The sequence below is a fragment of the Hyphomonas johnsonii MHS-2 genome (assembly GCF_000685275.1).
Taxonomy (GTDB): domain Bacteria; phylum Pseudomonadota; class Alphaproteobacteria; order Caulobacterales; family Hyphomonadaceae; genus Hyphomonas; species Hyphomonas johnsonii.
Map to the genome: position 1 here is coordinate 1 of NZ_ARYK01000005.1, position 55,872 is coordinate 55,872.

A 55,872-nucleotide genomic window follows, 5' to 3' on the forward strand; every position below is an offset into this window, starting at 1 on the left:
TCCCAAACCGGCCTAAATCCGTCATAAGCCGCCCCTTGAGGCGAATATCGCCCTGAACCCTGCGCTGGACGACATCCCGGCCCCGGACACCAGGCCCCCGAATTCCCTTGAAACCCCCGCGTCCATGAGGTCGCAATACATTGAAACCCTTCGCCTTTTGGCGTTATTCATGAAAGAGACCCGATGTCGATTACGGCTGAAAAAAAGCAGGAACTGATCAAGAAATTCGCCATCAAGGATGGTGATACAGGTTCCCCGGAAGTGCAGGTTGCGATCCTTACCGAACGCATCAACAACCTGACTGACCACTTCAAGACCAACAAGAAAGACAATCACTCCCGCCGCGGACTGCTGACCATGGTCGCGACGCGCCGGAAGCTCCTTGACTACGTTAAGGGCAAGGATGAGGCGCGCTATTCGGCGCTCATCACGGAACTCGGCATCCGCCGCTAGGGCCGGACAAAACAAGCCCGCCGGGCAATAGGGCCGCGGCGGGCTTTTCGTATGTGAAAAGAAAGACAATCAAAATGTTCAACAAACACTCCGTGTCGCTGGAATGGGCGGGACGCACGCTGACAATTGAGACGGGCCACGTGGCACGTCAGGCTGACGGCGCCGTCATGGTCACCTATGGGGACACTTCGGTCCTCGCGACCGCCTGCTTCGCCAAGTCGGCAAAGCCCGGCCAGGACTTCTTCCCCCTGACCGTCAACTATATGGAAAAATACTACGCGTCGGGCCGCATCCCAGGTGGCTTCTTCAAGCGTGAAGGGCGCCCGACCGAAAAAGAGACACTGACATCGCGCCTGATCGACCGTCCGATCCGCCCGCTGTTCGTCAAGGGCTTCAAGAACGAAGTCCAGGTCGTCCTGACCTGCATGTCCTACGACCTCGAGAACGATCCCGATATCCTCGGCATGATCGGCGCATCCGCTGCGCTCGTCCTGTCCGGCGCGCCCTTCATGGGCCCGATCGGTGCCGCCCGCGTCGGTTACAAGGATGGCGAGTACATCATCAACCCGACCATCGATGATCTCGAAGAGTCCGAACTCGACCTCGTCATGGCCGGCACAGCCGATGCCGTGATGATGGTTGAATCGGAAGCCTACGAATTGTCGGAAGACGTCATGCTTGGCGCCGTCATGGCCGGCCATGAAGCCATCCAGCCAGTCATCGATGCCATCATCGATCTGGCCGAGAAGGCCGCCAAGGAGCCATTCGAGTTCGAAGCGGAAGACCATTCCAATGAACTCAAGGCGATCCAGAAGCTTGTCGGCAAAGAGCTTTCCAAGGCCTATTCGCTGACCGAAAAGCTGGAACGCCAGGCCGCCGTGGGCGCTGCCCGCGACACGGCCAAGGCTGCACTCGTCGGCACCGAAGACGCACCCGGCGAAATGTCCGCCGACACGTTCAAGGCAGCTTTCAAGGAAGCCGAAGCCAGCGTGGTCCGCGGCGACATCCTGAAAACCGGCAAACGTATCGACGGCCGGGCGCTCGACCAGGTTCGTCCGATTGAAGCCCTTGCCGGCTTCCTGCCGCGCACGCATGGTTCGGCCCTGTTCACCCGTGGTGAAACACAGGCCGTCTGCGTGACAACGCTCGGTACCAGCGATGACGAACAGTTCATCGATGGCCTCGGTGGCACGTCGAAGTCGAAATTCATGCTCCACTACAACTTCCCGCCCTATTCGGTCGGTGAGACGGGCCGCATGGGCGGCACCAACCGCCGCGAAACCGGACACGGCAAGCTCGCCTGGCGCGCGCTTCAGGCTGTCCTGCCCAAGCATGAAGAGTTCCCCTACACGATCCGTCTTGTCTCCGAGATCACCGAGTCCAACGGCTCGTCCTCGATGGCAACCGTGTGTGGCTGCTCGCTCGCAATGATGGATGCCGGCGTGCCGATCACCCGTCCTGTGTCGGGTATCGCCATGGGCCTGATCAAGGAAGCTGACGGCGTCGCCGTCCTGTCCGACATCCTCGGCGACGAAGACCACCTCGGTGACATGGACTTCAAGGTCGCAGGAACCGAGAACGGCCTGACCTCGCTGCAGATGGACATCAAGATCGCAGGCATCACCAAGGACATCATGAAAACGGCGCTCGAGCAGGCCAAGGGTGGGCGCATGCACATCCTCGCCGAAATGGCGAAAGCGCTCGACACGTCGCGTGACAGCCTGTCTGAAAACGCGCCGCAAATGGAAATCATGAAAGTGCCAACCGACAAGATCCGTGACGTTATCGGATCCGGTGGCAAGGTCATCCGCGGTATCGTGGAAGAGTCCGGCGCCAAGGTGAACATCGATGATGACGGCACGGTGCAGATTTCTGCCCTCGATCGTTCCTCGATCGACAAAGCCATGAAGATGATCAAGGAAATCACCGCGGAAGCCGAAGTCGGCGAAATCTACCAGGGCACAGTGGTTGGCCTGAAAGACTTCGGTATCTTCGTGAACTTCTTCGGTCCGAAGGACGGTCTCGTGCACGTGTCGCAAATGGCGAACGAGCGCATTGGCCATCCGAAGGAACTGGTCAAGGAAGGCGACAAGGTCTGGGTCAAGCTCATGGGCTTCGACGATCGCGGCAAGGTCCGCCTGTCGATGAAAGTCGTCGACCAGGCGACCGGCAAGCAGCTCGAAGGCGCCGAAGGCGAAGAATAGGCCTTACAATTTCTTGTAGGTAATCAATCAGGGCCGCCCTTCGGGGCGGCCCTTTTTCATGCCGGCCAGCCTCTCGATCGCCAGCCATCAAAACTACGACTTTCTGTACCCGGATGAAATTTGCGTTGACGCTCCTGCATCACGAAAGTATTGTGACAGTTATGTTACACTCATGTTACAAATATGTGTCACTGTCTGCGCTGGCTTTTGCGGCGCTCGCAACTCCTGCCCTGGCAAGCACGTCCGGCTGCGATCTGTCAGACGGCTTGTCACTGGAACCGCTCGCTTATGCGCAGGAAGCTGATGCCTGCTTCGAAGGGCTGAACGGCGTCGACTATGACACGCGGCTTGAACGCCAGATCCAGGACGCCACCAACGCGACCCGCGCAGCCGCCGGTGAATCGCACCTCGAATACCAGGTCTCGCTCGTTCAGGCGGCCCGCATCCATGCCATGGACATGGCAGTTCGCCATTATGCCGCCCACGAAGACCTAGAAGGCCGCGACCATCTTGACCGCGTCCGCACGTTCGACCGTGCCATCCTGATCGGTGCGTCCGGCGCCAATATCGTGGTCGTCGACAGTGCCATGGATGCAGATGCGATCATGGCAGCCCTGCGCAAGGATCCGGCCAACGCCGCCAACATGACGCGCGAAGCCTTCACTGACAGTGCCGTCGGAATCGCCCGGGCGAACGGCAAGACCTATGTGGTCCAGCTCTTTGCCCGTGTTGACGGTCGGCTCGAGACGCCCCTGCCACTCGTCATCTCGGGAACGGAAAACATCCGCGCCACTTTCGCCGACAACCGGCTTCAGCCTGTGGGCTGGCGGCTTACCACGGCGTCCGGCGACACCGTCGCCCGGGGACTCGGCACACGCATGACCGATCCGCTGAAAAGCGGCGAGCAGGCCTACCTCACCCTGGACGTCGCCTACCGTGCCAGTGAATACGCCCTGCGCGGGCCACTCGTCATTGGCCGCTAGACACCTGCTTGTCGCCAGGGCCTTTGCCCGGTCCCTGTCATGGGGGCCGGGTTTTTCATCTGGCTGAATCCATATCCGCCAGCACGCTCGCGACCGCCGCTATCGACCGCTCGACATCGACATCGCTTGTCCGCCAGCTCACCACGCTGACGCGCATCGCTCTCTGGCCGTTCCATGTCGTTCCCGAAAAGAAGGCTTCGCCCGTTGCGTTGGTCCTGCGGATCACATCGTCCGTAAAGGCGTCATTCTCCGCTGCCGACGCACCGGTACGCTCGAACCGGACCAGCCCCTGGTTCAGCACGGGCACGTTCAGGGCACGCGCGCCCTGCAATGCGCCGATACCGCCGACAAGCGCCTTGCAATGGACACAGCAGCGCTCCACGAGGTCTGCAACGCCTTCGCGGCCCAGTTCCCGCAGCGCCGCATATACCGGTATGGCCCGCCCCCGCCGCGACAGTTCGAAATTCCAGTCCGAAGGATCACGCACATCCGAACTCGGCGAAAGGTAGGCCGCGCCCATGGCGATGGCCGCGCGGTGAGCGGCTGCATCCCGCACGAAGGCCATCCCGCAATCATATGGCACGTTCAGCCATTTGTGCCCGTCCGTCGCCCAGCTGTCGGCCAGTTCGATACCGTCCGTCAACGCGCGATACGCGGGCGCTGTTCGCGCAAATAGCCCGAAGGCGCCATCGACATGCACCCAGGCGCCCGCCGCCTTCGCAATCGGAATAAGCGTCGCGAAATCATCAAATGTCCCGATATTGAGATCTGCCGCATTGAGGCAGAGTATCGTGGGCCGCACCGGCCCTGACAGTTTTCCAGCGAGATCATCGGCCAGCATGTTGCCCAGCGGCCCCGTCGCCACGCTCTCCATGTGCGCTTCGCCCATGCCGAGATAGCGCACGGCCGTGTCCAACGTGTTATGGCGGTTCTGGCTTGTCAGTATCCGGATCGGTGGTGCACCGTACAGGCCGTCACGGTTGACGTCCCAACCTGCCCTGTCCAGCACGGCATACCGCGCCGCCGCCAGCGCCGTCACGTGCGCCAGCTGGCACCCGGTCGTGAACGCGAACGAACACTCCGCCGGCAGGCCGAACAGGTCCTTCAGCCACTCGCCCGTAATTTCCTCCAGGACCGTCGTGGCGGGCGCAACAGCAAACATGCCGCTGTTCTGGTCCCACGCCGATACCAGCCAGTCGGCGGCAAGCGCCGACGGCAGCGATCCGGCCATGACCCAGGCAAAGAACCGGCCGCCGGCATTGGCGTGCAGCCCCGGCCCGGCCCCCTCCGCCAGCGCATCAATCACGTCCGCCGGATCGCTGCCGGTTTCGGGCAATCGACCGCCCAGCGCCGTGCGCAATGCGTCGGCTGTTGCGCGGGCACCGACCGGCGCCGAGTCGAGGCCATCCAGCCACGCGCGGGCGTGATGCATGGCACGGTCCAGTGAGTCAGGCATTTCAGGGTCCTCCCGGGGCCGGATACGCCACGGACGCAGGCATGCCCCCGGAACATGCGCCCCTGTTTGCGAAAACTACCACGCCAGCGGGCAATTTCCATTGATGATGTATCAGGTTTGCCGCTAAACCCGCCAGCATGACAAAACGTAAATCCGCTTTCCTCATCGCCATGTCCGGCGGCTCCGGCTCGGGCAAGTCGACTCTCGCCGAAGCGCTGCTCGCCCACCTTGGCGAAGGCCAGGCCGTGATGTTCGGTGAAGACGCCTATTATCACCCGATGCGCCACTATGGTGACTATGCAAACGAGGACGAGCGCCAGGCGATCATTGCCGGCGTCAACTATGACGATCCCGTCTCCAAGGAAGTCGATCATCTCGTGCGCGACCTGAAGGCCCTGAAATCAGGCCAGGCCGTCGACCAGCCGATCTATGACTATGACCGGCACGACCGCAGCGACAAGACACGGCGTATCGCGCCCGCTCCCATCCTGCTGCTCGAAGGCATCCATGCCCTGTCCATGCCGAAGATCAAGTCGCTGATCGACCTCTCGGTCTATGTCGACACGCCCGACGACCTGCGCCTCGCGCGCCGCATCCGCCGCGACGTGATCGACCGTGGCCGCAGCGTCGACAGCGTGCTGAAGCAATACATGTCCACTGTGCGCGCAGCCCATTACCGCTGGACCCATCCGGCCAAGTTCGAGGCCGATCTCGTCATCGCCGACGAGGGCCTGCCCGCCTACGGTAATGTGCGGCCGAACGACGAAGCGATCGAGCGCATGGTCGCTCCCGTGCTGGAACGCCTGCGCTCCGTCGGCGTGCTGGGCGATCGGGCCCGGCTCTAGGCTGCACAAAACGCTGGGCGCGTTGCGCCGCGCCCGCTAGGATTCGCGCCATGCAGCGAACCCTGTCAAAATGGCTGGCGCTCCTTTGCCTGTCCGGCGTCCTCGGTGGCACCGCCCTCGCATGCGACCTGCGGCTCGGCGCACGCGGGCACAGCACGGCCGACTACGTCGAAACCGTGCGGCCCTGCCTGCGGAATTTGCCATCCGGCTATCGGTTCGACCCGAAGATGGAGGCCGGCTTTCTCGACGAGATAAATGCCGAGCGCGCCGCGCGCGGGATCGCCCCGCTCGCCATGCGGCCTGAATTGCTCGCCCCGGCACGGTTCCAGAGCCTCGACATGGCGGCCAATCACTTCTTCGACCATAACAGCCCTGACGGTCGGTCGCCCGCGGATCGGCTGACGGCCCTCGACCGTCGCGCCCTGATCCAGCGATCAGCCGAGAATCTCGCCATGATGGAAATTGTCCGGGGACGTTACAATTTTTCAAAGAGCTTGCCACAGCTGCACCAGAACCTGATGGACAGCCCCGGCCACCGCGCGAATATCCTGAACCCGGACCTCACCCATGTTGCCGTCGGCGTGGTGGTCACCAGCCGCGGCGTCTGGGCGACTCAGGTTTTCCTGAAATTGTCAGGCACCCTGTCGGCGGACGTGCCGCTGCGCATGGCACCCGGCCAGCCGCTCCTGGTCCATCCTGATTTGCCTGACTGGACGTTCCGGCGTTTCGAAGCGGAAACCGGCGCGGATGAATACGAACCCTTCCGCCAGACGGCGCGCGGCTCTGTCGTGCCTGACGGCCTGTCGGGCGATGTCGACCTGACTGCGTTCAGCATCCAGATGGGTGATCGCCCGGACATGATCTATTCCATCCGCCTCGTCGGGCCGTCGCTGACGATCGACTAGACGCACCTACAGCCAGCGCATGACCTCGCTCAGGGGCTTCTTCTTCAGCGCATGCCGCGGCACCATCGCATCATCCGCCGGATGACCCGCCACCACGATGAGGTAGGGCTTCTCCGTCTCCGGTCGGCCGCAGATCCGGTTGAGGAAGCTCATCGGATTGGGCGTGTGCACAAGGGTTGCGAGGCCGGCTTCGTGCAGGGCCGCCAGCAGGAAGCCGGTCGCAATGCCGACACTCTCATGGATGTAATAGTTCTTCTTGTCGTCACCGGGGTCCACGCCGCCCCGGCGCTGCGCGAAGATGCAGATCAGGACAGGCGCGACGTCCATGTAGGGCTTGTCGGCATCCGTACCGATCGGTGCCAGCGCATCCAGCCAGTCGGCACTGGCGCGGCCGCCATAGAACTCCCGCTCCTCGGCCTCGGCCGCGAGGCGGATTTCGTGCCGTCTCTCCGGCGTGTCGACGCAGGCGAAATACCAGGGCTGGTGATTGGCACCGGAAGGCGCCGATGCCGCAGTGGCCACGCAGGCCTCGATGACATCCCGCGCGACAGGCTTCGGTTTGAAGTTGCGCACCGACCGGCGCGTGTGCAGGCGGTCACGGAAACCGTGCGCCCGCAGCATCATTTCCTCATGGTCCGGCTCGCCATACCCTTCGAGCGGCACATGTGTCTCGTCGCTGGTCTTCATGTCAGTCGTCCCGCTTTACAGGTCAGGCCCCGGATTCCGTGACCGCCTTCCCATTGCGCCGGGCAGGCTATGCAGGTCTTCTCGCGGCGCTGGAGCGTTGGCACCATCGCCCGGCACCCCCTTTTATTCCCCCGGCAGGTCCGGCACGCCGACGACGTGGAAACCCGCATCGACATGGATGACTTCCCCGGCAATCGACCGTCCGAGCGGAGACAGCAGGTAGAGCGCGCAACCGGCGACGCCTTCCATGCTCGTGTCTTCCTTCAGCAGCGACCAGTCGCGGCCTGTGCCCATCAGGCTCTTGCCGCCCTTGATGCCAGCCAGGGACAGGGTGCGCATTGCGCCCGCCGAGATTGCATTGACCCGGATGCCCTGCGGCCCCAGGTCACGCGCCGCATAGCGCGTCGCCGCCTCAAGCGCCGCCTTGGCCACGCCCATCACATTGTAGGACGGAACCGTCCGCTCGGCGCCGAGATAGGTCATGCACATGATCGATCCGCCATCCGGCATCAGTTCAGCGGCGCGCCGGGCGCTGTCGATGAAGGAATACACCGAGATGTCCATCGCGCGGCGAAACCCTTCGCGCGTCGTGTTCGCCACCATCGAGCCCTGCAGCTCATCCTTGCCGGCAAAGGCAATTGAATGGACGAGGAAGTCGATCTTGCCCCATTTGGCTTTGATCTCGGCAAAGGCCGCATCCATGCTCGCATCGTCGGTGACGTCAGCCGGGATCATCGTGTCCATGCCGATACTGTCGACCAGCGGGCGCACCCGGCGCTCCAGCGTCTCGCCCTGGTAGGTGAAGGCAATTTCGGCGCCCTGCGCCGCCAATTGTCTGGAGATGCCCCAGGCAATCGAGTTCTGGTTGGCAACGCCCATGACAATGCCGCGTTTGCCCTTCATCAGGTCGCCGCTTGGCAGGTTCCAGTCTTCGGCCATAGGGGCCTCCTCCATTGTGAGTTTTCTATCTCACGGGCTAGGCGGGCACGGGTAAATCGTCAAGCACCGCCAGGTGGCGCGCCCTAGGCCGCCTGCCCGGGAACCGTGAGGCCGACTTTCATGTCATTGGCCGTGTAGACGTGCTTCTCGTCGACGAACACCTTGCCGTCGGCAATGCCGAGCACGAGCCGGCCGCGGCGCACGCGGTGAATGTCGATCTCATAGCGCACAAGCTTGCAGTCCGGCGTGATCTCGCCCGTGAACTTCACCTCGCCAACGCCCAGCGCACGGCCCTTGCCGGGGCTTCCCGACCAGCCGAGCCAATAGCCAACCGCCTGCCACATCGCATCGAGACCCAGGCAGCCCGGCATCACCGGATCGCCCGGAAAGTGGCACTGGAAGAACCAGAGGCTCGGGTCGATGTCGAGTTCGCCGATCACGTGTCCCTTGCCGTAGACACCGCCATCCATGCTGATCTCGGTGATCCGGTCCATCATCAGCATCGGCGGGGCCGGCAATTGAGCGTTGCCCGGGCCGAAATAGCCGCCGCGCCCGGACTCAAGAAGGTCTTCCTTCGAATAGCTGGACTTCGGCGTATGAAAATCGTGGGGTCCGGACATGGCGGCCTCTCCTGGAATTATGCGTAGCCGCCTAACCACAGCGCGCTGCCCGCATTGTCAACCGCCCGATTGTCGTGTGCCTACAGGCCTGCCTCGCCTGTATCCACGCCCCATAGCGCCCTGCGCAGGGCCCATCCACGGTAATTGCGCACGCTGACTTCGCACCATTCCACCTGGCATGTGCCCAGATCGACCAGCACGCCGGCCCCCAGGGACGCGACTTCAGCACTCGCGGCGTCCGGCTTCGCGTGGATGACCGTTTCGGCCTGCACCATGGCGTCCCTGCCCGCTTCCAGCATGCGCGCATGGATCCAGACCTCGTCTCCCGACGGGTCCCGCACGAACCGCCAGTCGCGGGTTTCCTTGATGATCAGCAGGGGCAGGCCCTTGCGTTCATACCGCCAGACCACCGCTTGCTCGCGGCTGGGGCCGGAGCGGCCATTGACGGCAGCAAATTTCAACACTTCGAAGCGCGGCACTTCCTTGCCGGAAAACTGGCTGATTCGCGTCAGGTGCGCTCCGTCAGCCGCCGCTGACCCGGTCAACAGCATCATTCCGGAAATGACGAAGGGTGCCCATTTCATGTGCAGTCTGCCTGACCCTGTGTTGAGGCAGCGACCCTCGCACACTGAGATGAATCGCACGTAAAACAACAAGCGTTGGCGATCCGGCAGCGCTCTGCTAAGTCCGATGGGGAATATCCAGAGGGGCGACATGCCAGTCAAGAAACTCAAGATCGTCGTCACCCGGAAACTCCCCACGCCGGTGGAGCTCCGGATGATGGAACTCTTCGATACGCGCCTGAACCACGACGACCACGCCTTCACCCACGAGGAACTCGTCGAAGCGGTCCAGACGGCTGATGTCCTGGTGCCCACCGTCACCGACCGGATCGACAGCAAGGTGCTCGCCCGCGCCGGCGAACAGCTTCGCCTGATTGCGCAGTTCGGCGCAGGCGTCGACAATATCGACGTCCAGAGCGCGGTCCAGCGTGGCATCACGGTGACCAACACACCCGGCGTCCTGACCGACGACACGGCCGACTTCGCCATGGCATTGATCCTCGCGGTGCCCCGGCGCCTGCACGAAGGCTCACGGGTGATGGACCAGGGCCTGTTCGACGGCTGGACACCCACCTGGATGATGGGCCGCCGCCTTGCCGGCAAACGGCTCGGCATCATTGGCATGGGCCGCATCGGCCAGGCGGTTGCGCGCCGTGCCAAGGCCTTCGGCCTGCAGATCCACTATCACAACCGCAAGCCGGTCAGCCCGCGCACCGAGGAACTGCTGGACGCCACATACTGGGACAGCCTCGACCAGATGTTGGCCCGCATGGATATTGTCTCGATCAATTGCCCGCACACCCCGGCTACGTTCCACCTGATGAATGCGCGCCGGATCGACCTGATGAAGCCGGAATCCTACATCATCAACACGGCCCGCGGCGAAGTCATCGACGAGGCCGCCCTCGCGCGCGCCCTCAAGTCGGGCAAGATCGCCGGTGCCGGCCTCGACGTGTTCGAGCGCGAGCCCGCCGTCAATGCCGAACTGATCGGCCTGCCCAATGTCCTGCTGCTGCCGCACATGGGATCAGCCACGATCGAAGGCCGCACCGAGATGGGCGAGAAGGTGATCATCAACATCAAGACCTTCGCCGACGGCCACCGGCCACCCGACCGGGTCATCCCCGCGATCCTCTAGCCGCGCAGCTTCAGCGCCACCCCGATCAATGGACTGACGGCGCCGACCAGCGCCCGCTCCAGCGGCCCCTTCGCGAACTTGCGGAAATAGCGCGCCAGGCTTCTGGCCTTGTGGGCCTGAACGAGGGGCGACGGCACTTCGGACGTTGAGCCATAGTGAAGCGCGCCTGCCAGCGGCTGGTAGATGACCGCGCCGCCGGCCTCGACCACCCGCCGGCACAGGTCGACATCCTCGACATGCATGAAATAGCCCTCGTCGAACCCGTGCAATGCCTCGAACGCGGCTCTCGGCATCAGGAAGAAAGCCCCCGAGACGGCACCCACCGGCACTGGCCCGGCCGGGCCGGGCATCTCGTCCAGCACCCACTTGCCGAGGCCGAGCGCGCGCCACAGGGTCAGTGTATTGCGCCGGCACCCGCGCGCTTCCCGGCCCGAAACATCGAAAATCCGCCCGCCGACCAGCGCCGGTTCTGGCTGGTCCTCAAGCGCCGCAAGCAGGTCGGCGATCGACCCGCGCCGGATCACGGCGTCCGGATTGATCACCAGCAGCATGTCGCCGAGGGCTGCGGCAGCGCCCCGGTTCACGCCCGCGCCAAAGCCCGGATTGCCACCGGTCCGCACCAGCCGGACCGTGTCTGACCCGGCCACGAAACGGTCGATCCAGGCGGTGCTTTCCGCCGGATTTCCATTGTCGACAATGATCGTTTCAGAGATGCCGGGATCGGATCTCAGCGCATACAGGCATTCATGCAGCCGCGGGCCGGTATGATAGGTCACCACGATGGCGGATACGGTCGGCATCGCTGTCACAGCGAGGCCCGGTCCCGCCGCGACAGCAGGATGATGCCGCACACCGCCAGGATCACGCTCGCCCAGAAGGCATCATTCCAGCAATTGTACGCCACGCTGACAAGGCTGGCGACCACCCCGACCAAGCCGGCAATCGCATACCGCACATCCGGGCGCAGCGTGTCCGGGCGCGGCAGGTGGAACGCGACCAATACCAGGGTCAGGCCAGCCAGGACGGCCCCGACGAGTCCGGTTTCGGCCCATACCTGCAGCGGCATGTTGTGCGGGTGTCCGGGCACGACCGGATAGCTGGCCCAATAGTCAGGCAGGCGCGCTAGCCAGTCGGGATGGTCCGAATAGGTCTCCCGCCAGGTTTTCGACGCCATCATGCCCTGCCCCGTCAGGGGGGCATCCGCGACCTTGCCGATGACAATTTCCCAGGACCAGGCACGCGACTGGAACGAGGCCGGCAGCACCACTCCTGACTGGCGCAGCAGGTTGAGTCCCGCGCCGATCAGCAACGGCGCCGCCGCGATATACGCTGCAAAGGCGCTCACCAGCCACCGGTAGCCGTTCCGCGGCGACGCCCACACCAGTGCGAATGCCCCGAGCATCATGAAGATGGCGATCATGGCGGCCTGCGTGTCGATGCGGGCGAACACCACCAGGCTAACCAGGATGAGGCCGCCTGCGACCCCCTTCCAGGCCAGGCCCGGTCGCACACCGAGATAAGCTGCCAATATCGGCAGGACCAGGACGAAGGCATTCGCGTTGCGCGCAATGTTCTGCACACCGGATGATTGCGCCATCTCGCCGTCACCATAGATCAGGGGCAGGACAAGCCCGCCAAGATAGGCGCTGATCGCGACCACCAGGCCCTGCACGGCAAACGCGCCCAGCATCACCCTTGACGCCCGCTGCGCGCTGCCCTGCGAAATGCGCAAGGCAGCGGCTACCGTCACGGCGCCGAACAGCGCGGTCAGGGCAACGCGCAGGCTGGCCGCCGGAATCGCGAAATTCCCCTCCAGCAGGTTGCCGGTGACAAGGCCGGCCGATGCCGGCGACCAGGTTTCGGTCAAGGCCGCCCAGGCGACAAAGGCGAAGGCCATCAACGCATAGTTGGCAGGCGGCATTTTCGGCCGTGCGACGGCCAGGGCAGCCAGGCCCGCAAGCGCCAGCAAGGGGCCGTACCCCTGCGCGCCAAGCAGGCCCATCACGGGCCAGAGCACGAACACGACCGCGAGGACTGGCGCAAAGGTCATGCGACTCACTCTGTCGCCAACGCCCTGACTTGTCACGAGTCCCGGCTCACAAATCCCGCTTGAGATCCGGGGCAAGCGCTTCGTCGGCAAGGCTGGTGAGCGCCTCGTCGAGACTGATCATCTGCTGGCCCTGGCTGCCGAACCGCCGCAGCGCCAGCGTGCGCTCCTCGGCCTCACGGCCACCGACAACGGCAATGATCGGCACTTTCTGCAGGGAATGCTCGCGGACCTTGTAGTTGATCTTCTCGTTGCGCAGGTCCGTTTCGACCCGCAGGCCAGCCTTGCGCAGCGCCGCCGCCGCTTCCAGCGCATAATCGTTCGCCGCATCCGTTATGGCCGCAACGACGATCTGGACCGGTGACAGCCACATCGGGAACGCCCCGGCATAGTTTTCGATCAGGATCCCCATGAAGCGTTCGAACGTGCCGAACACGGCCCGGTGCAGCATGACCGGCCGGTGCTTGCCACCGTCAGAGCCCGTGTATTCCGCATCAAGGCGCTCCGGCAGCACATAGTCGAGCTGGAACGTGCCGCACTGCCAGGTCCGGCCGATCGCATCCGTCAGGTGGAATTCCAGTTTCGGGCCATAGAAGGCGCCTTCGCCCGCGGCGATCTCGAACTCCATGCCGGCCGCAATCAGGGCATCCGACAGGGCCTTTTCGGCCCGGTCCCATGTTTCATCTGTTCCGGCCCGCGTCTCCGGGCGCGTCGCCAGCTTGTAGGAAATCTCCGACAGGCCGAAATCGCCATAAACACGCTCGAACAGTTTCAGGAAGCGCAGGGTCTCGTCAGCGATCTGGTCCTCGCGGCAGAAGATGTGCGCATCATCCTGCGTCATCTGGCGCACGCGCATCAGGCCGTGCAGCGCGCCATGGGCCTCGTTGCGATGACAACAGCCAAATTCAGCCATGCGGATCGGCAGGTCACGATACGAGCGCTGCCCGTTCTTGAATATCTGAACGTGCGCCGGGCAGTTCATCGGCTTCAGCGCCATCAGGTCGCTGTCGCCCGTCAGGATCGGCCCCTCGTCTTCGACAGACGGAATCTCGTCGGGCACGACAAACATGTTCTCGCGGAATTTCGACCAGTGGCCAGACTGTTCCCAGAACACGGAGTTCAGCAATTGCGGCGTCTTCACTTCGACATAGCCGTCAGCGTCCTGCTGGCGGCGGATATAGGCCTCCAGCTGGCGCCAGATCATGAAACCTTTCGGGTGCCAGAAGACAGAGCCCTGCGCTTCCGGCTGGAAGTGGAACAGGTCCAGCGCCGCGCCCACCTTGCGGTGGTCACGCTTTTCAGCCTCTTCGAGACGCAAAAGGTGCGCCTTCAGGTCCTTTTCGTTCGCCCAGGCCGTGCCGTACATGCGCTGCAGCATTTCGTTCTTCGAATCGCCGCGCCAATAGGCACCGGCCAGCTTCATCAGCTTGAACGCTTTCGGCAGCTTGCCCGTCGATGGCAGGTGCGGCCCGCGGCACAGGTCGAACCAGTCGCCCTGGCGGTAGAGCGTGATCGCCTCGCCCGGCGGGATGATGTCGTCGATGATCTGCGCCTTGTAGTCTTCACCGATCTGCTTGAACATCGCGATCGCTTCGTCCTTGTCCCAAACCTCGCGGACAATGGGATAATCGGCGTCGACGATGGCGCGCATCTTGGCTTCGATCTTCTCGAAATCCTCCGTCGAGAAGGGCTCCTCGCGGGCGAAGTCGTAGTAGAACCCGTCATCGATCACCGGCCCGATCGTCACTTGCGTATCGGGGTAGAGCTCCTGCACGGCCTGCGCCAGCACGTGTGCGGCGTCGTGCCGGATCAATTCGAGGCCTTCCGGGTCTTTCTGCGTCACGATTTCGACGCGGGCATCGCCGTCCAGCGGGCGCATCAGGTCGCGCAACTCGCCGTCCACACGGGCGGCAATTGCCTTCTTGGCGAGGGAGTTCGAGATCGAACTCGCGACATCGAACGGGCTGGCGCCTGCTTCGAACTCGCGCACCGATCCGTCGGGCAGGGATACTTTGATCATGTTTCAGTCTTCTTCAGCGGTCTGGCGCACGGGGCGCGGCAAAGTCTTGGTCCGTAAGGCCTGCCTGCGGCGGTCTGCTTAACGCGAGTTCGCCGAAAATCCCACCCCAATTGCGGGGCGGAATGCATCAGGCCGGGCGGCCGGGTCGAAGGGAGTTTACCGGGTACATGAAACGCGAGCGCGCAAGGGTGCGCCACCGGCAGGGGTCATGCACCCCGGCGGGTTCGCGTGGTCAGGCCGCTGGGCAGCTGGATACGGAACGAACGTTTCATCGGGGCGGCTTATCTCACGCTTCAGGCGGATTTTCAACTCCGGGCGGCGGGAAGGGCCGCCCGCCAGTCTTCCAGTCACCATAGCGCCATGGCTGCCAGGCCGGCACATCAGGCAGGGTCTCCGGCGCCGGGTCATGCCCGAAGCTGCCACCGGGCCGACACCGGATGAACCGCGCAAAGGCCATCCAGCCACCAGCCCACCAGCCATGCCGGGCCACGCATTCGGCGCCATACTCGCTGCAGGTCGGTTTGTGCTGGCAACGCGCACCGAAGACATAGAACAGCGGCGAGAAGGTTGCCTTGTAGATCCGGAGCAGGACATAGGCGGCCTTGCGGCGCATCCCGGCCACCTCAGCCCGCCACGACGGGCGCAAGGCCCCTCGCGACCCGGGCCTGCTCGATCGCCGCCACAGCCGCTTCGAAAGCCAGCAGCGTGCTCGTGTGGCGCGGCGGATAGTCGGCAACGGCCTCAAGGTGGCGCAGCTCCCAGAACCGGCCCTCCGGCGGCGGGCCATTGTCCTTCAGCATGTGCTTGAGCGCATCCCGCGCCGCGATCACTTCGTCGACCGAAGCGCCCACGCCATATTCTGCCAGGATCGCTGTTGCGGCCTGGCCCAGCGCGCACGCGACCGGGTCGACTGCGATGGCCGCGACATGATCGCCGGCCGCATCGAGGCGCACATCCACCTTCACGGTCGAGCCACACACCCGCGATACCTTCAGGGACGACCCTTCGGCCCCCTCCAGGTTGCCGAGATGCGGGATGCTCGCTGCCAGTTCGAGGATGCGGTTGTGATAAAGATCGCTCATTACCGCAAAGATGGACCCGCACCCGCCGCTCTGCAAGCGGGCCGCCTGCGCCGCCAAAAAAAGAGGCCACCTGTGCCCCTTGGGACGCAGGCAGCCTGTCTGAAGTTTGGGTGCATTGAAATCGGGGTTCAAGGTCCGATGCCCTGTCGTCCCACACCGCGCCGCGCGTGGTCAATTTAACGATCAGACAGGAATGTATTCCGCACCATCCGGCGGTCGCTGCCAGCGCAATCTTTACCATGCCGGAGCCCGCAACAGGGGGCGAAACGCACGGAGCAGCGGTCGACGCCTGGGCCAAAAAAAAGAGCCTCCCGGCAGGCCGGGAGGCTCAGGTAAAAGAGATGCATTCGGCCAGGTCTCTGGGTGATTGCCGGCCTGTTGGGGGTTGGTGGTGGGCCGTGAATACCTGACGCGGAAAAACATGTGGTTCCCGGCGGTCCCTCAATTTCGATGAAATTTCGGGTTTCCGTCAGACACGCCGCCAGGTTGAACCGCCGGCGCTGTCCATGATCTCGATCCCTTCCGCCGCCAATGCGTCGCGGATCCTGTCGGCCTCGGCCCAGTCCTTCGCCGCGCGGGCTTCGATCCGGGCCTGCACGAGGGCGTCGATGCGGGCATTGCCACCGCTGTCTGCACCTTGTTCCCAGTCCTTCGGAGTGCGCGTCAGCAGGCCGAGCAGGTCGCCCGCCGCCAGCAGGTTCGCCCGCGCATTGGCCATCGCCACATGATCCTTGTGATCGGCTGCAGTATTGGCCTCGCCAGCCAGACGGGAGAGTTCGGCCAGGGCTTCAGGGGTGTTGAGATCATCGGCCAACGCCCGCGCCACGCCCCTGTCACGGGCCCCGCCCCCCTCTTCGTCCCATACGCGCCGCAAGGCGCCGTACACCCGGTCGAGCGTGGTCTTGGCCTGTTTCAGCAGGTCTTCGGTCCAGTCGAGCGGCGCCCGGTAGTGCCCGCTCAGCATGGCGAACCGCAGAACCTCGCCCGGCCATGCCTTCAGCAGGTCATGCACCATCACGACATTGCCCAGCGACTTGGACATCTTCTCCCCGCCCATGTCGAGAAAACCGTTGTGCATCCAGTAATTCGCCATCACCTGCCCGTGGGCGCATTCCGACTGGGCAATCTCGTTTTCATGGTGCGGGAACTGCAGGTCGATGCCGCCGCCATGAATATCGATCGTCTTTCCAAGGTGCTTTTCGGCCATCGCCGAGCATTCGATATGCCAGCCGGGCCGGCCGCGGCCCCAGGGGCTGTCCCAGATCGCGTCTTCCGGCTCACCCGGCTTGGCGAACTTCCACAAGGCGAAATCCGCCGGATTGCGCTTGTCGGTGTCGATTTCGACACGTGCCCCGGCCTCGTTGTCCTCGGGCTTGCGCCCCGACAGCTTGCCATAATCCGGCATGGAGCCGACCGAGAACCAGACTCCCTGCGCGCCGACATAGGCGTATTTCTTGCGCACCAGCTTTTCGATCATGGCGATCATTTCCGGCACATGGCCGGTCGCCCATGGTTCGATCGTCGGCGGCGCCACGTTCAGTGCCGCCATGTCCTCATTGTAGATCGCCGCATACTTGCGGGTGATCGTCTCGATCGGCTCGCCGGTTTCGAGCGCTGCGGCAATGATCTTGTCCTCGATATCCGTGATGTTCCGCGCATAGACGATTGCCTTGGCGCCGAACTGCTCGGCGAGCACGCGCCGCAGGACATCAAATACGATGGGCGGGCGCGCATTGCCGATATGCGCGTAATTATAGACCGTCGGGCCGCACACATAGAGCGTCACACGGGCCGGATCCTGGGGTTCAAACACGCGTTTTTGGCGCGCAGCGGTGTCATAAATGCGGAGAGTCATGGAATTTCAGGCTCGAACGGAGAAAAAGGAAAATTTCAATGCCCTGCAACAGGGTCAGGTGCCCTAATGGGCACATGTTGCCTCAACAGCAACAGGGTGTCAGCAATTCGAGCAGGGGGCTGGACGTTTCCATGAACCGGCCATTATCACCCGGGTTCGGCCTCGGCAACGGCAATCCCTCAAACTGTTTACTCGGCGTCACCGCAGAAATTTCTGGAAACGGCGCATTTGCGCGCCTATCTTCCCTTCCATCGCCCTGAGGGTATCAACTCGGGCGGGCGTTAAGTCCGGGCAGGGGGCCATCCGGTTTCCCAGACCAAGCCTCGGCTCGACCTCCGTCCCTCAGTCGAAGGACATATAATATGGCAATGGACGCCATCACACCCAAGAATGACAAGTCGCGGGGTGACCCCTTGGTTCGCCCGACAGTGGAAGAAGCTGAAGCGGCTGTACGTACGCTCATAGCCTGGGCCGGCGACGATCCGCGCCGTGAAGGCCTGCTCGACACGCCCAAGCGCGTCGTCAACGCCTACCGGGAATGGTTTGGCGGGTATGACGAAGACCCGGTCAAATATCTCTCGCGCACCTTCGAGGACGTACAGGGCTATGACGACATCGTCATCTTGCGCAATATCGATGTGGAGAGCCATTGCGAGCACCACATGGCGCCCTTCATCGGCAAGGCATTCGTCGCCTACAAGCCGTCGGACGCTGTCGTAGGCATTTCCAAGCTCGCCCGCGTGGTCGAGATTTTCGCCAAGCGTCTCCAGACGCAGGAAACCATGACCGCACAGATTTGCGATGCGATCACGGAAAGCCTCGCGCCGATGGGGACAGCTGTCCTGATCGAAGCCGTGCATGAATGCATGTCGACGCGCGGTGTCCATCACAAGGACGTGACCACGGTGACAACGCAGTTCACGGGTGTCTTCAAGTCGGACGCCGACCTGCGCAACCGCTTCCTCAGGGTGTCCGGCCAGTAGGTTTCAATCCCCGGAAATTCCAGAAGCCCCGGCGCATCGCCGGGGCTTTTTTTGTCTGAATTGGGTTGGCAGCGTTATCTGGCGCCAGCCTGGCCCGTAACGCTCACCGCCATCGCATCAGACATGATACTCGAGGAGGCGTTCGTAGATTTCGAGCGCCTCCTTTTCGATTTCAGCCGCCACACCTGTGTGTACCGGCAGGGCTCCCGCCTCGGCGCCGAACCCCTCGGATTTCCACACGGCGTCATACCAATGCGGCGCCCATGCGCCATCTTCCGGCTTCGGGCCGGGCGCCCATGACAGCATCGCCGCATCCCACGGCAGCGAGAGCGCCGTGCAAAGCCGCCTCAGCATGCCTTCAGGGTCTGCCAGTATCCGGTCGGAATCGACGACCGGGGGCACCTTGCCCGTCTGCGCCGCGATTTCGTCAAACAGGCGCGCCTGCTGCGGGAAGCCGATCGCTTCCAGGGTCAGGACCTCCATCTTGCGGACATAGGAAGCAATGACACGGGCCGGATGGCGGACGAGGAAGGCATGCGCACAGGCGGGTGCCCAGGCCAGCGGAAACTCGGGCAGCATGTGATGCGTCATCTGCTTCTGGTATTGCACCGTCTTGCCCTCCGGCAGCGGCGCCAGCAGGCCGGCGATCACCCCGTCCGGATCGGCCGGCTGGCTCGCAAGGATCGCCTCCTGCATCGGGTGGACTTCGCCTGCCCCGACCAGCCAGGCGGCGTAGAACGGCTCGTCAACGGGCACACAATCGGCGCGCGCACCGAAGCTGCGCATCATCGTCGTCGACATGTTGCGCGGGCCGGACCACACGGCAATACGGTGCGTCTTGCTCATGTAATGGGCGTCAGGCTGTTGGCCGCCAGCTGCTTGTACAGCCCGCTGATGCGCTGGCTCACCGGCCCGCCGACCTGGTCGATCGTGCGCCCGTCAACTTCGCGCACCGGCGTCAGGCCGGCAAAGGTTCCGGTGATAAAGGCCTCGTCTGCCGAATACACGTCGAACAGCGAGAACCGCTTTTCGAAAACCGGAATGCCGGCCTCGCGGCAAACCCGGATGATGTTGCCGCGCGTGATGCCGCCGAGACAATAATCCGGCGGGCTGGTCCATACTTCCCCGTCCCGAACGATGAAGAAATGGGTCGAATTGCAGGTTGCCACGAAACCGTCTGCGTCGAGCATCAGGGCCTCGTCTGCGCCCGCCTTCTCAGCCTGGATGCACGCGAGGATGCAATTCAGCTTGGAATGGGAATTCAGTTTCTGGTCCTGTTCGGCCGGCCCTGTCCGGCGCACATGCACCGTGAACAGGGTCACGCCCTTCGCAATGATCTCCGGCACCGGTGTCTTGTATTCAGGGATGATCACGATGGTCGCCTTGCCGATCGTGAAGCGCGGGCCCTGATAGGGCGTCTTCTTGATACCGCGCGTCACCATCAGGCGGATGTGGACGCCATCGGTCATGCCATTGGCTTTCAGGCAATCCATCAGGCGCGCTGTCAATTCGTCCTGCGTCAGGCCGATATCCATGTCGATGGTCTTTGCCCCGGCATACAGGCGCTTGAAATGCTCCGGCAGGAAGGCCACGCCGCCATTCGACACGCGCATGCCCTCCCACACCCCGTCGCCCAGGATGTAGCCGCTGTCGAACACCGAAACGACGGCCTCGTCGCGGCGCTTCATCTCGCCATTGACCGAGATCAGGACATCGGCATTGCGGGGATCGGCGACATAGTCGTGTACGCCGTGTGCGTCATCTTCCATCAGGCAGCGTCTCCGGATTGTTCCAGCCATGCGACGATATCCTCGACCACCTTGTCCGTGCCCGGCTCATCGACAATCCAGTGCGCATTGTCGGGGTATTCGAAGAAATCCCCCGGAACGGCGGCCTTGGCATATTTCTCACCGACCTTGCGCACGGCGCGCGCCAGTGTTGCCCGGTCACGAGATGCCGCAATGGTCAATGTTGGGATGGTGATGAGACTCGCGTCGATCTCGATCCCGTCGACAATATCACCATAGACCTTGCCGGAATCGAACCGCGCGCGGGCATAGATCTCGTCATGGCGCCGGCGCGGCACCTGGTTGACCACACCGAACCGGAAACCGGACCGCCAGACCTTGTAGGATTTCGCCCGGTTGCGGGCCAGCAGGATGTTGAGAAAGGTATAGACCACCGGAAGCCCGACCACGGCGCAGTCCTTGGGCTGTGCCGGCGTCAGGAATACCGCCTGGGACACCTCGCCGCGCTCTGCCAGGCATTGCGCGATCAGGCCGCCCATCGAATGGCCGATCACGGCAGGCTTGCGGCCGGTTTCCTTTGCCAGGGCGCGCGCGGCGTCCACCATCGCGTCGACATAATCGTCAAAGCCGAGATCAGGCAATGTCGGCGGCGGTGCGTCAACGGTGCGCTGGTCCGGAAACAGGGTCGGCGCCTCGCACCGCCAGCCGGCGGCTTCAAAGCCCGGCTGCATCCGGTCCCACACATCTCCGCCACAGCCTATGCCGTGGATCATCAACAATGCGTTCGACATAACGCCCTCCGTCAGCCCTGGACCGTCTTGCCACCCTGTGCCGGTTCGGTCCATCCGCGGAACCGATCGGCAATCTCGGCATATACCAGCCGCTTGAACGGCACGACGAGGCCCGGTGTCTCATCCAGCCGCGCCCAGCGCCAAGCGTCAAACTCCGGCGTGTGCCGGTCAAGACGCACATCGCTGTCGGATCCCTTGAACCGAAACGCGAACCATTTCTGCCGCTGGCCGATATAGGGGCCCGGCAGGCGCTTCTTCAGGTCAGGCGGGAAATCGTAATACAGCCAGTCCTCGGTCTCCTCGAGCACATCGACCAGTTTTTCAGGGACGCCGATTTCCTCTTCCAGCTCACGCAAGGCCCCCTCGCGCGCGCTTTCGTCCTTGTCGATCCCACCCTGCGGCATCTGCCACTGGAAGGCACCGCGACCATTGATACGCCGGCCGATGAACACGTGCCCCGCCTTTGAAAACAGCGCGAGCCCGACATTCGGCCGGTAACGGTCAGGATCAATCCGAGTAGCTTTCACCCAGCAGGGTTTACAGGAGCCGGCGCCACACTGCCAGTGCGTACATCCGGGCCCTCGACCAATTCCGCAGGCGTGGTCGCGAGCAGGGCAGACACCGGCGCGAGCACGATCCCCTTCTCGTCCAGTTCGCTGGTCCAGACCCGTGCCATCTCGATCGTGATCGGGAACGCATAGCCCGATCCCATCGCAACGCCCTTCTGCTTGGCCTGCGATTCCAGCTCCAGCAGCTGCAGGTTGATATCCTCGGCCGTCAGCTTGGTATCGATCGGTGCGACCGCGCGGGCATAGCGTACACGCACCTGGTCAGCCACCTCGTCCAGTGCACCGCGTTCCAGGCTGCCGTCCTCGACGAGCGCGATGCCACGGTCGCTCAAGGCCTGCAGCACCGGGCGCACGGCCGGTTCGCTCTCGGCAAACTTGGCGCCCTGGTAGTTGATCACGCCGAAATAGCCGGAGGCGCGGCCGAGCAGCACATTGAGGCGCGACACGTTCGTGCTGGCGCTGCCATTGGCGAGCAGTGTCTGCGGATGCATCTTCATGCGGCCGTAGTCGAAATTCTCCATCGGCAATTCGATCAGCACTTCATGGCCCGCGGCCCGGGCCCGGTCGATCCAGTATTGCAGGCGCTGCGTGTCAGGCGCGAAGGACAGGGTCACCTCGGGCGGCAATTCCTCGATTGCAGACTTTGTATGCGTGGCATTGATGCCAAGGCCGCCGACGACCAGCGCCACGACCGGCTGGTTGCCCGGATTGGCGAAGGGCCGCGAATAGGCCTCTGCCGGGGCGCGGCCATCAGCTGCGATACGCGGAAGGCGCAGGCCGTTGACACTTTCCGTGAGGCCCGAAATCGGCGCTGCATCGAGCGACACGATCGCTGCCACTTCGCCATAGGATTCGCCCGGCCGCACCAGCTTGCCATTGATTCGCACGCCAACCTGCTGGGGCTCTGACGCGTCCTGGTCAGACGGGCCGCCTGTGCCGGCGGAAGCGGTATCGACCTCTGCATAGTCAACGCCAAGGCTCGGTTCGCCATCGTCCGACGTGCTTTCGAAGAAGCCCTCGTCATCAAGCGACGCGTCGAGGCTGATATCGGCCATATCGGTCTTCAGTCGCGTCTTCAGCTCCGGACGGGCGTCATCCTGCGCTTCGAACAGCGCAAGCTGTTCGCGCGGGCCTGCGGCCGACGGATCTCCCGAGAATTGAATGCCTGCTCCCAGCGCCGCTGCCAGGCCTCCGAAAACCAGCAGGCTCAGGCCTGCATGGACAATCCCGGTGCGCAGGGGAGACGGATCGGCGTCCCTCCGATAGGCCATAGGCGAACCTCTTGTACTCAACTAGGTGAATCCTGAACGGTGACCAATGCACCAATCTGGTTAACAGGTTGCAAATAAGGGTTAACCGGCGCGGTTGAATGCACTGGCTGTAACAGTCCCCTCTTTCAGCAACTCGACAGCGCGTTCCAGCTGGAAATCCTCGCCCTCATAGCCTTCCGGGGGTTGTTCGTCCGGCAGGGTCAGCTCGTGGCGGGTTTCGCCGTCTTCATTGGCCAGCGCATGCGGCAGGTCTGCTTCAGACCAGCGCTTGATCTTGGCCAGTTCATCTTCAGTCAGGCGCGCCTGCGCGATCTCGATATCGGGATCGATGCCCAGTGCCTGGATCGACCGGCCCGACGGCGTGTAATAGCGCGCCGTGGTGAGGCGGATGGCACCGCGATCAGCCCCCAGCGGGATAACGGTCTGGACCGAGCCCTTGCCGAAGCTGGTCGTGCCGACAATCGTTGCCCGGCCACGGTCTTTCAGCGCCCCGGCAACGATCTCGGAGGCCGAGGCCGACCCACCATTTATCAGGACAATCATCGGGACGCCCTTGAAGACTTCGCCGGTATGGGCGTTGTAACGCTCGATGTCGGCAGCGCGCCGGCCCTGCGTCGAGACGACTTCGCCGCCCGACAGGAACATGTCCGAAACGGAGACTGCCTGGTCGAGCAGGCCGCCGCCATTGTTGCGCAGGTCGACAATCAGGCCCTTCGGCCGCGACCCGGTGGCCTTCGCGATACCTTCGATGCCCTCTTCAAGCAGCAGCGTGGTGCGCTCGTTGAAGCTCGAAATCCGCAAATAGCCGATATCGTTCTTTTCCATTTTCCAGGTAACGGACTTCTGCTGGATCACTTCGCGCGTCAGCGTCACGTCGAACGGGTCTTCGCCCGTCCGCAGGATCGTGATCAGGATGTCCGTACCCTTGTCGCCGCGCATTTCCTTGACGGCGTCGTTCAGGGTCTGGCCGATGATCGGCTTGCCGTTGATCGCCGTGATCAGGTCACCCGGCTGGATGCCGGCGCGGCTGGCTGGTGTATCGTCCATCGGCGAGATCACTTTGACGAACCCGTCTTCCATCGTCACCTCGATGCCGAGACCGCCATACTCGCCGGAGGTCTGGACCTGCATGGAGCGGAAATCATCGGGATTGAGATAGCCCGAATGCGGATCGAGCGATGTCAGCATGCCGTTGATCGCAGACTCCATCGCGTCCTTCTCGTCGATCTCGACGACATAGTCCTGACGGGCGCGGGCGAGGATTTCCGCGAAGAGTTCAAGCTGCTGGTAGGTGACCATACGCTGGTCTGCCGGCTTTTCCTGTGGCCATGCCAATGCGGAGAACCCGACTGCCGCGCCGCCCAGCACAATCCCGAGGGCAGCTCCTGTCAGCAGTGAACGCATATTCCAATCCTCCGTCATCCGTGACCTCATCTGTCACTCGCCAGCCACTGTGCCGGATTCATGACCTTGTCGCCAAGTCTTAATTCCATGTTGAGTTCAGGCGCCGGGTCGGCCCGGTCAGGCATTCGCCCGACGGGTTCGTTCGCTGACACACGCTGGCCTTCGGTGACATAGATCCGGCTCATCCCTGTAAGAATAACATGGTATCCGTCACTTGTGCGCAAAATTAACATGGATCCATAGCTCCGGAACGGCCGTGCATATTCGACGGTTCCGTCAATCGGCGCGACAACCTGTGCGGCCTGTCGTGTCGAAAAAGTAATCCACTCGGTCTTGCCGCCAGTCGCCATCTTGTCACCAAAACCGTAGACGACATTGCCGGCAGTGGGCTGGATCAGACGGCCCAGCGCCGCCTTGCCCAGCGGACGCGCCACAGGTGTGGGAGAGGCCGCCCTTGCGGCTGAAGGCCGCGGCGCAGCCACGGCCGACGCCAGGATGGGCCGGCGCACTGGCTTGATGCCCGGCGCCGCCGGCGCGCCGGTCTCCAGGGCGGCCAGCAGGTCTCGCAGGGTTTCAGCCTTGCGTTCGAGGCTCGCGGCACGGTCCCGCAGGACATGGATGTCGCCGGATATGTCTTCGAAATTGCCGCGCTTGACGGCGGCCAGCTGCTCGATTTCGACCCGCTTCAACGCCAGTGTCGCTTCGGCCGCCTCAAGGCGGGCGCGCTCCCCGCGAATGTGCCGCTCCAGCGCGTTCAACTCGTCGATTTCAGCGCCAAGCGTGTCGGCGCGCGCAGCCAGCCGCGGTGTCGTCTGGCTCATCAGGATCGCGCGCCGCACGGCGGTGTTGGCCTTTCCGGGCGACACGATCAGCGCCGGTGGCTTGCGGCGGTTGGACGCGGCGAGCGCCGCAAGCAGGTCTTCCAGCGCCTGACGGTCTTCCAGCAGGGCTTCCTGGGCCACGACGCGGCGTGTCCCGAGATCAATCAGCGCCTTTTCGGAGGCGACGGCCTGCTCCTCCCGACGCCGGGATTCCATCGCAGCGGCGATCAGCTTCGAGTCAATCTGGCGGATATCCGTCTCGGTGTCCTCGCCGGCGGCCTGCAGGGCCTCCAGCCGGGTGATGGCCGCCTGCCGCTCGGCTTCGAGCGCCTCCAGCTCTTCACGCGTGAACGAATCCGGCGTTGCCCCGATCAGGGACAGCGCGGCGCACATCAACAGCAGGGGGCGAAAAACGGGTCGCATACCCCCCATTCATGCCATGCGAGCATGACCCGGACATTAACCACGCCCGGCGAGCCACCGCTCGATCCCGGCAACCTCATCCGCAATCAGGGCGCACATCACGCCCTGCCCGGATACGTTGAAAGCAGGGTGCACGAGCAGGAGGCGACGCACCACACGCACAACCTCCTCACATCCCACCCCGACCTCGCCCTTGATGTCCCCGACCTCGCCCCCGTGAACCACAGCGTTCCGCCAGGCCACCAGCCGTTCGAGCCGGCGGACGCCGGATGCCGTGATCTCCAGCTGTTCCGGCGGGTTGAGATAGTCGGACGAGCGCGCCCGCCGCAGCAGCGTAGGGATTGGAGCGACCCGGTCCGGCAGCGCCGGATCGGCCACGTCGGCATCGCCGGCGGTTTCGTACCCGCTGAGTGCCGCGACCAGCGCGCCCTGCAGGGCGATCACGGCGCCGACGGCGACCCACCGCCAGCGGGCCGGATCCCCATCCGCACCAGCCAGTTCGCGGCGCACCAGCCGAAGGGCTTCGTGCACCGCGTCAAGACTTGCCGCGACCCGAGCCTGCCGGTCCATGGCGGCCTAGTTGTCAATCGTCTCAGGCTCGACCGGCTTGCGGAAGTCCCATCCGGTCTCTGCCGCGAGATAGGTCAGGGCCGCATAGGCCGCCACGTTCTGGCGGAAGGCGTCCGGGTCGATCTTGTCAAACGTGTCGTCGGCCGTGTGGTGGAGATCGAAATAGTCGGTCCCGTCCTGGTCCGGCGATGCGATCGGCACCCCCGCTGCCCCGAGGACGCCGATATCCGAACCGCCGGTCGCCGTGTTATTGCCGGGAATGATTCCGAGCGGCGCGAGCACATCCTGCATGGCCTCGGCATATGGCAGTGCGCCCTCACCAAAGCCCGTCCGCAGGCGCCAGATCCGTCCGGCACCAAAATCGCTCTCGGCAGCCAGCACATGCTTGCCAAGGTCATCGGCGTGTGCGGCAGCATAGGCCTTCCCGCCAAACAGGCCGACTTCTTCCGATCCGTACAGGACAACCCTGATGGTCCGCTTCGGCTTTGCCGGCAGGGCCTGGATCAGCCTGGCCGCCGCCACGACGATCCCGCAGCCGGCCGCGTCATCGATGGCGCCCGTGCCGAGGTCCCAGCTGTCGAGATGGCACCCGATCAGAACGATCTCGTCCTTCAGGCTCGTCCCCTCGACTTCGGCGATCACGTTGCCGGACGCTGCCGAGGCGGATGTTCTGGCCTGGATATCAAGATGCACTTTCACCGGGCCGCGCTGCAGCAGGCGGGCCAGCTGGTCGGCGTCCGGCGCCGCCAGCGCCGCTGCAGGCAAGACGCCAAGCGCGCCCTCACGTGACATGCCGCCGGCGTGTGGCAACCGGTGGCTGTCGGTCCCCACAGACCGGATGAGGCACGCTTCCGCTCCGGCACTCGCCGCCGCTGCCGCACAGCCGCTGCGCTTCGCCACGGCCGCGCCATAACCCGACCCGTCCTGCGAACGCACCATCGGCTCATCGATGAAGGCAATCTTGCCCTTCAGCGAGTCCGCTGGTGCAGATTTCAGATCAGCAAGGCTGGTGAAGCGAACGATTTCGGCGTCAATGCCGCCCTTCGCCGTCGAGGTCGATCCGCCCAGCGCCGTGATCAGCAGCGGCTGGGGATTGTCACCCACGACTGACGCCGTCTCGGTCACCCGCTCCCAATAGGGAATGTTGAAACTCTCGATATAGGCCTGCTGGAAATTCAGGTCTTTCAGCTTGATCATCGCCCATTGCCGGGCTCGCCATTCTGCGTCCGATCCGGCCAGCCGCGGCCCGATCTCGGTTGTCAGGCTTTCGGTAAACTCGAGCCCGACATCATCTGCAAGGCCCGCGGCCATCAGCGCCTCGGCCTGCGCCCTGATCTCAGGATCGAGCACGGGGGCCGGGTCCGCCATGGCCGGCGCGGCGGCGAGCAGTCCGGCGAATGTCAGGTGGGCGAGGGTCTTCATCATGGCGTGGGCTCCAACTATTGGTGCCGACACGCTAGGCCAGAGCGCCGCCCTGCGAAAGGGCAGCGCCTTTCAAAAGGTCACGCTACAGGCCCTCGGCCGTCTCGATCACGAGGTCGACCGACGGGCGCACCTTGTAGCCCTCTTCGCGCAGCGTCTTGACCACACGGCCGTCGGAATTGATGAACACGATCGCCGGATGCGGAATGCCGTAATAGCGCGAACCCTCCTGCATCTTGGTGTTCAGCAGGTTGAATGCCCGGATCGCCACCGAGCCATCATCCGACAGCATGGGATAGGTCAGGCCCTTGGCGGTCTTGTAACCAGCCAGCGTCTCCACCGGGTCGTAGGACACGGCGACCAGCGTCCAGCCGGCATCCGTCAGCGGCGCGGCAGCTGCTTCGAGGTCGATGAGCTGCTTCTTGCAATAGGGGCACCAGTCGGCCGAGCGGACGAAGGCGACGACCGTGCCCTTCGGGCCGGCCAGCGACGCGAAGGTCTGCGTGGCGCCGGCCGTGTCGACAAGATCGACGACCGGGGCTTCGGCGCCGTCCGGAAGGCCGATTGCCGGCGTCTCGGCGCTCGCTGCGACCGCCCTCTCCGCTTCGGCGGCCTTGGCATTGAGGACATCGTCGGACACCGCCTGAGCGCTGACCGCGGCAGGAAGCATGGCCAGGACAGAAGCGAGCGAAAGTGAACGGATCACGGCAGGTCTCCTCTTGCTGTGAGTGCTTTTCCTAGCCGCAATGACCGGCTCAGGCGAGCGTGTTTGGCCCGCCTCACGCGGGTTTGATCCGCCGTGTACGCCACTGGTCGGCACTCTGCCCGTACAGGTCCCAGACGATATGGGCGAACGGTTCGGGCGCCGGCGCCTTGCGCAGGAAGGCCGACCCCAGCCGCTCAGCGACCTTGATCGACGGCGCATTCATCGGGTCGATGCAGTGAATGATCTCGTCCCAGCCCAGGATATCAACCGCATAATCCATCGCCGCCGCCGCCCCTTCCTGCGCATAGCCCTTGCCCCATGCCGCAGGCAGAAGGCCCCAGCCGACCTCGTTTCCGGGCCAGCCTTCCGGGCGCCATGGGCCGAGCCGGCCGATCCAGTTTCCGGTGGCCTTTTCGATCACGGAAAACATCGAGAACCCGGAAATCGTCCAGGCACCGGTCATCGTGCAGAGACTGCGCCAGACCACCGATGGCGTTTGCACCCCGCCGATGAATTCGGCCGATGCCGCATCATCCATCAGTGCGCAAAAGCCGCCAAAATCCTCAGCCCGGGGTGGGCGGAGGATCAGGCGGCCTGTTTCAAGCGTTGGCCCGATGGCCATGCGTGGCTCCTAGGCGAGCGAGCCGTCAATTTCCTTGCAGGCCGCGATCAGGCCCTGCACGGAGGTCACCGATTTGGCGAACATCGCCCTTTCCGCGTCATTGAGATCGAACTCGACAACCTTCTCGGCGCCGCCTGCGCCCAGCACCGCGGGCACACCGACATACATGCCGTCCAGGCCGTATTCGCCTTGGCACCATGCCGCCACGGGCAGCACACGCTTCTGGTCATTCAGGTAGGCCTTGGCCATCGAAATGGCGCTCTCGGCCGGGGCGTAATAGGCCGAGCCGGTTTTCAGCAGGGCCACGATCTCGCCGCCGCCCTTGCGGGTGCGGTCCACGATACCATCCAGGTCAGCCTGGGTCATCCAGCCCTGCTTCACCAGCTCGGGCAGCGGCAGGCCGCCAACGGTCGAGTGGCGCACCATCGGCACCATGTCATCGCCGTGCCCGGCCAGCGTCCAGGCGTGGATATCAGCCACCGACACGCCGGTCTTCTCGCTGAGGAAATAGGCGAAGCGCGACGAATCCAGCACGCCGGCCATGCCGACCACCTTGTTCGTCTTGAAGCCGGAGAATTGCTGCAGGGCCCAGACCATGGCGTCGAGCGGGTTGGTGATGCAGATCACGAAAGCGTCCGGGCAGTTCGCCTTGAGGCCTTCGCCGACCGCCTTCATGACCTTCAGGTTGATACCGAGCAGGTCGTCGCGGCTCATGCCCGGCTTGCGGGCGACGCCGGCGGTGACGATGCAGACGTCGGCGCCCTTGATGTCGGCATAGTCATTGGCGCCCTTCAGGCTGACCGACGCATTGTAGACCGGTGTCGACTCGGCAAGGTCCAGCGCCTTGCCCTGCGGCAGGCCTTCCGCGATGTCGAACAGGACCACGTCGCCCAGCTCCTCGCGGGCTGCGATGTGGGCGAGCGTGCCTCCGATCATGCCGGAACCGATAAGGGCGATTTTCTTGCGGGCCATGGATAAAGAACTCCTGAAAGTTTGGGGGGGATGTCTGGCCCGGAGGGTTAGCCGAGCGGCAGCCTTTCCGCAATGCGCCAAAAAGGAAAGCCCCGCCGGTGACGGCGGGGCTTTGTGTTTCTTGCCGGTCAGGCGCAGCCTAGCTGCGATTGCCGCCCATGATTGCCAGCAGGAACTGGAACATGTTCACGAAGTCCAGGTACAGGCTGAGCGCACCATAGGTGGTGGCAACCGCCATCGCCCGGGAATCCCCGACGAGCTGGAAGTACATGTTCTTCAGGCGCTGCGTGTCGAAGGCCGTCAGGCCCGCAAAGATCAACAGGCCAACAACCGAGATGACCATGTGCATCATGCTCGATTTGAAGATGAACATGTTCAACAGCGACGCGACGATAATGCCGATCACGCCCATGATCAGGAACGTGCCGAAGCCCGACAGGTCGCGCTTGGTCGTATAGCCGTACAGCGACAGGCCACCAAAGGAGATGGCCGTGGTCAGGAAAGCCTTCGAGACAATCATCATGCCATCAGGCTGGCGCGCATAGACATAGACGATTGCGCCCATGCCGACACCGATCAGCGAGACGACCGACCAGTAGACAAGGTTCGCCGCCAGGGGTGACGGGTTCTTCATCACGAAACCGGACAGCAGCAGGATAGCCAGTGGCGCAAACATGATGACCATGCCGATCGGTCCGGTCAGCAGGGTCAGCGTCACGTTTTCCGGAACCAGGGCGCCGAAGGCGTAGGCCAGTCCGGCTGTCAGAAGCAGTCCGAGCGCCATCTTGTTGTAAACGCCGAGCATGAACGCCCGAAGGCCCTCATTCACGGACGTGTCCATCGAGTCGGCGCCAGTTTTTGGCGAATAGGCCCGATTGAATTCGTTCATAGGTTTAATACCCTTCTATTTCAGTCCGGAGCGTAAATACGCCCATGATCCGGTGAATATGGTGAAACACCGGCGTTCCTGCAAGGAAAACCGGTGCGTTGTCCTTGGCGCCTTACTCCCGCAGGCGGGCGCGGGGAAAGGAATACATAAAGCACGCTCCCGCAAACTTTGAGAAAAGGCAATTTATATTGCATTTATACTTATATTCTTGATGCCCAAGGAAGAGAAAGTCATTGAAACTGCCGCCTGCTTAAGACTAGACCACTTCGGGTTTTGCATTGACTCAGATTAACCAAAGGGTAATTTCCCCAATCTGGTGTAGTTCCAACGGTTGGGGCACCGGACAAATATAGGGGATATGTTATGGCAGATGCATCGGCCTACGCCGAAAACATCAAGAAATACGCGAACGGCTACAATCAGGCCGCCGCGGAAAAGATCGTGGGACATCTTGGCATCGCTCTGCGCAACCGTGACAGCGCGGTTGTTGCTTGCACCGACTCGGGGGAACTGGACCGGGTTCGGGAACGGTGGTGCCGCGGCAAACTCGGCCTCGCGCAGACCAAGGATGATCTCGACGCCGCGATTGCGGCGGTCTGCAGCAAGTTGCAGGCCGAAGGGGGCGCCAAGTCTCGCGTTACATTCTACTACCTGATTGCCGAACATTTCGGCAAACTGGATCATCTGGCCGGATAACGGGAGATTCCAGCCGAAGACGAGGAAACCCGGTCGGGAGGGTGCCGGGTTTTCTTTTGTCCGAAACCCTGTTTCAGATGCCGCGCATGTACCGCCTTTTCGCCGCCCTGCCGGTCGACCCGGAAATCGCGCCGGGCCTGGTGGCCCTGCAGAAGGGCCTCACAGGCGCAAGCTGGCGGCCCGAACGCAATTTTCATGTGACGTTGCGCTTCTTCGGTGCTCTCAACCACACGCAGGCCCGCGACCTCGACGATCTTCTGGGCGAGATCACTGCCCCGCAGATCGAAATTCGCCTTGAGGGCGTCGGCTGGTTCGGACGGCGTGAACCGACAGCTGTCTGGGCGCGCGTCCGCGAAGACGACGCCCTGCGCGCTCTGGCCAGCCAGTGCGAGCGCGCGGCGCGCCGGATGGGCCTGCCGCCTGACCGGCGCCCGTTCACGCCACATGTCACGCTCGCCTACCTGCATGACGCCACGCTCGAAGACACGCGGGCCTGGACCGAAGCGCGCCAATCCTATCGCAGCGAGCCCTTCTGGGCTGACAGTTTCCATCTCTATTCGAGCCATATGGGCAATGGGCCCAGCCGGTACATCCCGGAAGCCGACTACGTGCTGGGCGGCTGAACCCGGTAGAGCGTGACCCCCTCGGCGGGCACCGCGAGCACGTCGAGTCCCTCCGGCACCGCAGTGTCCTGCATGTGTGCCGCCAGGCCTTCCGGATGGGCGCCGGCAAGCATCTCCATTTCCGGATGCATCGGACAGGCGAGAACATAGGCGATACCGGCGGCACGCATGCGCTGCACGGCATCGGCTGGCGGTGCGGTGAATATCTCGAGCGCAGTCTCGATACCCGCCACATTGCGGTGATAGTGCCCGTGCAGCACGCGCTGGTCCGTATGTTCCAGGATGCCCGGCCCTGCGTCGGCGACAGTCAACACAAGCCCCACCGGCACGGCGTTCAATGCCGCAATGCTGGCAGGACCGGCGCAGGCTTTCGACGCAACGGCAGATGGCAGTGCTTGGGACGGCGCAGGCTTGAAGACCATGCCGGGTGCGCCCCAGACCAATGGCACCGATACCGCAAGTGCCAGAATATAGCCCGCGCCTCGCGCGCCATCGACGCCCTTCTGCGAATACAGTCCCGCCACCCACGCGCCGAGTGGCAGGATCGCGAAAATGTGCCCGAACGTATAGAACCGGACCTGCTGTATCATCAGGGCAATGTCGATCAGGAGCAGGGCGGCGATCAGCAGGTGGCCGCGCCGGTTGACGCCCCGCCGCACCTGCCATGCGCTGACACCCAGCGCCACAAGCATGATGCCCGCCCGGAACGGCACTTCCTGCGCCATGTTCGGCACGGCGGCATAGATCGGCCGCGCCTCGTCGACGGAGTCCAGCCACAGGGTCTGCACGATGGGTGGCAGGTCGCTCAACGGGTTCGCCAGGCATTGCGGCGCCTGCAGCAACAGCAGGACGCCACATGCCAGGCCGAGTCCCGCAAGCCCCGCGCCCCGAACCGCCATGGCGCGCCCGGACAGGGTCCATGCCGCCAGCGCCAGGCCAAAACCGCCGAGTGCCGCTGCGCTGACGGTGACCAGCGACAGCGCATCGCAATGCACGGTCCCGTAATGCGCCGGCCCGATCGTCAGGAAGAACAGGGCCAGGGTCGAAAGGCCGAAACTGGCACCGAAAGCCGCAACGCCGCGCCGCGCGGGGGCGCCGGTCACGGCCCAGTCGAGTGCGTGGAAGGCGCAGAAGACGCCGACGAAGGCGTAGACTTCCACCCCGATGGCTGTCGAGATCGCGAGTGCCGCGCCTGCCAGCGCCAGGCTCGCCGGGCGCCGGGCAGGGTCCAGCGACGCGCCGAGCGCAATCGCCAGGAAGGCCAGCTGCACATTGTGATGGTCGATGCTGAAGCTGAGGAATTTCTGGTGCCGGAACAGGATCGCCCCGGCGATGATGCAGGTGAACACCAGCACGGTCCGCCCGCCGAGATGGCGCGCCCCCATGACCAGCCCCCAGACCAGCAGGAGAACGCTCAGCGGCGGCCAGAGCGCGCAGGCCCAGTACAGCGCCGCATCCGCCGGCAGGACAATGTCCAACACCGCCGTCAGTGCCAGGATCGGCACGTCGACCAGCCGTGACCAGTGCATCGCCGTGCCGCCGTCCGGCCCGAGCCGCGCCTGACTGACATCGAACCAGCCTTGCCCGGCCAGGAAATCCTGGATCTGCACCAGGCGCATGACATCGTCGCCGTCCGCGCTGCCATTGGCAAACCGACCCGCCACCACGCTCATCACCAGCAGCGACAGCACCATCAGCGCGCCGAACCCGACCGCAATCTGGCGCATGATGGCGTCTCCGGCCTGGCGTGTCGGCATTGGTGTTCCCCCTCATAACCGGCGCATGAAAGGCAACCTTAACCTCTGCCTGTATAGAAAAGACTAAGGTAATCCGGGGTAATCCACTGTGCCGATCGACCATTTCAGCGATCTCAACATCGCGGTCCTCCTCCCCTGCTTCAATGAGGGCAAATCGATCGCGTCGGTCGTGCTTGGCTTCCGCAAGGCCCTGCCGCGCGCGCGCATCTTCGTCTACAACAACAATTCCAGTGACGACACGGCCGAACAGGCTGCCCGCGCCGGCGCCACCGTCGTGCCCTCGCGCCGTCAGGGCAAAGGCAATGTCGTGCGCCAGATGTTCGCCGACATCGACGCCGACATCTATCTCATGGCCGATGGCGACGGCACCTACGACCCTTCTGCCGCGCCCCGCATGGTCCAGACCCTGCTCGACGATCGCGCCGACATGGTGGTCGGCACACGGCGCAACGTGACGCAGGATGCCGGCCGCAACGGGCACGCCATCGGCAACCGCCTGTTCAACTCTGTCTACAAGACGCTGTTCGGCAACGAGTTCACCGACATCTTTTCGGGCTACCGCGCCTTCACGCGCCGTTTCGCCAAGAGCTTCCCGGCCTCTTCGGCAGGGTTCGAGATCGAAACCGAAATGTCCGTGCACGCCTCGACCCTGCGCTTGCCGGTGTCGGAAGTGGAATTCGACTATGGCCGCCGCATGGAAGGCGCACCGAGCAAGCTCTCGACCTTCCGCGACGGTTTCCGCATCCTGCGCATGATGGGCATGCTGATGAAGGAAACGCGCCCGTTCGTCTTCTTCGGCTATGTGTCGGTCGCCCTGTTCGCTGCATCCGTCTTCTTTATGGCGCCCGTCATCCGCGACTATCTTGCCACCGGCCTTGTTGACCGCCTCCCGACCTGGATGCTGGCCATGACGCTCCTCCTTGGTGCGATGATGACCTTCATCGCCGGCGTCGTGCTCGATTCCGTCGCCCGCGGCCGTGCCGAACAGAAGCGCATCCACTATCTTTCCATCGCCCCCTCGCGCGGCGAACAGTTCCGTCCCGGCACCACTTCGCTCTTCGACCGCCGGCAAGACACAACGCCGACAAGTTCGCCCGCCCAGCGAGGCGCCGATCAAAGATGAAGCGCGAAGACACCAACCGAATCCGTTTTGTTCTCGAGGATGTGCTGCCGGCATTCCTGCACGACTCGCCGTTGTTCCGGGGCGCCGCCAGCCTGATCTGGGGCAAGCACATTGCCGAACTCGCCGATTTCCGCGAGCGCGCGCCATTCCTCAGCGAAGCGGAATACGAGGCGCTCTACAGGAACCACCCGCGCGTCCACGAAGGCACTGATAATTCCGAGGCCTGCATCGCCGCGATCTGTGCCGACATTGTTGGCGACAGTGTGTGTGACATCGGCTGCGGCACCGGCCATCTCCTCTCGCGCATCCGCAAGGCGAACCCCGGCCTCTCGCGTCTCACCGGCGTCGATTTCGCCATTGATGACGCTGCCGCGCTCGACGGTATCGAATATGTCGCGGCCAAGATCGAGGCCCTGCCCTTTGCCGACGGCGAGTTCGATACGGTTGTCTGTACCCACGTCATCGAGCACGTCCTGGACTACCGCAAGGCGATTGCCGAGCTGCGCCGCGTTGCCCGGCGCCGGGTGATCATCGTCGTGCCGCGCGAACGTGAATACCGCTACACGTTCAACCCGCACTTCAACTTCTTCCCCTATACGCACTCGTTCCTGCGCGCGATGCAGCCGGTGCCGGATGCCCATGCCTGCCGCGACATCAATCGCGACATCTATTATTGCGAGACGCTGGATGGTGATGCGACGCCCCGCTTGATGGCCGCCGGATGAAGCCGCTGAGCCTGCCCGTCTACGGCCTGCTTCTGCTGACGCCAGTCATGATCGCGCTCGGCCAGGTCCTTTTCAAGCTGACCAGCACCCGGCTTGCGGCTCAGCCCGACACACCGTTCTACACGGTCGCCATGAACCCGCTCTTCGTGCTCGCCCTGGCCATCTATGGCAGCGCCACCCTGCTCTGGATCTATGTTCTGAAACTCGTTCCGCTGTCCTACGCCTATTCCTTCATGGCGCTGACCTTTGTCCTGGTGCCACTCATGGCGTCGCTCTGGCTCGGCGAGAGCCTCAACCTGAAATACGCGATCGGCGCATGCCTGATCATCGCCGGACTCGTCGTCGTCCAGGCCTGAAATATCCAGAAAATAGGGGAATGGTGCCGCTAAGGTGACTTGAACACCTGACCCCCGCATTACGAATGCGATGCTCTACCAGCTGAGCTATAGCGGCCTGCTCCATGGAGCGTCCGGCCTGAATAACGACACGCAGGGCCCGGCGCAAGACGTTTTGCCTGTTCTCGGCCAGCTGCCAGTCAGGATTTTTCAGTCATCGTCCGAAACATAGTCGAGCGGCGGCGACAGCGGCCGGTCAGCGGCCTTTGGCGCAGGAACCTTCTCGTCCTCCGGGCCCGACAGGGCCAGGACGCGGCCGGCTTCCAGCTCGCGCCCGTAGGATTCATAGCGCGGATGCACCAGGTCACCGACATCCCCGAAGGCATAGACCAGCCGGCTCCAGTCACGCTTGGCGAAGTCGAACGCATTGCCCTTCGGGTCGATGTCCGACCAGTCCGCCTCCCGTGAAGCCGAAGCAGCCATCCGGCCCCAGCGCTGGGCTTCTTCCGGGTCGCCGTAACCCTTGAGCGCCCGCTCCATCAGCAGGCAGAGGCGCGCAGTCGGGTTCTCTTCGACCAGCAACGCCAGGTTCTTGACAGCTTCGACCCAGTTGGCCTCGTCCATCGCGAGTTCGGCCGCCAGGATCCGGCTTTCCCGGTGCGACGGATAGGTGGCGACCAGTGCCTCGAGACGCGCAGCGATATTCTGACGCGTATCCTGCGGCACCAGGCGCCGCGACAGCTGTGCCAGCGCCGGGTGCGGCCGCGCCTTCCAGCCGAGTTCGAGCACGCCCTGCGCAGCCTTCTCCTTGCCATCCACCATCAGGTGGCGGGCGCCATGCCAGGCGGCAGGCGGGAAAGCCGGCGCCGCCCGGATCGCTTCGGCCAGCGCCTTTTGCGCTTCCTGCTTCTGGTCGTGTCCCATGCCCGCGGCCAGGGCCGTCAGCAGAACCGCACGGCGGCGACGCAGGCTGTCGCCGGTAATCAGGCCGCGCTTTTCGCCGATGACGAGCGTCTCCAGTGCCTTTTCCCATTCCCCGCGCGAGACCTGCAGGTCGAACAGGGAATTGAATGGCCAGTCGGCGTCCGATTTCAGGCCGAGCGCTTCACGGGCGCGGGCTTCGGCGGTCGCCTGGTCGCCACGCTCGGCGGCTGCCATGGCAGAGCCTCGCAGGCCGGCGAGCTGGCCGCCCGGCAAGCGGGTCAGCAGGCCCCAGGCACGTTCGGCGCCGGCCCAGTCATCATTGGCTTCGGCGGCGCGCGCTTCCAGCAGGAGTTTCAGGCGCTCGTCCTCGGCGTGCCGGGCAGCCTTGCGGGCCAGCTTCAGGGCATGTGTCGCGTCTCCGGCTTCAGCTGCCAGCAGGCCTTCCGTCAGCGCAAGATTGGCCTTGCGCGCACGTGAATTCTGGCGTGACCGGCCGATCTTGCCCGGCAGCACGAACAGGCCGCTCAGCACCCACCAGCCAAACGCAATGATGCCGCCGAACAGCAGCATCAGGATGGCGGCAAACCCTGAACGGATCTGGATCGTTTCCTGACCGACAGGGATGGTGACATGGCCCGGCAGGGTAAAGGCCCAGAATCCGACCAGCGCGCCGCCAATGACGATCGACAGGATCAGTACAAACAGGAAAATCCGGTTCATGACCGCTATTGCTCCCCGTCAATCAGGCTAAACCGCAACTCTTCCAGCCCGGCTTCAAGCGTGATGCGCCGGTTTGCCGATTCGGTCCAGTCAGCCATGGCTGTCGCCGGCGCGCCCGATAGCTGGCCGACGATCGCCACTGCCCCTGCGAGGTCGCCGGCGTCAAGCGCCTGGCGGGCACGCGACAGCGTACCGGCTGCCGTCTCCGCCTCGCCATCGGCGCGGCTTACGGTGACGGCATCCCCGAACACGCTGTTCAGCCAGCCCAAGCCGCTGCGCTCCCTGGCAGGCTCTGCCTTGCGGGCTGCAACACTGGCCGGCTTGAAGGTTTGCTGCAGTTCCGCCAGCGTTGGCGCGCCGGTCGAGGCCACCACGCCCAAGGCCCGCACGGCCTGCACTTTCGGCAGGATGACCCGCAACCGCCGGTAATCGGATTCGAATGCGTCGCCGCGCCGGGACGCCGCCTCGATCGCCGCCAGCGCGAGCGCGGCATCGGCATTCGTCGCAGAACTTTCGGCCTTGGCGCGCACAGCCGCTTCGTCCTTGCGCATGGTTTCGATCAGGCCGGTAATATTGCTGGTGTCGGGGCCGTCATCGGCGGCCACATCGGCGCGAAGATTGGCAATGCCGAGTTCCACGGCATTCATGCGTTCGGCAAGCGCCGCGATCGCGCGGCTGAGTTCCTGCGGGCTGGCCTGGCCACTCGTGTCGACTGCTTCCAGCGCGTCCAGCCGGGCCGTCAATTTGGCGATCGCCGCGCCGCCGCCCGATGCCATCGCCTCGTCGAGGCGGCGCGACACGGCGTCGAGTTCGGCGACCAGCGGACGCAGGTCCTCGCCATTGCTGCTGCCCGCACTGTTTTGCAGGCCCGCCTGCAGCCGCGATTCGATTTCGGTTGTGTCACGGGCGATCTTGCCGCGCTCCAGCCCGGCCGTTTCGAGATCGGCCTTCAGCGTGGCGATCTCCTGGGTCAGCGCTGCCACGTCGCCACCGGGGCCGGCAGGGCGCACCAGGTTTGCCGAGATGCCGATCGCTGCGCCGACGCCCGCCGCCATCAGGCTGGCAATGCCAACACCGAGCCAGCCGGGGCCGCTGCCCGCCCCGGACCGGGGCGCATCAGGCGCGTCCGCCGCCGGCTCGAAGTCGGCGTCGATCGGTTCGCTCTCGGCGACCGGGACCTCCACCTCGTCGTCTTCGCTCATCTCGCCTGGATCTCCTTGGGGGCCGTGTGGCACTGATTCACCCTCGCATATCCGCCCGCCCGGTCAAAGCCCGCGCTCCAGCGCAGCCATCAGCGCGGCCTCGCTCGGATGCGCCGCTGCGATGATCGCCTTCGCGCCGCATCCCGCCAGCGGCCCGGCTGCAGCGTTCGATATCGCGGCAATGACAGCGCCCGACAAGTCGAGGCCCGCCGCGGCTACCGCTGCCCGGAACGCCGCCGCGCCCTTGGCCGAATGCACCAGCACCGCCGCCGGCCCGGATGCCAGCGCAGCCGTCGCCGCCGCGCTCAGCGCCGGCACAGGCACCGTCCGGTAGAGCGCCGCGAACCGGGCATCCAGGCCCGCCGCTTTCAGCTGCGCGACGAGATCGCCCGCCGGGGTGTCGTTCGCCACGTGCAACAGGCCGCCCGTCCGGGCCTCCGGCGCCGCGATGATCAACCGGGCCAGGGCGATGGCATTGCCATCTCCTTCCCGCACGTCCTTGCCGCCCCCCTGCCGCGCCGCCGCCGCCGTCGCGTCACCCACGCACCACACGGTTTCCGCGCCCACCGCGCGCCGCGCCAGGAAGGCCCGGACACCATTCGCACTGGTAAAGATGAGGTGGTCTATCCCGTCCATGTCCAGCGGGGCATCCGGCAGGCTTTCCACCACCAGGGCCGGCGACACGATCGGGGCATATCCAAGCGCCGCCAGCCGCGCAGCCGTCTCGGCCGCCCCCGGCTCGGCCCGGGTCACGATGACCGGCAGGCTCACCAGTCGCCCACGAATGACGGCAGGGTGCCGCCAGCCGCCGCGCGGATTTCCGCCGCCACGCCGCGCCCGAGCGCGCCCAGTTGCACCGCATTGGCTGATTTCAGGCAGGACCCGTCCGCCCGCCAGCGCGTCTGGCCGTCAAGCGACAGCACCTCGCCGACAAGTTCCCAAGTCTCGCCCCGATCAAACAGGTGCGCCGCGATCGGCGTGCGGCAGCTGCCGTCGAGCGCCGCCAGGAAGGCCCGTTCGGCGGTCGCCGCCGCGCGGGTGTCGCCATGGTCCGCACCGCTGAGCACGTCCAGCAGGGCCGGGTCGCAATCTGCCCGCGCCACAACGCCGATAATCCCCTGCCCCGCCGCCGGCAGCATGACATCCATCGGGATCGGATTTGCCAGGTGGTCCATGCCCAGCCGGGTGAGGCCCGCCATGGCGAGATAGGTGGCATCGGCCAGCCCCTCTTCCAGCTTGCGCATGCGGGTTGCGACATTGCCCCGGAACGTCACGATCTCGACATCCGGGCGCGCCGCCAGTGTCTGGGCCTCGCGCCGGAGCGAGGCGGTGCCGACCTTCGCGCCTTGCGGCAGATCGGACAGTGTCTTGCTGTGCGGCGACAGGAATCCCTCCCTGGCGTCTTCGCGCTGCGGGAAGGCGGCGAACACCTGCCCGTCCGGCAATTCCGCCGGGATATCCTTCAGGCTGTGCACGGTGATATCCACCTCGTCACGATCAAGCGCGGCATCCAGCTCGCGCGTGAAAAGGCCCTTGCCTCCTGCATTGATCAGCCGCTCGGTTGTCAGCTGGTCGCCCGTGGTCGTGAAGGTCACGATTTCGCCGCGCAGGGCGCCGCCGGAGCTGACTTCGAGGGCTGTAGCAATCTGGCGGGCCTGCACCAGCGCGAGCGGTGACCCGCGGGTACCGATGCGTACACTGCGCTGGTCGCGCCGGGCGATATTGTCGGGGGAGATTCTGGGATCGGACATTGTCTTCCTCTAGCCGCCAAGTGTCACGTTGCCAATTGACTCAGCGTCGCAGAAGGCGATACCACCTCATATCGTTAATCGGAAAACATCCCGCAAAGGAACCCCATTGATGCGTACGTCCGTTTCAGCCCTCGCGCTCGCTTTTGTCCTCTCAGCGTGCGCCACGCAGCCGCCTCCCGTCGCAGCGCTCGACGTGACACCGACAGTCGCCGAGGCCCCCGCCGAAACGCAGGAAGAGATGAGCGCGCGCCTGAACGCATGGTTTGAGACGAAATACGAAGAACAGCTGCAATTCAGCCCGATCCAGCTCTCGTTCATCGGCCGCAAGGACAAGAACGACCAGATCGACTGCCTCACGCTCGCCTGCCAGGACGAGCAACTGGCCTGGCAAGTCGCGTCCACCGAAGAAATGGTGGATTCGTTCGATTACGAGGCGCTCTCTGACGAAGACAAGGTCTCCTACGACTTCTGGAAATACCAGTCCGACCAGGCCGCCGAAGGCGCTGCGTTCCGCTATAATGGTTTCGTATTCGACCAGATGAACGGCATCCAGAACTTCCTGCCGACCTTCCTGATCAGCTTCCACGCCGTCGATACGCCTGAGGACGCGAGCGCCTATGTCAGCCGGATCAAGGAATCCGGCCGCGCCCTGCGCGAGGCCCTCGATGTCGCAAAGGAATCGGCAGACCGGGGCGTCCACGCGCCGAAATTTGCCTATGAAGGCGTGATCGACCAGTCGCAGAAGGTCATCACCGGCGCGCCGTTCACGGACGGCGAAGACAGCGCAATTCTCGCGGACTTCAAGACGGATGTGCAAGCCCTGGTCGATGGCGAAAGCATCGACGAAGTCGCGGCAAACGTCCTGATCGCCGAGGCGGAAGAAGCCCTGAAAGGCGATTTCCTGGCCGCCTACAAGGAAGTGATCGCCTTTGCGACGGAAGACATGGCGAATTCGCCGGACTCGACCCAGCCGGTCGGCGCTTTCCTTCAGCCCGACGGCGAGGCCTACTACAATTACCGCCTGAAGACGCAGACGACGACCAATATGACGGCTGACGAGATCCACACGCTCGGCCTGTCGGAAGTCGCGCGCCTGCACGTCGAGATGGAGAAGATCAAGGACTCCGTCGGCTTTGAAGGAACGCTCCAGGAATTCTTTACAATGCTGCGCGACAGCAAGAGCGACGAGCGCTTCTACTATCCAAACACGGATGAAGGGCGTCTCGCCTACATCGCCGACGCGACTGCCGCCATCGACCGCATCAAGGCGGAACTGCCCGAATATTTCGGAATCCTGCCGAAAGCGGACCTCGTCGTGAAGCGCGTCGAAGCCTTCCGCGAACAGGACGGCGCCGCCCAGCATTACTTCCCCGGCACGCCGGACGGCTCGCGCCCCGGCACCTATTATGCCCACCTGTCCGACATGACCGCGATGCCGAAGCGTGAGCTTGAAGTCATCGCCTATCACGAGGGCATTCCAGGCCATCACATGCAGATTTCGATCGCCCAGGAGATGGAAGGCATTCCGCAATTCCGGGCACAGGCCGGCTCGACCGCCTATCAGGAAGGCTGGGGGCTTTATGCCGAATGGCTCGCCAAGGAAATGCCGGGCACCTATGCGGACCCCTATTCCGATTTCGGCCGGCTCGGGTCCGAAATCTGGCGGGCCATCCGGCTGGTCGTCGATACCGGCATCCATTCCAAGGGCTGGACCGAAGAACAGGCCGTCCAGTATTTCCTGGCGAACGCCGCAGTCACAGAGGCGCAGGCGCGTTCAGAGATCCAGCGCTATATCGTGATGCCGGGCCAGGCGACTGCCTACAAGATCGGCATGATCAAGATCCAGGAACTGCGGGCGAAAGCCGAAGCCGAACTGGGCGACAAGTTCGACATTCGCGGCTTCCATGACACCGTACTTGGTGGCGGGGCCATGCCGCTCGAAATCCTCGAGCGCCGGGTCGACACCTGGATCGACGCGCAAAAGGCCGCCTGAGGCCAAACCAGACGTTGGGGCAGGCCTTGCCATGGGCCGGGCCTGCCCTACGCTCGCTTCTGAACAGGGAGCGCGCACATGAACCTCACTTTCAAGCCCGAGACAGAGACCTTCCGCGCCCAGGTGCGGACATTCTTCGAGACCGAATTTCCTGCGGACATCATCGCGAAGAACCGGTCTGGCACGCCGCTCACCACAGAAGACATCCGCCGCTCTGAAATGGCGCTCGGCGCGAAGGGTTGGCTCGCGAGCGCCTGGCCAGAGGAATTCGGCGGCCCCGGCTGGTCAGTCGAGGAGCAATACGTATTCGACGAGGAACTTGAGCGCGCCGGCGTGCCGACCGTGACGCCGATGGGCGTCGTCTATGTCGGCCCAGTGCTCTACACTTTTGCCTCCGACGAGCAGAAGGCCAAATGGCTGCCGGGCATCCGTGACGGCTCTGTCGGCTGGGCGCAGGGCTATTCCGAACCGGGCGCCGGGTCAGACCTCGCCTCCCTGCAGTTCAGTGCGACCCTGGAAGACGGCACCTACACGCTCAACGGACACAAGATCTGGACCTCGGCCGCCCAGCACGCCGAGTGGATCTTCCTTCTGGCGCGGACCAGCAATGAAGGCAAAAAGCAGGAGGGCATCAGTTTCATCTGCTGCCGCATGGATGCGCCGGGCGTCACGCTCGTCCCCATCATCACGATTGACGGCAAGCATGTCCTCAACGAGGTCCTGTTCGACAATGTGAAAGTGCCTGAAGCCTACCGCATCGGCGAAGAGGGCAAGGGCTGGACCTATTCCCAATACCTGCTCGGGTTCGAGCGGACGTCCTACGCCCGGATCGGCGGCAAGCGCGCCATGCTCCGCCATGTCCGCGAACTGGCCACTGCCCTGCCCGACGGCGGCAATCATCGCCTGATCGACGATCCGGGGTTTGCCCGCAAGCTGACCGAGGCGGAAATGGCCGTCGACGGGCTCGAGATGACGGTCTTTCGTGTATTGTCCGGGCTTTCTTCGGGCAATTCTCCGGGCGACGCAGCCTCGACGATCAAGATTCTCGCAACCGAGACTCATCAGGAAATCACCGAGCTTTTCCTCGACACGGCAGCGGCCTTTGCCCAACCCGGTCCCGGCACGCCCGGCTTTCCGGCCTATGCGGCGCGCGATGTGTCAGCCTATTTCGCCGGGCGCGCCCAGTCGATCTATGGCGGCACGAATGAAATCCAGCGCACCATCATCGCCCGAAAGGTGCTTGGTCTCTAGCGCTGGACTGTAGCCGCTGCTGCGAAAAAGCTCAGGCCGGCGAGGACCAGGGAGACCACGCCGTTCCATCCGGCCATCGAGAGGCCGAGGATGTAGAAGGGCGCTGCGGTACAATCGGCAACGTGGAATGCCTGGTTGAGGTCCTTGATCTCGAGCGGATTGACCGCGACCGCTGCGGCGCACCCGGCCGGTGGGGGAAAGATCTTCCATTCCACACCCGAATGATACACTGCCACCACGACCCCGACCCCGAACGCGAGCCCGATCAGCACATTCAACGCCACCAAAAACCGCCGCTTCGGCACCAGCCGCCATATGGCAAGGCCCGACAGGATCATGGCGATCAGGGCCCAGTACACATCCCTTTGCCGCAGGCAGAGCGGGCAGGGCGGCAGGTGGCCAAATCTTTCAAAGGCATGGGCTGCCGCCAGCATGGCAGCAGACACGACCAGAGCAACCACGGGCCAGGCCCAGTCTTTCAGAAGCAATTTCAACTTTGACATCACGCCACTAACACCGCCCGGCCCTCCGGCTACAATGCGGCGCAGCGTCACGATGTCGTGAATCCCACGAGCCAGTCCTTCAACGCACCGATCAGTGCCAGCAATGCGACCGGCCCGAGCACGACGAGCCCGAATATCCACGCAAGCCCGACCAGGATTCCGAGGATCACCAGAATGCCGTCCTTGTTGATGAGGCCGAAACTCGCCAGCGCCACGCCAAAGCCCGGGACGGTATTTGTCATCGGGAGAGGCACCAGGATCGATGCACTGAAAACGCACAGGAACAGCCCGACCACACGCTCGGATTTCTTGCCCGTGATGCCGGTCAGGCGTGGCTTGGTGAACGTCTCGATCCAGCCGAGCCACTTGCGCCCGCCTTTCGCCATCTGGGTCAGCCCGTTCCGGTCGATTTTCCGCTGGCCGAACTTTTCCGGCATCCAGGGCAATTCGCGCCCGGCTGCCATCTGGCCGGCAAGCGCCATCATCGGCAGTGAAACGATTTGCGGCACACCGTAGAGAAACGGGATGCAGCAGGGCAGCGCCAGAAAGAACAGGCCTGCGCCAAAGGCGCTCTCGTCCAGCTGGTCGAGAATCGCGCGCAGCGACAGCCCCTCTTCCGGTGCCCGTTCGGCCATGGATTCGAGGCTTTGCAACAGGGTGCGTTCAGGAGCGGGAGGCGCAGCAGGCATGCGCGCGGTGTTAGCGATCTTTGCTGCCCGCGTCGAGATGATTGACAGCACAGGCAGCGATGCGGCAGGAGAGGCCTTCCCTGAACAGGGGCCTCTGTGGCGGAACTGGTAGACGCGACGGATTCAAAATCCGTTTCTGGTGACAGAGTGCCGGTTCGAGTCCGGCCAGAGGTACCACCCGGCGCGGCCGGTTACAGGTAGAACCGGCCTTCCACGGTTGTCACGGCCCGCCCGATCAGGCTGACGCGGTCGCCGCGCAACGCCGCGTCGATGCGCCCTCCGCGACCGGGATAGGCCTGCAAGCATGTGATGGCATCGAGGCCATAGCGTTCCGACATGATCCGGGCCAGCATCGTGTGCCAGCTTCCTGTGGCCGGGTCTTCATCGATCCCGCTGCCGGGCGCAAAGAACCGGCTGGTCACGTCGACCCCCTCGCCGCCGGCCGCAAAACACCCGAAATTGCCCCTGTCCCAGCCCTCGCCGGGCGCGCCCAGCAATTTCAACGCCTTGAGGTCGGGTGCCAGCGCCTGGACGTCAGCTGGGGTTTCGAACCGCGCCGCGTAGAAGATGCCGCCCCAGGCCTGAACGGGACGCGCGCCCAATGCGGCGGCCACCTCGTCGCTGACCTCGATTTCGCTGACTGGTGCCGACGGGAAATCCATGGCCAGCCGTCCGTCATCCCGCCGTTGCACGGTCAGGCAGCCGGATTTCACCGTGTCGAAAGCGATTGCGTCGCCTGTAAACCCTTCATGCGCGAAAAGGACATGCGCCGCCGCGAGCGTGGCATGTCCGCATAGAGGCACTTCCACGGCCGGGGTAAACCAGCGCAGGTTCCAACGGCTGTCGCCCGTCCGGACAATGTAGGCCGTCTCGGCAACATTGTTCTCGGCCGCAATGGCCAGCATGACGTCATCGGGCAGGAAGGCCTCCAGCGGGATGATGCAGGCCTGGTTTCCTTGAAAGGCTCGCTCTGCAAACGCATCGACCTGGTACAGGGTCAGGGATCGGGTCATGGTGAAACCTCCGGACCCGGGATAAAGCACAACGGGCGCACCCATTGAAACGATCTTTCCTGAGCCGTCCATCAGAGCGGCTAAAGCCGGTCAATCCCGGTCGAGACACCAGCCATGGTTCAGGGGGCCGTGGCCGTGGCCGAACCCCTTTGCCGACCGGATCGCCCCCATGATATAGGCGCGCGCCTGCTCCACGGCATCCGGTACGCTGGCGCCCTGGGCGAGGTGTGCGGCAATCGCGGAGGCCAGGGTGCAGCCCGTGCCGTGCGTCGATTGTGTCCTGATGCGGGGGCTTTCGAATATCCACTCGCCGGTCGTCGTCTGCAGCACGTCGGTGATCAGGTCCCCGCCGACATGCCCGCCCTTGACCAGTGCGCCATGCGCTCCGAGTTCCAGCAGCCGCTCTGCCGCGCGGCGCTGGCCATCCACGGTTTCAACAGCCTTGCCAGTCAGGACTTCGGCTTCCGGCGCGTTCGGCGTGACGAGCCGCGCGCTGGGCACCAGTTCCGAACGGATGGCGTCAACCGCCCTGCCATCGACCAACCGGTCCCCTGACGTCGCAACCATGACGGGATCGATCACGCGCGGCACGCCCGGCGCCTGCATGGCGAGGCATTCCGCGATCGCCTCGACCAGCGCGGCGGATCCCAGCATCCCTGTCTTGATGATGTCGGCGCCAATGTCCGCCAGGGTCACCTGCATCTGTCCGGTGACGGTCTCGATGGGGACCGGCCAGACGGCGTGAACGCCCGTCGTGTCCTGCACCGTGATTGCTGTCACCGCCGTCATGGCATAGCCGCCCAGCATGGTGACCGTCTTGATATCAGCCTGGATTCCTGCGCCGCCGCCGGAATCCGATCCGGCGATGATCAGGACCCGTCCCCGGGGACCCTCGACCTCTGCCATGTCGCGCCTCAGACCTTGATCCCGGCTTTCTTCGCGTCGGCAAGGAAGGCCTCGAGGCCCTTGTCGGTCAAGGGATGATTGGCGAGCGCCTTGATCACCGAAGGCGGCATCGTTGCGACATCCGCGCCGGCGAGCGCGCACAATTTCACGTGGTTTGGTGTCCGGATCGATGCGGCGAGGATTTCGGTGTCGAACAGGTAATTGTCGTAGATCTGCCGGATGTCGCTGATCAGCTCCATGCCGTCGACATTGATGTCGTCGAGACGCCCGATGAAGGGAGAGATGAATGCCGCACCGGCCTTGGCGGCGAGCAGCGCCTGGTTGGCCGAGAAGCAGAGCGTCACGTTGACCGCCGTGCCTTCGTCCGACAGCGTCCGGCACGCCTTGAGGCCGTCCCAGGTCAGCGGCAGTTTGACGGCAACATTTTCCGCGATCCTGGCCAGCTTGCGGCCTTCGCTGACCATGCCCTCGGTATCGATCGCGACAACTTCCGCGCTGACCGGGCCGGGGACCAGGCCGCAAATTTCCTTGATCACCTCCGCAAAGGGGCGGCCGGACTTGGCGATCAGCGACGGATTGGTGGTCACCCCGTCAATCAGGCCGGTCTCGGCGAGTTCTGCGATGTCCTTGGTGTCTGCAGTGTCGACAAAGAATTTCATTGCGATGGATCCAGTGTGATGGGGCTTGAGGAAACTATGGTCGGCCGATGGACGTGTAGGCAAACCCGAGGGCCGCCATGTCTTCAGGCGAGTAGATATTGCGCAGGTCTACCACGATATTGGATTTCAATGCAGTTTTGACCCGATCAAAATCGAGCGCGCGGAACTGGTCCCATTCGGTGATGATGACCATCGCGTCGGCACCTTCGATCGCGGCGTACGGGTTGGAAGCAAATTCCACTCCCTCCAGAAGATGGCTTGCTTCAGTCATCGCTTCGGGGTCGAACGCCCGGATCTTCGCCCCTGCGGCCATCAGCGCCGGCAGGATGTCGAGGCTCGGAGCGTCGCGCATGTCGTCCGTGTTCTGCTTGAATGCGAGGCCGAGAACACCGATTGTCTTGCCCTGGACATCACCGCCCATGGCGCGGATCACCTTTTCGGCCATGGCCCGCTTGCGGTCCGCATTCACCTGGACGACGGTATCGACAATCCTGACCGGCGCGCCGGCATCATTTGCCGTCTTCGTCAGGGCAAGCGTATCCTTGGGGAAACAGCTGCCGCCATATCCGGGACCGGCATTCAGGAATTTCCGGCCGATCCGGTTGTCGAGGCCGATCCCACGGGAAACTTCCTGGACATTCGCGCCGACCTTTTCACACAGGTCCGCCATCTCGTTGATGAAGGTGATCTTTACCGCCAGGAAGGCGTTGGCGGCATACTTGATCAGTTCCGACGTGCGTCGGTCGGTGAACAGGATGGGCGTCTCGTTGAGGAAGAGTGGCCGGTACAATTCGCGCATCACCTGCTGCGCCCGCTCGTCTTCTGTCCCGACGACGACGCGGTCGGGAATCTTGAAATCCTTGATGGCGGCGCCTTCGCGCAGGAATTCCGGGTTGGAGACGACCGCAAAGTCACCGTCCGGACGGACCTTGCGCATGATCTGCTCGACCTCGTCGCCCGTGCCAACCGGCACGGTGGACTTCGTCACGACAACCGTAAAGCCGTCCATCAGGCCGGCTATTTCCTCGGCTGCCGCATAAACGTAGGACAGGTCCGCGTGCCCGTCGCCGCGCCGCGACGGTGTGCCGACGGCGATGAAGACGGCGTCGGCGTCGGCGATGGCCTCGGATGCATCCGTCGTGAAGAACAGCCGCTCTTCCTCGACATTGCTCGCAACGAGCGCATCGAGGCCCGGTTCGTAGATCGGCATGACGCCGTTCTTCAGGCGGTCGATCTTCGAAACATCCTTGTCAACGCAGGTCACGACATGGCCGAAGTCCGCGAAACAGGCGCCTGAAACAAGCCCGACATAACCCGTGCCAATCATCGTAACACGCATGGAAAACCCTCGATAAACTGTCCGGTAAAAGTGCAGGCGAGGGGTGCGATTTTTGAACCGCGAGGTCAAGGGCCCGCGGTCATGCGCGTCCTAGGCGCCGAGATATTCGAGCGATGCGCCGATCTGGCGTGCCGCATCCAGATCGGTCTCGTCATCGAAATACGCCGCGACCATGACCTGCCCTTCGGCGCCGTGCGCGAACGCGTAGAGCCCCTGGACGCGGGCGCCGTCACCACGCGTCTCCGACAAGCGGTAGCTGAGCCGGGCGACGCCGCCGCCAACTGATTCGCTGATTTCGCTCGCCTCGGGTGACGCATTTGCCTTGTCGCGGGCCATCCGGTCGTCGATCGACATGCCGTCCTCGACGCCATAGGCGGTCAGCCAGACCGTCAGGCCGGGGCGCCAGAAGCAGAGGCCGGCCTGTTCTTCGCGCCGGTTGAATTCGCCCGGCAGGGTCAGGGCCCAGTTACCTGTGACGTGCTGGCGGCCCGACACGGCAGAATAGTTAGGATTGAGTGCCATCGGCCTCAGATCTCCTGATTGTACGCCCCAACCTCGGCATGCTTGCCCAGCCGGGGTTTGACTTCCTTGTGGAAGAGATCGCGCATGTCCTCTTCGCTGGCCATGGATTCCACCACGACAACCAGTTCCGGCTTGTTCGAAGATGCGCGCACGAGCACCCAGCTACCATCCTCCAGCGTCACGCGCGCACCATTGACGGTGTTCACGTCAACCACCTTGCGGCCGAGAATCATTGTGCCGTTGAGGGTTTCGTATTCGGCAACCATCCGGTCGATCACGCCATACTTCACCTCGTCACCGCAATGCGGCGACATGGTGAGAGACGTATAGGCCACTCCCAGTTCGTCGCGCAGGTCGGCCATCGTCTTTCCGGGGTTGCGATCGAGCATTTCGAGGATCGCCTTGGCGGCGGTCAGCGCGCAGTCATAGCCCAGCCCGATTGGCGGGCGGAAGAAGAAGTGGCCGGACTTCTCGAACCCCGCGAGGGCGCCCAGCTCGTTGGTGCGGCGCTTGATGTAGGAATGGCCGGTCTTGTAATAATCGACGGTCGCGCCGTTTTCCTTGAGGATGGGGTCAGTCTTGTAGAGGCCGGTCGACTTCACATCGACAACGAACGTCGCATCCTTGAAATTCTTCGACAGGTCGCGCGCCAACATCAGGCCGATCTTGTCGGCATAGATTTCCTCACCGGTATTGTCGACCACACCGCAACGGTCACCGTCGCCATCGAATCCAAGCACCACATCGGCGCCGAGGTCTTTTACGGCTTTTGACATTTCGTGCAGCATTTCGGCATCTTCGGGGTTCGGATTGTACTTCGGGAACGTGTTGTCGAGGTTGCAATCCATCTCGATGACCTCGGCGCCCATGGCCCGCAGGGCATCGGGAGCAAACGCCCCTGCCGTCCCGTTGCCGCAGGCCGCGATCACCTTGATCGGACGCGACAGCTTCACGCCGTCGGCAACAGACGCGATGTACTTCTCGCGCATGCCATCCACCCTGTAATGGGCCCCGCCGGCGCGCGGCTGGAAGTCGCCGCCCATGACGATTTCCTTCAGGCGGCCCATCTCGACCGGGCCAAAGGTCAGCGGCCGGTCCGCCCCCATCTTGACGCCGGTCCAGCCATTCTCGTTATGGCTGGCGGTGACCATTGCGCAGCAGGCTGCATCCAGTTCGAACTGGCTCCAGTAGACCATAGGCGACAGGGCGAGGCCGACATCGAGCACTTCGCAACCGCCCTGGACCATGCCCAGGATCAGGGCATTCTTGATTGGCTGGCTGATCGACCGGAAATCATGGCCGGTCACGACCTTTGGCGTGACGCCCATCTCGTGGAAAAGGGTCGCCATGCCCAGGCCCAGCGCCTGCACACCGGTAAAGTTCAGTTCAGGCGGCTTCTCATGGCCAATGCCATTGAACCACCAGCGCGCATCATACTCGCGAAACCCCGTGGGTTTCACCATCGGAAAGATCTCGAATTCCAGCGTATTGGCGGGAATATGGGCGAGGGGTTTCGGCATCATGGTGGGCAATCTCCGGGTTTCATCAGGTGTTCAACACAAGTCTGGCGTGTCTGGCAACCGAATGCAGGCTTCGCGCCACAGGCGATATGTTAACCGCCGGATCGCTCAGCGCACATGGCGTTTCAGGAAGTCCGCGATCCACGCGCCTACGAGCGCATTGTCGCCGGGGCGTGCCAGCGAGGCGACCGCGTCAGCCGCAGCAGGCCCGAGACGGTCGGCCCGCGCCGTATAGAGCGCAGCAGAATAGCTGTCATCGAACTCAGGGTGGCACTGGAAACTGATGGCGGGGCCCTTGGCATAGTAAAGGCCGGCATAGGGCGTGAAATCCGATCGCGCGATGACGTCGGCGCCAGGCGGCAACTCCACGACCTGGTCCTGATGGCTGACGGCGATCGCGATCGAATCCGGGCACTTTCTGGCGGCAAAATCCGGGCAGGCCAGCACGTCATAGGTGTGGCGGCCGACTCCCCAGCCTTTGGGGGACTTGATCACCTTGCCACCGAGCGCCGCAGCGAGCAGCTGGTGCCCGAAACAGATGCCGACCTGCGGCGTGCCTGTCGCCGCAGCCGCGCGGGCGAAGTCCATCAGCGGCGCAATCCAGGGGGCGTCATCGTAAACGCCTGCAGGCGATCCAGTGATCAGGACAGCGTCCAGCGAGGCCGGATCCGGCAGGGATTCGCCCTTGATCACGGACACGGTGTCGAATTCCAGCTGCGGATCCGATGCACGAAGAAGTGCACGGAACATGCCCGGATAGTCCACGAATGATGCCCGGATAGGCTCCGGAACGAGGCCCGTCTCGACGATGGTCAGCTTCATGGCGCCGCTGGCGCCTCCGGCAGCTGCCCGGCCACCCAGCTCTTGATGTGGCTGTCGAGGACGTCGAGCGGCACGGCCCCCTCTTCGAGGACCGCATCATGGAACGCGCGGATATCGAACTGCGCGCCCAGCGCGGCTTCCGCCTCTGCCCGGAGTTCCCGGATTTTCAGCTCGCCCACCTTGTAGGCGACCGCCTGCCCCGGCCAGCCGATATAGCGGGTCACCTCATTGTCGATATTCAGCTGGGCGAGCGCGGTATTGTCCTTGAAACAGGTCTCGGCCTCGTCCCGCGTCCAGCCATACCAGTGCAGGCCCGTGTCGGCGACAAGCCGGCAGGCCCGCCACATCTCCATTGAAAGGCCGCCGAAGCGCTCATAGGGCGTTTCGTACAGGCCGGCCTCGCCAGCGAGGTGCTCGGCATAGAGGCCCCAGCCTTCCCCGAATGCAGTCGCATAATAGTCCTGCCGGAATTTCGGCTGGTCGCTCATTTCCTGGCTGAGGGCGATCTGCAGGTGATGGCCCGGCACGGCTTCATGCGCAGTCAGGGCAGGAAGTTCGTAGAGTGGGCGTTGCTCCAGTGCGTAGGTATTGACCCAGTAGATGCCGTGGCGCCCCTCGGCCGGGTCGCCCTCGACATAGCGCCCCGTCGTATAGCCCGGCGCGATCGCCAGCGGCACCGGCTCGACATCATAGGCCAGCTTGGGCAGGTGGCCGAAATAGACCGGCAGGATCGCGTCCATGCGCGCGGCAACCGCCTTGGCCCTGGCCATCAGGTCTTCGGCGGAGGTGGCATAGAATTGCGGATCCGTCCGCAGGAACACCAGGAAGTCGGCAAAACTGCCCTCGAAACCGATCTCGTCGATGATTGCTTCCATCTCGGCCCGGATGCGCGCGACTTCGCGTTCGCCCAGTTCGTGGATCTCGACCGGTGTATAGCCAGCGCCCGCAGTATGGTGCTCGACATAGGCAGCGTAGGCCTCACGGCCACCCGGCAGGTCTGCGATTCCGGCGCCCGCCCGAGCATGCGGCGCATATTCCGTTTCCAGGAAGCGCAGCGTGTCGGCATAGGCCAGCAGGGCATGTGACACGGCGGCCAGCCCTTCCGCGCGCAGGCGGTCGGCCACGTCCGGCGCCATGTCTTCCGGCAGGGTGAGGAACGGCTTGTAGAAGTCGCTGTCAGCCGGATCGGAGACAAGCTGTTCGCGAATCTGGTCCGACATCGTCGTCAGCGGATCGACATGGGCCGTCCAGCCGGTGGCAACACCGCGCCGCATGTTTTCGATATTCTCGGTGAAATAGCGGGGAACGTCGTTCAGGCGAGCGATCCAGGCCTCGGCCTCGGCCTGTGTTGTCAGTTTCGTTTCCATCGCAGCAAAGACCGGTTCGGCCTGGAAGCCCCAGTCACCTGTGAACGGAATGCGCGCAGAATCGTACTTCACGTCGTCGAGGTCGCCACGCAGCAGGCGCTTCAGGATCGCCTTGTCGACGGTGCGGGATGTCTCGGCCGCGTCAATGCGCGCCAGCAGGTCCTGCGCCACGGTGGCATGCGCGGCCAGCACGTCCGGGCGGACATCGCGCCACTGGCGCGCCTCGGTTCCGTCCTCGCGCGCCGCTTCCTCGGGATTGACCGATCGCACATAGGCTTCGTACGCGACGACGATCGCATCCATCGGGTCCGGTGCCGGGTCTGCAGTGGCCAGCAGGGGACATATCAACAGGCTGAGACCGAAAATCAGCGGTTTCATATTGTCGCTCCTATTGCCGTTCACGTTGACAGGATCATAGAGGTGCCTAGAACGCGAAGCCAAGCATTTCATTACAGGTGAGGTAACCTTTCATGTCAGGCACCAACCGGGCCAATTCACGCCCCCTGTCGCCCCATCTGCAAATCTGGCGCTACCACGCCACGATGTTTGCCTCGATCACGCACCGCATTACCGGCATGGGCCTGTACTTCGGCACGTTCCTGATCGGGGCCTGGCTGATCGCCCTGGCCAGCGGTCCTGAAACCTATGCCCTGCTGGAACCCGCCTTCACGTCCATTCCGGGACAGGTGGTCCTGTTCGTCTGGACAATCGCCGCCCTGTTCCACTTCGCCACCGGCATCCGCTTCCTGCTCTGGGACGGTCCGCATATCGGTTTTGAACCCAAGACCGCCAGCGCCGTATCCGTTTTTCTCTATGTATTTGCCGTCCTGGGCGCAGTGGCCATCTGGGCCACCATTCTCTGGTTGTAAGGGGTCCAACCATGGCCAATAACGAATTCATCACACCGGCAAAGGCCGCGCGCGGGCTCGGGTCTGCCAGAGCTGGCACGCACGACCATATCCGCCAGCGCGTCACGGCAATCGCGCTTGTCTTCCTGGTGCCCTGGTTCATCTTTTCGGTGATCAGCGCGACGAACGCCGGCTATGAATCGGCGGCCGAATGGGCCGGCAAGCCGTGGAACGCCATCCTGCTGATCCTGACTGCGGGCGCCACATTCTATCACATGCGTATCGGCATGCAGATCATCATCGAGGACTATATCGCGAAGACGAGCACACGCACGGCCTTGCTGATCCTGAACAGTTTCGCCGCAATCGCGCTGTTCGTGACGGTCGCGCTATCTGTCCTGAAACTGTGGATTGGCGCGGGCGCCTGATGGCCGCCGCGGGAGAAACGAACATGACCGACTATACATTCATTGATCACACTTACGACGTCGTTGTCGTCGGCGCCGGCGGCTCGGGCCTGCGCGCTGCGCTGGGCGCCGCCCAGGCCGGTCTCAAGACCGCCTGCATCACCAAGGTCTTCCCGACCCGCTCGCACACGGTTGCTGCACAGGGCGGCATCGCCGCCTCGCTCGGCAACATGGGTGAGGACAACTGGCGCTGGCACATGTACGACACCGTCAAGGGATCCGACTGGCTGGGCGACCAGGATGCCATCGAGTATCTCTGCCGCGAGGCACCGGCCGCAGTGTACGAGCTTGAGCACTGGGGCATGCCGTTCTCGCGGACCGATGAAGGCAAGATCTACCAGCGCGCCTTTGGCGGCATGACGCGCGATTTCGGCGAAGGCCCTGTCCAGCGCACCTGCGCCGCCGCCGACCGTACCGGCCACGCCATGCTTCACACGCTATACGGCCAGTGCGTGCGCGAAGAGACCGAGTTCTTCATTGAATATATCGCCCTCGACCTGATCATGGACGACGATGGCGTCTGCCGGGGCGTGACCGCCTGGAAACTGGACGACGGCACGCTGCACCGGTTCCGCGCGCAGAAAACGATCATGGCGACCGGCGGCTATGGCCGCGCCTTCTTCTCCTGCACGTCGGCCCACACCTGTACCGGCGACGGCAATGCCATGGTGCTGCGCGCCGGCCTGCCGCTGCAGGACATGGAATTCGTGCAATTCCACCCGACCGGCATTTACGGATCGGGCTGCCTGATCACCGAAGGGTCACGCGGCGAAGGCGGCTACCTGACCAATTCCGAGGGCGAACGCTTCATGGAGCGCTATGCGCCCTCCGCGAAAGACCTCGCCTCGCGTGATGTCGTCAGCCGCGCCATGACGGTGGAAATCCGCGAAGGCCGCGGGGTTGGCCCGGAAAAGGACCACCTGCACCTGCACCTCGAACACCTTGGCGCCTCGGTCCTCGCCGAACGCCTGCCCGGCATTTCGGAAACCGCGAAGATCTTTGCCGGTGTCGACGTCACCAAGGAACCGATCCCGGTCCTGCCGACCGTGCACTACAATATGGGCGGCATCCCGACGAACTATCATGGCGAAGTGCTGACCAAGAAAGGCGACGACGCCGATTCGGTCGT

The 55,872-nt window shown here is 63.9% G+C and carries 56 protein-coding genes and 2 tRNA genes (1 of these 58 only partly in view); 18 read left to right on the forward strand and 40 right to left on the reverse strand.

The genetic code is table 11. The annotated features are described in order from the left end of the window. Positions 1-183: 183 nt before the first annotated feature. The 3 genes from rpsO to HJO_RS10595 all read left to right on the forward strand — a co-directional run bounded on the left by rpsO (position 184) and on the right by HJO_RS10595 (position 3,640). Positions 184-453: a 30S ribosomal protein S15 gene (rpsO, locus tag HJO_RS10585; RefSeq protein ID WP_035616827.1), complete on the forward strand. Its 270-nt coding sequence runs from the start codon at positions 184-186 to the stop codon at positions 451-453. Positions 454-527: 74 nt separating this feature from the next. Next, the gene (pnp, locus tag HJO_RS10590) at positions 528-2,657 is read left to right on the forward strand and encodes a polyribonucleotide nucleotidyltransferase (RefSeq protein ID WP_035616828.1); all 2,130 of its coding nucleotides are present in this window, start codon (positions 528-530) and stop codon (positions 2,655-2,657) included. Between the two features lie 161 nt (positions 2,658-2,818). Next, positions 2,819-3,640: a CAP domain-containing protein gene (locus HJO_RS10595; protein WP_162173820.1), complete on the forward strand. Its 822-nt coding sequence runs from the start codon at positions 2,819-2,821 to the stop codon at positions 3,638-3,640. A 55-nt stretch (positions 3,641-3,695) separates the two neighbouring features. Here HJO_RS10595 and HJO_RS10600 read toward each other — a convergent pair whose 3' ends face one another. Next, a complete protein-coding gene (locus tag HJO_RS10600; protein WP_035616830.1) occupies positions 3,696-5,096 on the reverse strand; it encodes a pyridoxal phosphate-dependent decarboxylase family protein in 1,401 nt (466 codons plus the stop codon). 137 nt (positions 5,097-5,233) lie between these two features. On the opposite strand from HJO_RS10600, the gene udk reads away from it, so the two are divergent. Together udk and HJO_RS17770 are read left to right on the forward strand one after the other, a co-directional pair. After that, the gene (udk, locus tag HJO_RS10605) at positions 5,234-5,941 is read left to right on the forward strand and encodes a uridine kinase (protein WP_035616831.1); all 708 of its coding nucleotides are present in this window, start codon (positions 5,234-5,236) and stop codon (positions 5,939-5,941) included. Between the two features lie 50 nt (positions 5,942-5,991). After that, positions 5,992-6,846, forward strand: coding sequence for a CAP domain-containing protein (locus HJO_RS17770; RefSeq protein WP_051618513.1), 855 nt, complete (start codon positions 5,992-5,994; stop codon positions 6,844-6,846). Between the two features lie 6 nt (positions 6,847-6,852). Here the strand turns inward: HJO_RS17770 and HJO_RS10615 are convergent, their stop codons facing one another. The 4 genes from HJO_RS10615 to HJO_RS10630 all read right to left on the reverse strand — a co-directional run bounded on the left by HJO_RS10615 (position 6,853) and on the right by HJO_RS10630 (position 9,676). Further along, positions 6,853-7,533, reverse strand: coding sequence for a nitroreductase family protein (locus HJO_RS10615; RefSeq protein WP_035616833.1), 681 nt, complete (start codon positions 7,531-7,533; stop codon positions 6,853-6,855). A 123-nt stretch (positions 7,534-7,656) separates the two neighbouring features. Then, positions 7,657-8,472: an enoyl-ACP reductase FabI gene (locus HJO_RS10620; RefSeq protein WP_084141917.1), complete on the reverse strand. Its 816-nt coding sequence runs from the start codon at positions 8,470-8,472 to the stop codon at positions 7,657-7,659. 83 nt (positions 8,473-8,555) lie between these two features. Further along, positions 8,556-9,092, reverse strand: a complete 537-nt coding sequence (gene fabA / locus HJO_RS10625) for a bifunctional 3-hydroxydecanoyl-ACP dehydratase/trans-2-decenoyl-ACP isomerase (protein WP_035616835.1) — start codon at positions 9,090-9,092, stop codon at positions 8,556-8,558. 80 nt (positions 9,093-9,172) lie between these two features. After that, positions 9,173-9,676 carry an SH3 domain-containing protein gene (locus tag HJO_RS10630; RefSeq protein WP_162173821.1) on the reverse strand — a complete coding sequence of 168 codons (504 nt, stop codon included), beginning with the start codon at positions 9,674-9,676 and terminating at the stop codon, positions 9,173-9,175. Positions 9,677-9,806: 130 nt separating this feature from the next. On the opposite strand from HJO_RS10630, the gene HJO_RS10635 reads away from it, so the two are divergent. Next, entirely contained in the window at positions 9,807-10,793 is a 987-nt protein-coding gene (locus HJO_RS10635) for a 2-hydroxyacid dehydrogenase (protein WP_035616836.1), read from the forward strand. On the opposite strand, the gene HJO_RS10640 is transcribed toward HJO_RS10635, so the two are convergent. The 6 genes from HJO_RS10640 to cysS all read right to left on the reverse strand — a co-directional run bounded on the left by HJO_RS10640 (position 10,790) and on the right by cysS (position 17,797). Next, positions 10,790-11,593 carry a glycosyltransferase family 2 protein gene (locus tag HJO_RS10640; RefSeq protein ID WP_156945587.1) on the reverse strand — a complete coding sequence of 268 codons (804 nt, stop codon included), beginning with the start codon at positions 11,591-11,593 and terminating at the stop codon, positions 10,790-10,792. The genes HJO_RS10635 and HJO_RS10640 overlap by 4 nt on opposite strands. A 5-nt stretch (positions 11,594-11,598) precedes the next feature. After that, positions 11,599-12,843 carry an O-antigen ligase family protein gene (locus tag HJO_RS10645; RefSeq protein ID WP_035616838.1) on the reverse strand — a complete coding sequence of 415 codons (1,245 nt, stop codon included), beginning with the start codon at positions 12,841-12,843 and terminating at the stop codon, positions 11,599-11,601. Positions 12,844-12,889: 46 nt separating this feature from the next. Further along, positions 12,890-14,860 carry a threonine--tRNA ligase gene (thrS, locus tag HJO_RS10650; RefSeq protein ID WP_035616840.1) on the reverse strand — a complete coding sequence of 657 codons (1,971 nt, stop codon included), beginning with the start codon at positions 14,858-14,860 and terminating at the stop codon, positions 12,890-12,892. Positions 14,861-15,146: 286 nt separating this feature from the next. After that, positions 15,147-15,473 carry a membrane protein insertion efficiency factor YidD gene (gene yidD, locus HJO_RS10655; RefSeq protein WP_035616841.1) on the reverse strand — a complete coding sequence of 109 codons (327 nt, stop codon included), beginning with the start codon at positions 15,471-15,473 and terminating at the stop codon, positions 15,147-15,149. Between the two features lie 10 nt (positions 15,474-15,483). After that, positions 15,484-15,942: an iron-sulfur cluster assembly scaffold protein gene (locus HJO_RS10660; RefSeq protein WP_035616842.1), complete on the reverse strand. Its 459-nt coding sequence runs from the start codon at positions 15,940-15,942 to the stop codon at positions 15,484-15,486. Positions 15,943-16,411: 469 nt separating this feature from the next. Beyond that, positions 16,412-17,797, reverse strand: a complete 1,386-nt coding sequence (cysS, locus tag HJO_RS10665) for a cysteine--tRNA ligase (protein ID WP_035616843.1) — start codon at positions 17,795-17,797, stop codon at positions 16,412-16,414. Between the two features lie 368 nt (positions 17,798-18,165). Here cysS and folE point away from each other — a divergent pair, with 368 nt between their 5' ends. After that, on the forward strand, positions 18,166-18,780 hold the full coding sequence (gene folE / locus HJO_RS10670) for a GTP cyclohydrolase I FolE (protein WP_035616844.1): 615 nt from the start codon (positions 18,166-18,168) through the stop codon (positions 18,778-18,780). A gap of 117 nt (positions 18,781-18,897) precedes the next feature. Here folE and HJO_RS10675 read toward each other — a convergent pair whose 3' ends face one another. The 13 genes from HJO_RS10675 to HJO_RS10735 all read right to left on the reverse strand — a co-directional run bounded on the left by HJO_RS10675 (position 18,898) and on the right by HJO_RS10735 (position 30,988). Then, on the reverse strand, positions 18,898-19,626 hold the full coding sequence (locus tag HJO_RS10675) for a sulfotransferase-like domain-containing protein (protein WP_035616845.1): 729 nt from the start codon (positions 19,624-19,626) through the stop codon (positions 18,898-18,900). Further along, the gene (locus tag HJO_RS10680) at positions 19,623-20,579 is read right to left on the reverse strand and encodes an aminotransferase class IV (protein ID WP_241764729.1); all 957 of its coding nucleotides are present in this window, start codon (positions 20,577-20,579) and stop codon (positions 19,623-19,625) included. Before HJO_RS10680 ends, HJO_RS10675 begins: the two co-directional genes overlap by 4 nt. After that, entirely contained in the window at positions 20,549-21,319 is a 771-nt protein-coding gene (locus tag HJO_RS10685; RefSeq protein WP_035617156.1) for an alpha/beta hydrolase, read from the reverse strand. Before HJO_RS10685 ends, HJO_RS10680 begins: the two co-directional genes overlap by 31 nt. 11 nt (positions 21,320-21,330) lie before the next feature. Continuing rightward, the gene (locus HJO_RS10690; protein ID WP_035616849.1) at positions 21,331-21,846 is read right to left on the reverse strand and encodes an RNA pyrophosphohydrolase; all 516 of its coding nucleotides are present in this window, start codon (positions 21,844-21,846) and stop codon (positions 21,331-21,333) included. After that, positions 21,843-23,159 (reverse strand): divergent polysaccharide deacetylase family protein, encoded by a 1,317-nt coding sequence (locus HJO_RS17775; RefSeq protein WP_051618516.1) that lies wholly within the window; start codon positions 23,157-23,159, stop codon positions 21,843-21,845. Before HJO_RS17775 ends, HJO_RS10690 begins: the two co-directional genes overlap by 4 nt. Before the next feature lie 81 nt (positions 23,160-23,240). After that, positions 23,241-24,563 carry a S41 family peptidase gene (locus tag HJO_RS10700; RefSeq protein WP_035617158.1) on the reverse strand — a complete coding sequence of 441 codons (1,323 nt, stop codon included), beginning with the start codon at positions 24,561-24,563 and terminating at the stop codon, positions 23,241-23,243. Positions 24,564-24,589: 26 nt separating this feature from the next. Continuing rightward, on the reverse strand, positions 24,590-25,807 hold the full coding sequence (locus HJO_RS10705) for a murein hydrolase activator EnvC family protein (RefSeq protein WP_162173822.1): 1,218 nt from the start codon (positions 25,805-25,807) through the stop codon (positions 24,590-24,592). A 36-nt stretch (positions 25,808-25,843) separates the two neighbouring features. Further along, on the reverse strand, positions 25,844-26,377 hold the full coding sequence (locus tag HJO_RS10710; protein WP_035616850.1) for a hypothetical protein: 534 nt from the start codon (positions 26,375-26,377) through the stop codon (positions 25,844-25,846). A 6-nt stretch (positions 26,378-26,383) separates the two neighbouring features. Then, positions 26,384-27,799 (reverse strand): M28 family peptidase, encoded by a 1,416-nt coding sequence (locus tag HJO_RS10715; RefSeq protein WP_156945616.1) that lies wholly within the window; start codon positions 27,797-27,799, stop codon positions 26,384-26,386. 85 nt (positions 27,800-27,884) lie between these two features. Beyond that, positions 27,885-28,505, reverse strand: coding sequence for a peroxiredoxin family protein (locus HJO_RS10720; protein WP_156945591.1), 621 nt, complete (start codon positions 28,503-28,505; stop codon positions 27,885-27,887). A gap of 73 nt (positions 28,506-28,578) precedes the next feature. Further along, entirely contained in the window at positions 28,579-29,127 is a 549-nt protein-coding gene (locus HJO_RS10725) for a GNAT family N-acetyltransferase (protein WP_035616852.1), read from the reverse strand. A gap of 9 nt (positions 29,128-29,136) precedes the next feature. Then, positions 29,137-30,099 (reverse strand): malate dehydrogenase, encoded by a 963-nt coding sequence (gene mdh / locus HJO_RS10730; RefSeq protein ID WP_035616854.1) that lies wholly within the window; start codon positions 30,097-30,099, stop codon positions 29,137-29,139. A gap of 139 nt (positions 30,100-30,238) precedes the next feature. Then, entirely contained in the window at positions 30,239-30,988 is a 750-nt protein-coding gene (locus HJO_RS10735; RefSeq protein ID WP_035616855.1) for a Bax inhibitor-1/YccA family protein, read from the reverse strand. Positions 30,989-31,351: 363 nt separating this feature from the next. On the opposite strand from HJO_RS10735, the gene HJO_RS10740 reads away from it, so the two are divergent. Both HJO_RS10740 and thpR read left to right on the forward strand, forming a co-directional pair. Beyond that, the gene (locus HJO_RS10740) at positions 31,352-31,684 is read left to right on the forward strand and encodes a DUF2853 family protein (protein WP_035616856.1); all 333 of its coding nucleotides are present in this window, start codon (positions 31,352-31,354) and stop codon (positions 31,682-31,684) included. A gap of 86 nt (positions 31,685-31,770) precedes the next feature. Continuing rightward, positions 31,771-32,307: an RNA 2',3'-cyclic phosphodiesterase gene (gene thpR, locus HJO_RS10745; RefSeq protein ID WP_035617162.1), complete on the forward strand. Its 537-nt coding sequence runs from the start codon at positions 31,771-31,773 to the stop codon at positions 32,305-32,307. Here the strand turns inward: thpR and HJO_RS10750 are convergent. Then, positions 32,289-34,064 (reverse strand): hypothetical protein, encoded by a 1,776-nt coding sequence (locus HJO_RS10750; RefSeq protein WP_035616857.1) that lies wholly within the window; start codon positions 34,062-34,064, stop codon positions 32,289-32,291. The two genes, thpR and HJO_RS10750, sit on opposite strands and share 19 nt — an antisense overlap. Positions 34,065-34,152: 88 nt before the next feature. Between HJO_RS10750 and HJO_RS10755 the strand changes: the two genes are divergently transcribed. From HJO_RS10755 to HJO_RS18425, 3 genes are read left to right on the forward strand one after another with little or no spacing between them, the layout of a single operon-like run. Next, the gene (locus HJO_RS10755; RefSeq protein WP_035616858.1) at positions 34,153-35,187 is read left to right on the forward strand and encodes a glycosyltransferase; all 1,035 of its coding nucleotides are present in this window, start codon (positions 34,153-34,155) and stop codon (positions 35,185-35,187) included. After that, positions 35,184-35,912 carry a class I SAM-dependent methyltransferase gene (locus HJO_RS10760; protein WP_051618519.1) on the forward strand — a complete coding sequence of 243 codons (729 nt, stop codon included), beginning with the start codon at positions 35,184-35,186 and terminating at the stop codon, positions 35,910-35,912. Before HJO_RS10755 ends, HJO_RS10760 begins: the two co-directional genes overlap by 4 nt. After that, on the forward strand, positions 35,909-36,268 hold the full coding sequence (locus HJO_RS18425; RefSeq protein ID WP_035616859.1) for an EamA family transporter: 360 nt from the start codon (positions 35,909-35,911) through the stop codon (positions 36,266-36,268). Before HJO_RS10760 ends, HJO_RS18425 begins: the two co-directional genes overlap by 4 nt. 21 nt (positions 36,269-36,289) lie before the next feature. On the opposite strand, the gene HJO_RS10770 is transcribed toward HJO_RS18425, so the two are convergent. The 5 genes from HJO_RS10770 to hemC form a co-directional block, all read right to left on the reverse strand. Continuing rightward, positions 36,290-36,365 (reverse strand) — tRNA-Thr (locus HJO_RS10770). A gap of 92 nt (positions 36,366-36,457) precedes the next feature. Then, a complete protein-coding gene (locus HJO_RS10775) occupies positions 36,458-37,891 on the reverse strand; it encodes a heme biosynthesis protein HemY (protein ID WP_035616861.1) in 1,434 nt (477 codons plus the stop codon). Positions 37,892-37,896: 5 nt separating this feature from the next. Further along, positions 37,897-39,093 (reverse strand): COG4223 family protein, encoded by a 1,197-nt coding sequence (locus tag HJO_RS10780; protein ID WP_035616863.1) that lies wholly within the window; start codon positions 39,091-39,093, stop codon positions 37,897-37,899. Positions 39,094-39,156: 63 nt separating this feature from the next. After that, on the reverse strand, positions 39,157-39,864 hold the full coding sequence (locus HJO_RS10785) for a uroporphyrinogen-III synthase (protein ID WP_051618520.1): 708 nt from the start codon (positions 39,862-39,864) through the stop codon (positions 39,157-39,159). Further along, entirely contained in the window at positions 39,861-40,844 is a 984-nt protein-coding gene (gene hemC, locus HJO_RS10790; protein WP_051618521.1) for a hydroxymethylbilane synthase, read from the reverse strand. Before hemC ends, HJO_RS10785 begins: the two co-directional genes overlap by 4 nt. 109 nt (positions 40,845-40,953) lie before the next feature. Here hemC and HJO_RS10795 point away from each other — a divergent pair, with 109 nt between their 5' ends. Then, entirely contained in the window at positions 40,954-42,837 is a 1,884-nt protein-coding gene (locus HJO_RS10795; protein WP_035616865.1) for a DUF885 domain-containing protein, read from the forward strand. Between the two features lie 78 nt (positions 42,838-42,915). Continuing rightward, positions 42,916-44,088: an acyl-CoA dehydrogenase family protein gene (locus HJO_RS10800; protein WP_035616866.1), complete on the forward strand. Its 1,173-nt coding sequence runs from the start codon at positions 42,916-42,918 to the stop codon at positions 44,086-44,088. Here HJO_RS10800 and HJO_RS10805 read toward each other — a convergent pair. Continuing rightward, on the reverse strand, positions 44,085-44,591 hold the full coding sequence (locus tag HJO_RS10805) for a disulfide bond formation protein B (RefSeq protein ID WP_035616869.1): 507 nt from the start codon (positions 44,589-44,591) through the stop codon (positions 44,085-44,087). The genes HJO_RS10800 and HJO_RS10805 overlap by 4 nt on opposite strands. Before the next feature lie 47 nt (positions 44,592-44,638). Then, positions 44,639-45,280, reverse strand: coding sequence for an exopolysaccharide biosynthesis protein (locus HJO_RS10810; protein WP_051618547.1), 642 nt, complete (start codon positions 45,278-45,280; stop codon positions 44,639-44,641). 90 nt (positions 45,281-45,370) lie between these two features. On the opposite strand from HJO_RS10810, the gene HJO_RS10815 reads away from it, so the two are divergent. Continuing rightward, a tRNA-Leu gene (locus tag HJO_RS10815) sits at positions 45,371-45,457 on the forward strand. A gap of 14 nt (positions 45,458-45,471) precedes the next feature. On the opposite strand, the gene HJO_RS10820 is transcribed toward HJO_RS10815, so the two are convergent. The 8 genes from HJO_RS10820 to HJO_RS10855 all read right to left on the reverse strand — a co-directional run bounded on the left by HJO_RS10820 (position 45,472) and on the right by HJO_RS10855 (position 53,806). Further along, a complete protein-coding gene (locus HJO_RS10820) occupies positions 45,472-46,293 on the reverse strand; it encodes a PhzF family phenazine biosynthesis protein (RefSeq protein ID WP_035617167.1) in 822 nt (273 codons plus the stop codon). Between the two features lie 90 nt (positions 46,294-46,383). Next, a complete protein-coding gene (gene thiD / locus HJO_RS10825; RefSeq protein WP_035616870.1) occupies positions 46,384-47,199 on the reverse strand; it encodes a bifunctional hydroxymethylpyrimidine kinase/phosphomethylpyrimidine kinase in 816 nt (271 codons plus the stop codon). Between the two features lie 8 nt (positions 47,200-47,207). Beyond that, positions 47,208-47,858, reverse strand: coding sequence for a fructose-6-phosphate aldolase (gene fsa / locus HJO_RS10830; protein ID WP_035616871.1), 651 nt, complete (start codon positions 47,856-47,858; stop codon positions 47,208-47,210). A 34-nt stretch (positions 47,859-47,892) separates the two neighbouring features. Continuing rightward, positions 47,893-49,197: a UDP-glucose dehydrogenase family protein gene (locus HJO_RS10835; RefSeq protein WP_035616872.1), complete on the reverse strand. Its 1,305-nt coding sequence runs from the start codon at positions 49,195-49,197 to the stop codon at positions 47,893-47,895. A gap of 90 nt (positions 49,198-49,287) precedes the next feature. After that, on the reverse strand, positions 49,288-49,719 hold the full coding sequence (locus HJO_RS10840; protein WP_035616873.1) for a hypothetical protein: 432 nt from the start codon (positions 49,717-49,719) through the stop codon (positions 49,288-49,290). Between the two features lie 5 nt (positions 49,720-49,724). Continuing rightward, complete coding sequence (locus HJO_RS10845) at positions 49,725-51,239, reverse strand: phosphomannomutase/phosphoglucomutase (protein WP_035617168.1); 1,515 nt, start codon at positions 51,237-51,239, stop codon at positions 49,725-49,727. Positions 51,240-51,347: 108 nt separating this feature from the next. Then, complete coding sequence (locus HJO_RS10850) at positions 51,348-52,061, reverse strand: type 1 glutamine amidotransferase (RefSeq protein WP_035616874.1); 714 nt, start codon at positions 52,059-52,061, stop codon at positions 51,348-51,350. Then, positions 52,058-53,806: a DUF885 domain-containing protein gene (locus HJO_RS10855; RefSeq protein WP_035616875.1), complete on the reverse strand. Its 1,749-nt coding sequence runs from the start codon at positions 53,804-53,806 to the stop codon at positions 52,058-52,060. Before HJO_RS10855 ends, HJO_RS10850 begins: the two co-directional genes overlap by 4 nt. Positions 53,807-53,898: 92 nt before the next feature. On the opposite strand from HJO_RS10855, the gene sdhC reads away from it, so the two are divergent. The 3 genes in view from sdhC to sdhA are tightly spaced (at most 23 nt apart) and all read left to right on the forward strand, a layout consistent with a single transcriptional unit that may run on beyond the window. Beyond that, complete coding sequence (gene sdhC, locus HJO_RS10860) at positions 53,899-54,297, forward strand: succinate dehydrogenase, cytochrome b556 subunit (RefSeq protein WP_035616876.1); 399 nt, start codon at positions 53,899-53,901, stop codon at positions 54,295-54,297. Positions 54,298-54,308: 11 nt separating this feature from the next. After that, positions 54,309-54,704 (forward strand): succinate dehydrogenase, hydrophobic membrane anchor protein, encoded by a 396-nt coding sequence (gene sdhD, locus HJO_RS10865; protein ID WP_035616877.1) that lies wholly within the window; start codon positions 54,309-54,311, stop codon positions 54,702-54,704. 23 nt (positions 54,705-54,727) lie between these two features. Beyond that, a protein-coding gene (gene sdhA, locus HJO_RS10870) for a succinate dehydrogenase flavoprotein subunit (RefSeq protein WP_035617169.1) crosses the window boundary here: on the forward strand, positions 54,728-55,872 show its 5' portion. It continues 643 nt past the right edge of the window; 1,145 of the gene's 1,788 nt are visible here — the first part of the coding sequence; the start codon lies at positions 54,728-54,730; its stop codon lies beyond the right edge, outside the window.

Excerpts from the sequence above, each read along its gene's own strand:
- HJO_RS10810 (WP_051618547.1), bottom strand. The coding sequence starts at position 45,280 with ATGCCTGCTGCGCCTCCCGCTCCTGAACGCACCCTGTTGCAAAGCCTC.
- HJO_RS10715 (WP_156945616.1), bottom strand. The coding sequence starts at position 27,799 with ATGAAGACCCTCGCCCACCTGACATTCGCCGGACTGCTCGCCGCCGCG.
- sdhD (WP_035616877.1), top strand. The coding sequence starts at position 54,309 with ATGGCCAATAACGAATTCATCACACCGGCAAAGGCCGCGCGCGGGCTC.
- thrS (WP_035616840.1), bottom strand. The coding sequence starts at position 14,860 with ATGATCAAAGTATCCCTGCCCGACGGATCGGTGCGCGAGTTCGAAGCA.
- HJO_RS10635 (WP_035616836.1), top strand. The coding sequence starts at position 9,807 with ATGCCAGTCAAGAAACTCAAGATCGTCGTCACCCGGAAACTCCCCACG.
- hemC (WP_051618521.1), bottom strand. The coding sequence starts at position 40,844 with ATGTCCGATCCCAGAATCTCCCCCGACAATATCGCCCGGCGCGACCAG.
- HJO_RS10735 (WP_035616855.1), bottom strand. The coding sequence starts at position 30,988 with ATGAACGAATTCAATCGGGCCTATTCGCCAAAAACTGGCGCCGACTCG.
- HJO_RS10740 (WP_035616856.1), top strand. The coding sequence starts at position 31,352 with ATGGCAGATGCATCGGCCTACGCCGAAAACATCAAGAAATACGCGAAC.
- HJO_RS10620 (WP_084141917.1), bottom strand. The coding sequence starts at position 8,472 with ATGGCCGAAGACTGGAACCTGCCAAGCGGCGACCTGATGAAGGGCAAA.
- cysS (WP_035616843.1), bottom strand. The coding sequence starts at position 17,797 with ATGACTCTCCGCATTTATGACACCGCTGCGCGCCAAAAACGCGTGTTT.
- HJO_RS10710 (WP_035616850.1), bottom strand. The coding sequence starts at position 26,377 with ATGGACCGGCAGGCTCGGGTCGCGGCAAGTCTTGACGCGGTGCACGAA.
- fsa (WP_035616871.1), bottom strand. The coding sequence starts at position 47,858 with ATGAAATTCTTTGTCGACACTGCAGACACCAAGGACATCGCAGAACTC.
- HJO_RS10840 (WP_035616873.1), bottom strand. The coding sequence starts at position 49,719 with ATGGCACTCAATCCTAACTATTCTGCCGTGTCGGGCCGCCAGCACGTC.
- HJO_RS17775 (WP_051618516.1), bottom strand. The coding sequence starts at position 23,159 with ATGGCCTATCGGAGGGACGCCGATCCGTCTCCCCTGCGCACCGGGATT.
- HJO_RS10675 (WP_035616845.1), bottom strand. The coding sequence starts at position 19,626 with ATGAGCAAGACGCACCGTATTGCCGTGTGGTCCGGCCCGCGCAACATG.
- HJO_RS10725 (WP_035616852.1), bottom strand. The coding sequence starts at position 29,127 with ATGGCCATCGGGCCAACGCTTGAAACAGGCCGCCTGATCCTCCGCCCA.
- HJO_RS10835 (WP_035616872.1), bottom strand. The coding sequence starts at position 49,197 with ATGCGTGTTACGATGATTGGCACGGGTTATGTCGGGCTTGTTTCAGGC.
- HJO_RS10705 (WP_162173822.1), bottom strand. The coding sequence starts at position 25,807 with ATGCGACCCGTTTTTCGCCCCCTGCTGTTGATGTGCGCCGCGCTGTCC.
- mdh (WP_035616854.1), bottom strand. The coding sequence starts at position 30,099 with ATGGCCCGCAAGAAAATCGCCCTTATCGGTTCCGGCATGATCGGAGGC.
- thpR (WP_035617162.1), top strand. The coding sequence starts at position 31,771 with ATGTACCGCCTTTTCGCCGCCCTGCCGGTCGACCCGGAAATCGCGCCG.
- udk (WP_035616831.1), top strand. The coding sequence starts at position 5,234 with ATGACAAAACGTAAATCCGCTTTCCTCATCGCCATGTCCGGCGGCTCC.
- HJO_RS10645 (WP_035616838.1), bottom strand. The coding sequence starts at position 12,843 with ATGACCTTTGCGCCAGTCCTCGCGGTCGTGTTCGTGCTCTGGCCCGTG.
- HJO_RS10795 (WP_035616865.1), top strand. The coding sequence starts at position 40,954 with ATGCGTACGTCCGTTTCAGCCCTCGCGCTCGCTTTTGTCCTCTCAGCG.
- HJO_RS10805 (WP_035616869.1), bottom strand. The coding sequence starts at position 44,591 with ATGTCAAAGTTGAAATTGCTTCTGAAAGACTGGGCCTGGCCCGTGGTT.
- HJO_RS10700 (WP_035617158.1), bottom strand. The coding sequence starts at position 24,563 with ATGCGTTCACTGCTGACAGGAGCTGCCCTCGGGATTGTGCTGGGCGGC.
- HJO_RS17770 (WP_051618513.1), top strand. The coding sequence starts at position 5,992 with ATGCAGCGAACCCTGTCAAAATGGCTGGCGCTCCTTTGCCTGTCCGGC.
- HJO_RS10600 (WP_035616830.1), bottom strand. The coding sequence starts at position 5,096 with ATGCCTGACTCACTGGACCGTGCCATGCATCACGCCCGCGCGTGGCTG.
- thiD (WP_035616870.1), bottom strand. The coding sequence starts at position 47,199 with ATGGCAGAGGTCGAGGGTCCCCGGGGACGGGTCCTGATCATCGCCGGA.
- rpsO (WP_035616827.1), top strand. The coding sequence starts at position 184 with ATGTCGATTACGGCTGAAAAAAAGCAGGAACTGATCAAGAAATTCGCC.
- HJO_RS10750 (WP_035616857.1), bottom strand. The coding sequence starts at position 34,064 with ATGCCGACACGCCAGGCCGGAGACGCCATCATGCGCCAGATTGCGGTC.
- HJO_RS10630 (WP_162173821.1), bottom strand. The coding sequence starts at position 9,676 with ATGAAATGGGCACCCTTCGTCATTTCCGGAATGATGCTGTTGACCGGG.
- HJO_RS10820 (WP_035617167.1), bottom strand. The coding sequence starts at position 46,293 with ATGACCCGATCCCTGACCCTGTACCAGGTCGATGCGTTTGCAGAGCGA.
- HJO_RS10775 (WP_035616861.1), bottom strand. The coding sequence starts at position 37,891 with ATGAACCGGATTTTCCTGTTTGTACTGATCCTGTCGATCGTCATTGGC.
- HJO_RS10680 (WP_241764729.1), bottom strand. The coding sequence starts at position 20,579 with ATGGCTGGAACAATCCGGAGACGCTGCCTGATGGAAGATGACGCACAC.
- HJO_RS10660 (WP_035616842.1), bottom strand. The coding sequence starts at position 15,942 with ATGAGCGATCTTTATCACAACCGCATCCTCGAACTGGCAGCGAGCATC.
- HJO_RS10640 (WP_156945587.1), bottom strand. The coding sequence starts at position 11,593 with ATGCCGACCGTATCCGCCATCGTGGTGACCTATCATACCGGCCCGCGG.
- HJO_RS10850 (WP_035616874.1), bottom strand. The coding sequence starts at position 52,061 with ATGAAGCTGACCATCGTCGAGACGGGCCTCGTTCCGGAGCCTATCCGG.
- folE (WP_035616844.1), top strand. The coding sequence starts at position 18,166 with ATGGACGCCATCACACCCAAGAATGACAAGTCGCGGGGTGACCCCTTG.
- HJO_RS10800 (WP_035616866.1), top strand. The coding sequence starts at position 42,916 with ATGAACCTCACTTTCAAGCCCGAGACAGAGACCTTCCGCGCCCAGGTG.
- HJO_RS18425 (WP_035616859.1), top strand. The coding sequence starts at position 35,909 with ATGAAGCCGCTGAGCCTGCCCGTCTACGGCCTGCTTCTGCTGACGCCA.
- HJO_RS10855 (WP_035616875.1), bottom strand. The coding sequence starts at position 53,806 with ATGAAACCGCTGATTTTCGGTCTCAGCCTGTTGATATGTCCCCTGCTG.
- HJO_RS10615 (WP_035616833.1), bottom strand. The coding sequence starts at position 7,533 with ATGAAGACCAGCGACGAGACACATGTGCCGCTCGAAGGGTATGGCGAG.
- HJO_RS10780 (WP_035616863.1), bottom strand. The coding sequence starts at position 39,093 with ATGAGCGAAGACGACGAGGTGGAGGTCCCGGTCGCCGAGAGCGAACCG.
- HJO_RS10760 (WP_051618519.1), top strand. The coding sequence starts at position 35,184 with ATGAAGCGCGAAGACACCAACCGAATCCGTTTTGTTCTCGAGGATGTG.
- HJO_RS10845 (WP_035617168.1), bottom strand. The coding sequence starts at position 51,239 with ATGCCGAAACCCCTCGCCCATATTCCCGCCAATACGCTGGAATTCGAG.
- HJO_RS10595 (WP_162173820.1), top strand. The coding sequence starts at position 2,819 with ATGTTACACTCATGTTACAAATATGTGTCACTGTCTGCGCTGGCTTTT.
- fabA (WP_035616835.1), bottom strand. The coding sequence starts at position 9,092 with ATGTCCGGACCCCACGATTTTCATACGCCGAAGTCCAGCTATTCGAAG.
- pnp (WP_035616828.1), top strand. The coding sequence starts at position 528 with ATGTTCAACAAACACTCCGTGTCGCTGGAATGGGCGGGACGCACGCTG.
- HJO_RS10685 (WP_035617156.1), bottom strand. The coding sequence starts at position 21,319 with ATGTCGAACGCATTGTTGATGATCCACGGCATAGGCTGTGGCGGAGAT.
- yidD (WP_035616841.1), bottom strand. The coding sequence starts at position 15,473 with ATGCGCCGCAAGGCCGCCTATGTCCTGCTCCGGATCTACAAGGCAACC.
- sdhC (WP_035616876.1), top strand. The coding sequence starts at position 53,899 with ATGTCAGGCACCAACCGGGCCAATTCACGCCCCCTGTCGCCCCATCTG.